The organism is Streptomyces sp. NPDC051214 (genome assembly GCF_040682375.1).
Lineage (GTDB): Bacteria > Actinomycetota > Actinomycetes > Streptomycetales > Streptomycetaceae > Streptomyces.
This window is the reverse complement of record NZ_JBFBAT010000011.1, coordinates 227,306-284,247: the sequence shown is the minus strand read 5'-3', so window position 1 is coordinate 284,247 and position 56,942 is coordinate 227,306. Positions and strand designations below refer to the sequence as shown.

The 56,942-nt window shown below is 71.1% G+C and carries 50 protein-coding genes (2 of these 50 running past the window's edge); 17 read left to right on the top strand and 33 right to left on the bottom strand.

Features of this window, described 5'->3' with window-relative positions; all coding sequences use genetic code 11:
• On the top strand, positions 1 to 556 hold the 3' portion of the coding sequence (locus AB0M70_RS28870; RefSeq protein ID WP_365824225.1) for an ABC transporter ATP-binding protein. Its footprint begins 461 nt before the window's first position; the window shows 556 of its 1,017 coding nt (coding positions 462-1,017); its start codon lies off the left edge, out of view; its stop codon occupies positions 554 to 556.
• A gap of 165 nt (positions 557 to 721) precedes the next feature.
• Entirely contained in the window at positions 722 to 919 is a 198-nt protein-coding gene (locus AB0M70_RS28865; RefSeq protein WP_365824223.1) for a hypothetical protein, read from the top strand.
• A gap of 78 nt (positions 920 to 997) precedes the next feature.
• Here AB0M70_RS28865 and AB0M70_RS28860 read toward each other — a convergent pair whose 3' ends face one another.
• Positions 998 to 1,183, bottom strand: a complete 186-nt coding sequence (locus AB0M70_RS28860) for a hypothetical protein (protein WP_365824291.1) — start codon at positions 1,181 to 1,183, stop codon at positions 998 to 1,000.
• A 265-nt stretch (positions 1,184 to 1,448) separates the two neighbouring features.
• Between AB0M70_RS28860 and AB0M70_RS28855 the strand changes: the two genes are divergently transcribed.
• A complete protein-coding gene (locus tag AB0M70_RS28855; protein ID WP_365824221.1) occupies positions 1,449 to 1,649 on the top strand; it encodes a hypothetical protein in 201 nt (66 codons plus the stop codon).
• A 17-nt stretch (positions 1,650 to 1,666) separates the two neighbouring features.
• Here the strand turns inward: AB0M70_RS28855 and AB0M70_RS28850 are convergent, their stop codons facing one another.
• The 9 genes from AB0M70_RS28850 to rimP form a co-directional block, all read right to left on the bottom strand.
• Positions 1,667 to 2,614 (bottom strand): bifunctional riboflavin kinase/FAD synthetase, encoded by a 948-nt coding sequence (locus AB0M70_RS28850; protein WP_365824219.1) that lies wholly within the window; start codon positions 2,612 to 2,614, stop codon positions 1,667 to 1,669.
• Between the two features lie 115 nt (positions 2,615 to 2,729).
• Positions 2,730 to 6,248, bottom strand: a complete 3,519-nt coding sequence (locus AB0M70_RS28845) for a trypsin-like peptidase domain-containing protein (protein ID WP_365824217.1) — start codon at positions 6,246 to 6,248, stop codon at positions 2,730 to 2,732.
• Between the two features lie 250 nt (positions 6,249 to 6,498).
• Complete coding sequence (gene truB, locus AB0M70_RS28840) at positions 6,499 to 7,407, bottom strand: tRNA pseudouridine(55) synthase TruB (protein ID WP_365824215.1); 909 nt, start codon at positions 7,405 to 7,407, stop codon at positions 6,499 to 6,501.
• On the bottom strand, positions 7,404 to 7,874 hold the full coding sequence (rbfA, locus tag AB0M70_RS28835; RefSeq protein WP_363212631.1) for a 30S ribosome-binding factor RbfA: 471 nt from the start codon (positions 7,872 to 7,874) through the stop codon (positions 7,404 to 7,406). Before rbfA ends, truB begins: the two co-directional genes overlap by 4 nt.
• Positions 7,875 to 7,906: 32 nt before the next feature.
• Positions 7,907 to 8,200 carry a DUF503 domain-containing protein gene (locus tag AB0M70_RS28830; protein WP_365824213.1) on the bottom strand — a complete coding sequence of 98 codons (294 nt, stop codon included), beginning with the start codon at positions 8,198 to 8,200 and terminating at the stop codon, positions 7,907 to 7,909.
• Positions 8,201 to 8,339: 139 nt separating this feature from the next.
• Entirely contained in the window at positions 8,340 to 11,510 is a 3,171-nt protein-coding gene (gene infB / locus AB0M70_RS28825; protein WP_365824211.1) for a translation initiation factor IF-2, read from the bottom strand.
• Positions 11,511 to 11,655: 145 nt separating this feature from the next.
• Entirely contained in the window at positions 11,656 to 11,946 is a 291-nt protein-coding gene (locus tag AB0M70_RS28820) for a YlxR family protein (protein WP_160507520.1), read from the bottom strand.
• A gap of 67 nt (positions 11,947 to 12,013) precedes the next feature.
• Positions 12,014 to 13,012, bottom strand: coding sequence for a transcription termination factor NusA (nusA, locus tag AB0M70_RS28815; RefSeq protein ID WP_365824209.1), 999 nt, complete (start codon positions 13,010 to 13,012; stop codon positions 12,014 to 12,016).
• 2 nt (positions 13,013 to 13,014) lie between these two features.
• The gene (gene rimP / locus AB0M70_RS28810; RefSeq protein WP_365824207.1) at positions 13,015 to 13,515 is read right to left on the bottom strand and encodes a ribosome maturation factor RimP; all 501 of its coding nucleotides are present in this window, start codon (positions 13,513 to 13,515) and stop codon (positions 13,015 to 13,017) included.
• 251 nt (positions 13,516 to 13,766) lie between these two features.
• Here rimP and AB0M70_RS28805 point away from each other — a divergent pair, with 251 nt between their 5' ends.
• From AB0M70_RS28805 to AB0M70_RS28795, 3 genes are read left to right on the top strand one after another with little or no spacing between them, the layout of a single operon-like run.
• Positions 13,767 to 14,309 carry a hypothetical protein gene (locus tag AB0M70_RS28805; RefSeq protein WP_365824205.1) on the top strand — a complete coding sequence of 181 codons (543 nt, stop codon included), beginning with the start codon at positions 13,767 to 13,769 and terminating at the stop codon, positions 14,307 to 14,309.
• Complete coding sequence (locus tag AB0M70_RS28800) at positions 14,306 to 14,764, top strand: ferritin-like domain-containing protein (protein ID WP_365824203.1); 459 nt, start codon at positions 14,306 to 14,308, stop codon at positions 14,762 to 14,764. The genes AB0M70_RS28805 and AB0M70_RS28800 overlap by 4 nt, the downstream gene beginning before the upstream one ends.
• 48 nt (positions 14,765 to 14,812) lie before the next feature.
• The gene (locus tag AB0M70_RS28795) at positions 14,813 to 15,706 is read left to right on the top strand and encodes an aminoglycoside phosphotransferase family protein (protein WP_365824201.1); all 894 of its coding nucleotides are present in this window, start codon (positions 14,813 to 14,815) and stop codon (positions 15,704 to 15,706) included.
• A gap of 150 nt (positions 15,707 to 15,856) precedes the next feature.
• On the opposite strand, the gene AB0M70_RS28790 is transcribed toward AB0M70_RS28795, so the two are convergent.
• The 10 genes from AB0M70_RS28790 to AB0M70_RS28745 all read right to left on the bottom strand — a co-directional run bounded on the left by AB0M70_RS28790 (position 15,857) and on the right by AB0M70_RS28745 (position 31,373).
• Entirely contained in the window at positions 15,857 to 17,554 is a 1,698-nt protein-coding gene (locus AB0M70_RS28790; protein WP_365824199.1) for a proline--tRNA ligase, read from the bottom strand.
• Positions 17,555 to 17,662: 108 nt separating this feature from the next.
• The gene (locus AB0M70_RS28785) at positions 17,663 to 18,208 is read right to left on the bottom strand and encodes a GNAT family N-acetyltransferase (protein WP_365824197.1); all 546 of its coding nucleotides are present in this window, start codon (positions 18,206 to 18,208) and stop codon (positions 17,663 to 17,665) included.
• A gap of 60 nt (positions 18,209 to 18,268) precedes the next feature.
• Complete coding sequence (locus AB0M70_RS28780; protein ID WP_365824195.1) at positions 18,269 to 19,117, bottom strand: GNAT family N-acetyltransferase; 849 nt, start codon at positions 19,115 to 19,117, stop codon at positions 18,269 to 18,271.
• A gap of 255 nt (positions 19,118 to 19,372) precedes the next feature.
• Positions 19,373 to 20,530 (bottom strand): flavodoxin-dependent (E)-4-hydroxy-3-methylbut-2-enyl-diphosphate synthase, encoded by a 1,158-nt coding sequence (gene ispG / locus AB0M70_RS28775; protein WP_190084813.1) that lies wholly within the window; start codon positions 20,528 to 20,530, stop codon positions 19,373 to 19,375.
• 196 nt (positions 20,531 to 20,726) lie between these two features.
• Complete coding sequence (locus AB0M70_RS28770) at positions 20,727 to 22,028, bottom strand: site-2 protease family protein (protein ID WP_365824192.1); 1,302 nt, start codon at positions 22,026 to 22,028, stop codon at positions 20,727 to 20,729.
• Positions 22,025 to 23,281, bottom strand: a complete 1,257-nt coding sequence (gene dxr, locus AB0M70_RS28765) for a 1-deoxy-D-xylulose-5-phosphate reductoisomerase (protein WP_365824190.1) — start codon at positions 23,279 to 23,281, stop codon at positions 22,025 to 22,027. Before dxr ends, AB0M70_RS28770 begins: the two co-directional genes overlap by 4 nt.
• Positions 23,282 to 23,391: 110 nt before the next feature.
• Positions 23,392 to 25,338, bottom strand: coding sequence for an acyl-CoA dehydrogenase family protein (locus AB0M70_RS28760; RefSeq protein WP_365824188.1), 1,947 nt, complete (start codon positions 25,336 to 25,338; stop codon positions 23,392 to 23,394).
• 237 nt (positions 25,339 to 25,575) lie between these two features.
• Positions 25,576 to 27,021, bottom strand: a complete 1,446-nt coding sequence (locus tag AB0M70_RS28755) for an aldehyde dehydrogenase family protein (protein ID WP_365824186.1) — start codon at positions 27,019 to 27,021, stop codon at positions 25,576 to 25,578.
• A 182-nt stretch (positions 27,022 to 27,203) separates the two neighbouring features.
• Positions 27,204 to 28,790: a PucR family transcriptional regulator gene (locus tag AB0M70_RS28750; protein WP_365824184.1), complete on the bottom strand. Its 1,587-nt coding sequence runs from the start codon at positions 28,788 to 28,790 to the stop codon at positions 27,204 to 27,206.
• A gap of 204 nt (positions 28,791 to 28,994) precedes the next feature.
• Complete coding sequence (locus tag AB0M70_RS28745; RefSeq protein ID WP_365824182.1) at positions 28,995 to 31,373, bottom strand: ATP/GTP-binding protein; 2,379 nt, start codon at positions 31,371 to 31,373, stop codon at positions 28,995 to 28,997.
• 158 nt (positions 31,374 to 31,531) lie between these two features.
• Between AB0M70_RS28745 and AB0M70_RS28740 the strand changes: the two genes are divergently transcribed.
• From AB0M70_RS28740 to AB0M70_RS28730, 3 genes are all read left to right on the top strand, one after another.
• Complete coding sequence (locus tag AB0M70_RS28740; RefSeq protein WP_365824180.1) at positions 31,532 to 32,749, top strand: hypothetical protein; 1,218 nt, start codon at positions 31,532 to 31,534, stop codon at positions 32,747 to 32,749.
• 202 nt (positions 32,750 to 32,951) lie between these two features.
• Positions 32,952 to 34,286, top strand: coding sequence for a 4-aminobutyrate--2-oxoglutarate transaminase (gene gabT / locus AB0M70_RS28735; protein WP_365824178.1), 1,335 nt, complete (start codon positions 32,952 to 32,954; stop codon positions 34,284 to 34,286).
• Positions 34,287 to 34,666: 380 nt separating this feature from the next.
• Positions 34,667 to 35,371, top strand: a complete 705-nt coding sequence (locus AB0M70_RS28730; RefSeq protein WP_365824176.1) for a phosphatase PAP2 family protein — start codon at positions 34,667 to 34,669, stop codon at positions 35,369 to 35,371.
• Between the two features lie 99 nt (positions 35,372 to 35,470).
• Here AB0M70_RS28730 and AB0M70_RS28725 read toward each other — a convergent pair whose 3' ends face one another.
• The 7 genes from AB0M70_RS28725 to AB0M70_RS28695 form a co-directional block, all read right to left on the bottom strand.
• Positions 35,471 to 35,929, bottom strand: a complete 459-nt coding sequence (locus tag AB0M70_RS28725; RefSeq protein ID WP_365824174.1) for a hypothetical protein — start codon at positions 35,927 to 35,929, stop codon at positions 35,471 to 35,473.
• An 87-nt stretch (positions 35,930 to 36,016) separates the two neighbouring features.
• Entirely contained in the window at positions 36,017 to 37,435 is a 1,419-nt protein-coding gene (locus AB0M70_RS28720; RefSeq protein WP_365824172.1) for an FAD-dependent oxidoreductase, read from the bottom strand.
• A gap of 31 nt (positions 37,436 to 37,466) precedes the next feature.
• Entirely contained in the window at positions 37,467 to 38,270 is an 804-nt protein-coding gene (locus AB0M70_RS28715; RefSeq protein ID WP_363212607.1) for an ABC transporter permease, read from the bottom strand.
• Entirely contained in the window at positions 38,270 to 39,199 is a 930-nt protein-coding gene (locus AB0M70_RS28710) for an ABC transporter permease (protein WP_365824169.1), read from the bottom strand. The genes AB0M70_RS28715 and AB0M70_RS28710 overlap by 1 nt, the downstream gene beginning before the upstream one ends.
• The gene (locus AB0M70_RS28705) at positions 39,196 to 40,356 is read right to left on the bottom strand and encodes an ABC transporter ATP-binding protein (RefSeq protein WP_365824167.1); all 1,161 of its coding nucleotides are present in this window, start codon (positions 40,354 to 40,356) and stop codon (positions 39,196 to 39,198) included. Before AB0M70_RS28705 ends, AB0M70_RS28710 begins: the two co-directional genes overlap by 4 nt.
• A 140-nt stretch (positions 40,357 to 40,496) precedes the next feature.
• Positions 40,497 to 41,741 (bottom strand): extracellular solute-binding protein, encoded by a 1,245-nt coding sequence (locus tag AB0M70_RS28700; protein WP_365824165.1) that lies wholly within the window; start codon positions 41,739 to 41,741, stop codon positions 40,497 to 40,499.
• Between the two features lie 53 nt (positions 41,742 to 41,794).
• Complete coding sequence (locus AB0M70_RS28695) at positions 41,795 to 43,297, bottom strand: gamma-aminobutyraldehyde dehydrogenase (RefSeq protein WP_365824163.1); 1,503 nt, start codon at positions 43,295 to 43,297, stop codon at positions 41,795 to 41,797.
• A 176-nt stretch (positions 43,298 to 43,473) separates the two neighbouring features.
• Here AB0M70_RS28695 and AB0M70_RS28690 point away from each other — a divergent pair, with 176 nt between their 5' ends.
• Positions 43,474 to 44,055, top strand: coding sequence for an NADAR family protein (locus tag AB0M70_RS28690; RefSeq protein ID WP_365824161.1), 582 nt, complete (start codon positions 43,474 to 43,476; stop codon positions 44,053 to 44,055).
• 12 nt (positions 44,056 to 44,067) lie between these two features.
• On the opposite strand, the gene AB0M70_RS28685 is transcribed toward AB0M70_RS28690, so the two are convergent.
• On the bottom strand, positions 44,068 to 44,718 hold the full coding sequence (locus AB0M70_RS28685) for a DUF4190 domain-containing protein (protein WP_365824289.1): 651 nt from the start codon (positions 44,716 to 44,718) through the stop codon (positions 44,068 to 44,070).
• Between the two features lie 96 nt (positions 44,719 to 44,814).
• On the opposite strand from AB0M70_RS28685, the gene AB0M70_RS28680 reads away from it, so the two are divergent.
• From AB0M70_RS28680 to AB0M70_RS28665, 4 genes are all read left to right on the top strand, one after another.
• Positions 44,815 to 45,903, top strand: coding sequence for an adenosine deaminase (locus tag AB0M70_RS28680; protein WP_365824287.1), 1,089 nt, complete (start codon positions 44,815 to 44,817; stop codon positions 45,901 to 45,903).
• Between the two features lie 20 nt (positions 45,904 to 45,923).
• Positions 45,924 to 46,676 carry a glycerophosphodiester phosphodiesterase gene (locus AB0M70_RS28675; protein ID WP_365824159.1) on the top strand — a complete coding sequence of 251 codons (753 nt, stop codon included), beginning with the start codon at positions 45,924 to 45,926 and terminating at the stop codon, positions 46,674 to 46,676.
• A 10-nt stretch (positions 46,677 to 46,686) separates the two neighbouring features.
• On the top strand, positions 46,687 to 46,854 hold the full coding sequence (locus AB0M70_RS28670) for a hypothetical protein (protein WP_363212599.1): 168 nt from the start codon (positions 46,687 to 46,689) through the stop codon (positions 46,852 to 46,854).
• A gap of 266 nt (positions 46,855 to 47,120) precedes the next feature.
• Positions 47,121 to 48,344, top strand: a complete 1,224-nt coding sequence (locus AB0M70_RS28665; RefSeq protein ID WP_365824156.1) for a serine hydrolase domain-containing protein — start codon at positions 47,121 to 47,123, stop codon at positions 48,342 to 48,344.
• A 32-nt stretch (positions 48,345 to 48,376) separates the two neighbouring features.
• Here the strand turns inward: AB0M70_RS28665 and AB0M70_RS28660 are convergent, their stop codons facing one another.
• Entirely contained in the window at positions 48,377 to 49,045 is a 669-nt protein-coding gene (locus AB0M70_RS28660) for a class F sortase (RefSeq protein ID WP_365824154.1), read from the bottom strand.
• Complete coding sequence (locus AB0M70_RS28655; protein WP_365824152.1) at positions 49,042 to 49,860, bottom strand: hypothetical protein; 819 nt, start codon at positions 49,858 to 49,860, stop codon at positions 49,042 to 49,044. Before AB0M70_RS28655 ends, AB0M70_RS28660 begins: the two co-directional genes overlap by 4 nt.
• 131 nt (positions 49,861 to 49,991) lie before the next feature.
• Here AB0M70_RS28655 and AB0M70_RS28650 point away from each other — a divergent pair, with 131 nt between their 5' ends.
• A complete protein-coding gene (locus AB0M70_RS28650; RefSeq protein ID WP_365824150.1) occupies positions 49,992 to 50,459 on the top strand; it encodes a hypothetical protein in 468 nt (155 codons plus the stop codon).
• Between the two features lie 42 nt (positions 50,460 to 50,501).
• Here the strand turns inward: AB0M70_RS28650 and AB0M70_RS28645 are convergent, their stop codons facing one another.
• The 3 genes from AB0M70_RS28645 to AB0M70_RS28635 all read right to left on the bottom strand — a co-directional run bounded on the left by AB0M70_RS28645 (position 50,502) and on the right by AB0M70_RS28635 (position 56,053).
• Positions 50,502 to 51,692 carry an extracellular solute-binding protein gene (locus tag AB0M70_RS28645; RefSeq protein WP_365824148.1) on the bottom strand — a complete coding sequence of 397 codons (1,191 nt, stop codon included), beginning with the start codon at positions 51,690 to 51,692 and terminating at the stop codon, positions 50,502 to 50,504.
• Between the two features lie 129 nt (positions 51,693 to 51,821).
• Positions 51,822 to 54,428, bottom strand: a complete 2,607-nt coding sequence (locus tag AB0M70_RS28640) for an MXAN_6230/SCO0854 family RING domain-containing protein (protein WP_365824146.1) — start codon at positions 54,426 to 54,428, stop codon at positions 51,822 to 51,824.
• A gap of 185 nt (positions 54,429 to 54,613) precedes the next feature.
• The gene (locus tag AB0M70_RS28635; RefSeq protein ID WP_365824144.1) at positions 54,614 to 56,053 is read right to left on the bottom strand and encodes a gamma-aminobutyraldehyde dehydrogenase; all 1,440 of its coding nucleotides are present in this window, start codon (positions 56,051 to 56,053) and stop codon (positions 54,614 to 54,616) included.
• Between the two features lie 161 nt (positions 56,054 to 56,214).
• Between AB0M70_RS28635 and AB0M70_RS28630 the strand changes: the two genes are divergently transcribed.
• Positions 56,215 to 56,727, top strand: coding sequence for an Lrp/AsnC family transcriptional regulator (locus AB0M70_RS28630; protein ID WP_363212587.1), 513 nt, complete (start codon positions 56,215 to 56,217; stop codon positions 56,725 to 56,727).
• Positions 56,712 to 56,942, top strand: the beginning of a protein-coding gene (locus AB0M70_RS28625; RefSeq protein ID WP_363212586.1) for an aspartate aminotransferase family protein. The gene runs 1,149 nt beyond the window's last position; only the first 231 of its 1,380 coding nucleotides appear in the window; its start codon is at positions 56,712 to 56,714; its stop codon lies off the right edge, out of view. Before AB0M70_RS28630 ends, AB0M70_RS28625 begins: the two co-directional genes overlap by 16 nt.

Here is a 56,942-nt window from a genome sequence, read left to right as displayed (position 1 = left end):
TCCGCACGAGCTGTCGGGCGGCCAGCGTCAGCGTGTCGTCATCGCGGGCGCGCTGGTCCTCGAACCCGAGCTGATCGTCGCGGACGAGCCGGTCGCCTCGCTCGACGCGTCCGTACGGGGCGAGATCCTCGCCCTGCTGCTGCGTCTGCGCGAGGAACTGGGGCTCTCCGCCCTGGTGGTGACGCACGACCTGGGTCTTGCGTGGAACATCGCCGACCGGGTCGCGGTGATGTACCTGGGGCGGATCGTCGAGACGGGGACGGTGGAAGAGGTCCTGACCTCACCTCAGCACCCGTACACGCAGGCGCTGTTGTCGGTCCTTCCGGAGGCCCCGGGCGCCCCGGTGGTCCTCACCGGCGAGCCGCCGGACCCCTCGCGCATCCCGGGCGGCTGCCGCTTCCACGCGCGCTGCCAGGTGCTCGCCTCGGGTGAGGCGGAGAGGGCGGGCGTGGCGGACCGCTGCCGTACGGAGGATCTGCCGGTGCTCGCGGGCGGCGGCGAGACACAGGTGGCGTGTCACTGGGCGGCGGTCAACGTCGGCGCGTCCGGCGTCTGAGGGAGACAGCGCGGCGGGCGGCGCGTCGGGGTGACGGATCGTTACCTCTTCCCCGTACGGGTGACGCGGCGCCTATCGGGTGTGGGGCTGGGGAGTTACAGAGAGTTCCGGATCAGACACGGACCGTAGTCAACCGCCAACTCCACAGCAATCAAGGAGCTCTTCATGCGCCGTTCCGCCGCCGTCATCCTCGGGGCCGTCGCTCTGCTGGGGGCCGTCGCCATGCCCGCCAGCGCCATCCCGGACCCCGTGGGGACCGTCGACTGCGTCGCGCAGGCGGCCGGTGACGTCACCTCGCTCGTCGATCCGGCCAGCCCCGGCCTCCCCTCCGAGGTGCCGGGCGCGGCGTGCCTCGCCCCGTGACCTGAACACACTGACGTCGTCCCGTACTTGTGCGGCCGCCCATGGCCGCGCAAGTGCGTGACGAGCGAACTCGGTGTGTCAGCCCCACCTGTACCCGTCGCCGAAGTTGAGGGTGTGCTCCAGCACGTCCTCCATCGGGTCGTCGACCTGGCCGGTGCTGATCAGCGAGACGGTGTGCCCGTTGTGGGAGCCGTGGTTCGTCTCGTCGGCGTACGCCGCGCCGGAGCTCAGGACGGGCGGCACTGCCGCCACCGCCGCGATCAGCGCCCAGCGGGAAGTGGTCTTGACCCAACTGCCGTTCACTGCAGCCTCCTTGGACCATGCGAGTGCGGGCCGCCGATCGCGCCCCGCTCGCCGTGCGTAACCGCGGCGCGGCCGAGAAGTCACCGACGATCATACGAAAGGGTCGTCGGACGCCCGGGTGCATGCGTCGCCCGTGTGGGCTAACCCGGCCTCGGCGACCGCTCCCCGGCCGACCCCCGACCGCTCCCTGACCGCCGCAGGAAACCTGAGAGAAAGCAGAGATCACATGCGTCGTCGCCGCGTCTGGACCGTCACCCTGCTCGCCGCCCTCGCCGTGTCCGTCACCGTGATCGCCACCCCGGTGTCGGCGGCGGAGCACGCGTCGGCCAACCCACCGCCGCTGCCGCACATCGAGTCGCTGGTCAACGAAGGGGTCACCGTGGAAGGGCCGCTGGTCAACGGCGTGACCCTCCCCCACCTTCTGTAGCCAGGAGGAGCAGGGGACTACTCGGCGGCCTCGATCAGCTCGCGCGACTTCTTCACGTCATCCGCGATGGCGACGAGCAAGGAGTCGATCGAGTCGAACTTCGCCTGCCCGCGCACGAAGGCGAGGAAGTCCACGGCGACGTGCAGGCCGTACAGATCGAGGCCGACGCGGTCGATCGCGTACGCCTCGACGGTCCGCTCCGTGCCGTCGAACTGCGGGTTCGTCCCGACGGAGATCGCCGCGGGCATCACCTCGCCCTGGGCGTGCAGCCACCCGGCGTAGACGCCGTCGGCGGGGATGGCGGTGTGCGGCAGGGTCTCCACGTTGGCGGTGGGGAAGCCCAGTTCCCGCCCGCGCTGCGCGCCCCGGACGACGACGCCCTCGACGCGGTGCGGGCGGCCGAGGATCTCCGCGGCGCCGCGCACGTCGCCCTCGGCGACCAGGCGCCGGGTGAGCGTGGAGGAGAAGGGCTCGCCGCCGCCGGCCTCACCGCTCACGAACAGGTCGATGACATCGACCTCGTAGTCGTACGTGGCGCCGAGCTCGGTCAGGAAGGCGACATTGCCCGCGGCCTTGTGGCCGAAGCGGAAGTTGGGGCCCTCGACGACCAGGCGCGCGTGCAACTTGTCGACCAGGACCTTCACGACGAAGTCGGCGGGCGACAGCTTCGAGAACTCCGAGGTGAACGGCAGGATCAGGAGCGCGTCCACGCCGAGCTCCGCCATGAGTTCGGCGCGCCGGTGGTGCGGGGCGAGCAGCGGCGGGTGGCTGCCGGGGCGCACGACCTCGGAGGGGTGCGGGTCGAAGGTGACGACCACGGCGGGCACGCCGAGATCACGGGCGCGCTCCACCGCGCGGCCGATGATCAGCTGGTGCCCGCGGTGTACGCCGTCGTAGGAACCGATGGTGACGACGCTGCGCCCCCAGTCCTGGGGGATGTCCTCCAAGCCACGCCAGCGCTGCACTGTCTTTGCTCCTCGCCGAACCTGTGTATGTGTGTCTACGTCCTATTGCCGATTGCGCAGGTCTAAGACTGCCATGCCCGCGCGATCGGGATCGCATCGGAGGGGGTGGCGGGGGTCACGCCGGGACACGCACTCCGGCGAGGTTCTCGATCATGCGGCGGGAGCTGGGACCGACGAGGGCGGACCAGTCCTGCGGGGCCTCGCAGATCCACCGGGCGACCTCGGTGGAGAACCCCGGCACGGAACGGGCCAGCTCGACCAGGCGCCGGTCGAAGGTGGTCGCGCCTTCCGGCGTACGGACCAGTAGTCCACCGGTGCGGTGCACCAGCTCGCGGACCCTTTCCTTGTCGTCGCCGACCGCCACCGCGCAGAGCACCGCGTCCAGGACCTCGGGCTCGCGCTCCTGGACGAGCAGCACTTCGAGGAGTTCGGAGCGCAGGGCGTACGAGGCGTCGGTTCCGGGGGCGGCGACGGCTGTGGCGAGCGCGGCGCGGACCGCCGACGGACGGTTGCGCAGGAGCTCCGTCACCAGCGGGAGCAGGACGGCACGGACGCTGGTCCCCTGCTCGAACCGCAGGTCGAGGTAGGCGGCCACGTGGCCGGCGAGGTCGGGGCGCAGCTCCAGGACGTCGCGTACGAGATCGGCGACGCGCTGGGCGAGGTCGGGCGCCGTCACGTCGGCCAGGGCGCGCAGTACGTCGCCCGGGGTGGGCCCGGGGCCGTACAGCCGGGTGCGGAAAGCGGCGAGGATCTGCTCCGGGTGGGTGTCGAGGGCGGCGACGAGCGCGCTCGCGGGCAGCTGCGGGTCACCGGCGGTGAAGCACTTCAGGGCGGGCCGCAGGTGGCGGGCGCGGGTCTGCGGGTCGCGTACGAGGAGGGCGAGGGCGGCGCCGTGCGGGGAGTCGTCGGCGCTGCGGGCGAGCAGGGCGAAGGCCGTGTACCGCAGGAGCCTGCGGTCGGCGTCCGTGCGCGCGTGCGGGGCGGCGCGCAGGGCGTAGGCGACGGCGGCGACCTGGCGGGCGGGGCGCGTGTCGTGGACCCAGCGGTCGACGGCCCGGCAGATGGCCGAAGGCTCCTCCTCCGCGAGTGCGGCGAGCAGTTCGTCGGCGCGGGGGTGGGCGCAGTCGACCAGGATTTCGGTGAGGTCGTCGATGGCGCGGTGGCGGTGGGTGTGCAGCAGGGCCTGGGCGGCGGATGCGACGGTGGCGTCCGGGGTGGCTTCGAGGGGGCGCTCGTCGGCGAACCAGCGGGTCAGCTGCGACTGCACTTCTGCGGGCGCGGTGGCCAGGAGCTCGGCCACCGCGTCGAGGCTGCGGGCCTGCGGGGTGCCGGGCGGGGGGTCGTGGATCACCGCGTCCCGCAGCAGGTCGAAGCGGTCGTCCTCGGTGAGGGGGAGGCCGAGCCAGAACTCCGCGGGGTACGTGCCTTGGCGGGCGAGGTTCTTGAGGAGCGTGAGGTAGGGCTTCGCGTCGGCCACGCGGGAGAGGGTCTGCTCCAGTAGGCGCCTCGCCCACCAGCGGGGTTCCTGGCCCCTGGCCTCGGCCCCGTCGTCACCCGCACCCGGCGGTCGGCCCTTCGCCTCGGGCGTGGCTGCGCTCGCACCCGGCGGTCGGCCCTTCGCCGCTTCGCGGCATGCTTCCCGCCCACCCACCCGATTGCCCCGCGTCTCATCCGCCGACGCCCGAACGCTCGCCGCTTCGCGGCATGGTTCCCGCCCACCCACCCGACTACCCCCCAACTCCCCCAACCGCGCCCCCAGCTCCCCCGCCCCCCTCTGCCGTCCCAGCAGCAGCAACGCCTGGACCACCGGGCCGATCCTGTGGCGTGGTACCGGCAAGGACGGGGGTGTCGGGTCGTGGCGGAAGACCAAGGACCACAGGGCTCCGTCCACGTCCAGGTGCATTCCCTGGATCCAGTCCGCGAGCTCCTCGTGGGCGAAGCGGTAGCCGTCGCCGGCCGGGACGAGCAGGCCCTCCGTGAGGACCGCGGAGGCCCAGCCCGTGCCCCACGGGAACACCTCCTCGAACGACGCCCGGTCCAGCTCCCCCTGCCCCGGCCCCAGGCACCGCCGCGCGGCCTCATGCACCTGTCCGGACACCTTCGCCGCGAGGCGCCGTACAGCCGCGCCCCGCAGTCCGTTCGCCGCCGCGAGCCGCACCGCCACGCGCAGGCACAGCACGTCCAGATAGGCCTCGAAGATCGCGTCCCGGTCGGGGCGGCCCGGCGGCGGCTCCTCCGGCAGGGCCGCCCGCACCTCGGCGAGCAGCCGCAGGGCGAGGGGGTGGCGCTCGTCGGCGGGGGCGAGCGCGCCGTCCGGGATGCCGTACCGCGCACGGGCGATGCGCGCCTGCCGCTCCGGCAGGTCCCCCAGGTGCACGCGCCCCGGCTGGAGCTCCTCGGGGAAGTAATCCTCTGCCTGTTCCCAGTACTCCGCCCGGCAGCCCACCACGAGCCGCGCGCCCGTCTCCCGCAGCCATTCGCCCGTCCCCCTGCTCCACTGTGCGAGGCGGTGCGCGAGGGCCGGCGGCATCTCCTCGGGGCCGTCGAGCAACAGCAGCAGCGCCCGGCCCTCGTCCCGGACGAGCCGCGCGACCCGCCCCGCGGAGATGTCCCCGAGCCCGTCGTCCGCGGCGGCGGGCGTGTCCTCCGCCGCGTTCGAGGCCTCCAGGATGCGGCCCGCCCGTTCGAGCGCCCGCTCCACCGCGTCGCCCACACCGGTGTCCGTGCCCTGCAGATCGGCGCCGCGCAGCCACAGCGTGGGGGCCGGTTCGGCGCCGCGCGCGCGGCTCGCGGCGAGGGCGGCGAGTTCCGTGGTCCGGCCCGTGCCGGGGTCGCCCACCAGACCGAGCACCTGCGCGGGCCCCGCGGCGAAACGGGTCAACTCCTCGGTCGTGTCCGGGCGTTCCACCGGTTCGAGGAGGGCGGGGCGCGGGCCGTCGGAGCCGACCGACGTCGCCGCCAGGTGCAGCGCGCCCGCCAGGTTCAGGTCGCGGCCGTACGCGGAGACGGTCGCCGCGTTGCGTGCGAGGAGTTCGGCGAGGGGGCCGCCCGGGTCGGCGGCGGCCGCCTCCCGCAGCGGCACGGCGAACCCGGCCGCGCGGTGCTCGCCGTGCAGCGCGGTGCCGAGGACGGCGAGCACAGCGCCGGACGAGGCGTCGACGACCGGGCCACCGGCCGCCCCGCCACCGAGCCGCAGCGCGTCCGCGCCGTCCGTGCCGATCGCCAGCTCCATCGCGGCGTCGAGGAGGTGGAAGCGGTCCGTCGCCGTGTAGGTGACGGAAGCCGGGCCCAGGACCCGCGCCTCGCGCGGGCCGCGCGCGTCGATCCGTACATAGGTGCCGACGGGAACGGTCTCGCGGACCGTGACGGGCAGCGGCCGCAGACCGAGCCCCTCGGTGCGGACGAGGGCCAGATCGGCCTCGGGAAGGGCCACCACGGCATCGGCGGCCACCACGCAGACGCGCTCCCCCGCCGCGTGCAGCACGAGCCGTGCGAGGCCGTCGACGGCCTCATGGCTGGTGATCACCGTGCCGTGGTCGTCGGCGGCGAAGCCCATCCCCCGCGGGCGCCCGGCCAGATCGCAGATCCGCACGAGGGCACCATCGAGCACCGTCGGGTCGCCCTGTCCCGCCATGCCCGAACCTCCCGCGACGCCCCGTCCCTCTCGACGGTAGGTCGGCGGTGATCAGCGGGACAGAACGCGTCGCGAACGCGCCCCCTTCCGCTCCCTCGGTTCACTCCGAGCGCCTGCCCAAAGGGGTGAATCGGCGGGGCGCGGTGGATACATCTTGGGTGGGGGGATTCGTCGTGGAGCGGCAGGCAGCCACGCGCACAGCCGCCGCCGCTCCACGACGGAGAGGGATCGTACGGAGAGAAGATCCGGCTCAGGCGAAGACGGCCAGGCTCTTGGCCTTGCCCTTCAGCTCCTCGGCCAGGACCAGGAACCGGCCCTCCGGATCGAAGACCGCGACGGCGCCGGCCCCAGCGTACTCCCCCGGCATCTCGATCCGTACGCCGTTGAGCAGCAGCTTCGCCCGCCGCTCGTCCACGTCCCAGCGCGGGAACGCGGCCGCGGCGGCGTCGGCCACCGGCATCACCGTCAGCTCCTCCTGGAGCTGGTCGATGGTCTTGGCCGCGTCCAGCTTGTACGGCCCGACGCGGGTGCGCCGCAGTGCCGTCAGATGGCCGCCGACCCCGAGGTCCGCGCCCAGGTCACGGGCCAGAGCCCGGATGTACGTCCCCGACGAGCAGACGACGGAGACGACCAGGTCGAGTACGGGGGTGCCGTCATCGGCGACGGCGTCCCTGACGTCGTAGACGGTGAACGCGGAGATCTTCACCGGCCTGGCCGGGATCTCGAAGTCCTCGCCCTCGCGTGCCCGCGCGTACGACCGCTTGCCGTCGATCTTGATGGCGCTGACCTTCGACGGCACCTGCATGATGTCGCCGGAGAGCTTGGCGATGCCCGCGTCGATGGCGTCCCGCTTGATGCCCGAGGCGTCCGCGGACGAGGTGAACTCACCCTCGGCGTCGTCCGTGACCGTGTTCTGGCCGAGCCGGATCGTGCCGAGGTACTCCTTCTCCGTCAGCGCGAGATGGCCGAGGAGCTTGGTCGCCCGCTCGACCCCGAGGACGAGAACGCCCGTCGCCATGGGGTCGAGGGTGCCCGCGTGGCCGACGCGGCGGGTCTTGGCGATCCCGCGCATCTTGGCGACCACGTCATGCGAAGTGAAGCCGGACGGCTTGTCGACGATGACAAGTCCGTCCGGCGTCTTGTTGCCGGTGCTGCTCATGCGCGGGCGTCGCCGTCCGTTTCTTCTGCGTCGTCGGCGGACTCGTCCTCCGGCTTGCGGTACGGGTCGGCCCCGCCGGCGAACTCGGCGCCCGCGGACACCTCGCGCACCTTCTCGTCCGACATCCGGGCCCTGTCGAGGAGGTCCTCGATGGCCCTTGCGTTGTCCGGCAGCGCGTCCGCCACGAAGGCGAGGCTGGGGGTGAACTTCACGCCCGCCGCCTGGCCGACCGCGGAACGGAGGACGCCCTTGGCGCTCTCCAGACCGGCGGCGGCCGCCGCGCGGTCCTCGTCGTCCCCGTAGACCGTGTAGAAGACGGTCGCCTCCCGCAGGTCACCCGTGACCCGGGTGTCCGTGATGGTCACATGCGTACCGAGCCGCGGGTCCTTGATCCCGCGCTGCAGCTTCTGGGCAACCACCTCTCGGATGAGGTCTGCCAGCCTTTTCGCCCGCGCGTTGTCGGCCACTGCTCCGTCTCCTTCTTCGCCTTGCTGTGCAATCAGTCTTCGTCGCCGTGGAGCCTGCGTCGAACGGAGAGCAGCTCCACCTCCGGACGGGCGGCGACCAGGCGCTCGCACCGGTCCAGTACGTCGGTGAGGTGCCCCGTCTCCCCGGAGACCAGCGCCAGGCCGATCTCGGCCCTGCGATGGAGGTCCTGGTTCCCCGTCTCCGCCGCGCTCACCGCGTATTTCCGGATGAGTTCGGCGACGATCGGGCGGACGACGGAGCGTTTCTCCTTCAGCGAGTGAACGTCGCCGAGGAGCAGATCGAAGGACAGTGTCCCCACATACATGTGTGTCCGGATGTCCCGCCGGTTCGGGGTCGTGCCCCGCCAACCACTTGGCAGGGACACAAGAACCGTACACGGAACGGCCGGGGCCGATCGACGGGATTTACCTCCCCTCGACCGGCCCCGGTTCGAGCTGTCGTGATCAGCCTCGCGGCTTCTCGCGCATCTCGTACGTCGCGATGACGTCGTCGATCTTGATGTCGTTGAAGTTGCCGAGGTTGATACCGCCCTCGAACCCTTCGCGGATCTCGGTGACGTCGTCCTTGAAGCGGCGCAGACCGGAGATGTTGAGGCTCTCCGCGATGACCTTGCCGTCGCGGATGAGGCGCGCCTTGGTGTTGCGCTTGACCTCGCCCGACCGGACAAGAACACCGGCGATGTTGCCCAGCTTGGACGAGCGGAAGATCTCGCGGATCTCCGCCGTGCCGAGCTCGACCTCTTCGTACTCCGGCTTGAGCATGCCCTTGAGGGCCGCTTCGATCTCTTCGATCGCCTGGTAGATGACCGAGTAGTACCGGACGTCCACGCCTTCGCGATCGGCCATCTGGGCGGCACGACCGGCCGCACGGACGTTGAAGCCGATCACGATCGCGTCGGAGCCGGTCGCCAGGTCGATGTCCGACTCGGTGACCGCACCCACGCCGCGGTGCAGGACGCGGATGTCGACCTCTTCGCCGACGTCGAGCTGGAGCAGCGAGGACTCGAGAGCCTCCACCGAACCGGACGCGTCGCCCTTGATGATGAGGTTGAGTTCCTGCACCAGCCCGGCCTTGAGGGCCTCGTCCAGGTTCTCCAGGGAGAACCGCACACCCTTGCGGGCGAAGCGGACGTTGCGCTCACGGGCGGCACGCTTCTCGGCGATCTGACGGGCCGTACGGTCCTCGTCGACCACCAGGAAGTTGTCGCCGGCACCCGGCACGTTGGTGAGACCGAGGACGAGGACCGGAGTCGAGGGACCCGCCTCCGTCACGTTCTCGCCCTTGTCGTCGAGCATCGCGCGGACTCGGCCGTACGCGTCGCCGACCACCATCGTGTCACCGACGCGGAGGGTACCGCGCTGGACCAGGACGGTCGCGACGGCGCCGCGGCCCTTGTCCAGGTGGGACTCGATCGCAATACCCTGCGCGTCCTGCTCCGGGTTGGCCCGCAGGTCGAGCGAGGCGTCCGCGGTCAGGACCACGGCCTCCAGGAGGGACTCGATGTTCAGTCCCTGCTTGGCGGAGATGTCGACGAACATCGTGTCGCCGCCGTACTCCTCGGCGACCAGACCGAACTCGGTGAGCTGACCGCGCACCTTGGTCGGGTCGGCACCCTCGACGTCGATCTTGTTGACCGCGACCACGATCGGCACGTCGGCCGCCTTGGCGTGGTTCAGCGCCTCGATCGTCTGCGGCATCACACCGTCGTTCGCCGCGACCACGAGGATCGCGATGTCGGTGGACTTCGCACCACGGGCACGCATGGCGGTGAACGCCTCGTGACCGGGGGTGTCGATGAAGGTGATGCGACGGTCTTCGCCGTTGACCTCGGCGCCGACCTGGTAGGCACCGATGTGCTGCGTGATGCCGCCGGCCTCGCCCGCGATGACGTTCGTCTTGCGGATCGCGTCCAGAAGACGGGTCTTACCGTGGTCGACGTGACCCATGACGGTGACGACGGGCGGACGCGCCATGAGCGCTTCCTCGCCACCCTCGTCCTCGCCGAACTCGATGTCGAAGGACTCGAGCAGCTCGCGGTCCTCCTCCTCGGGGCTGACGATCTCGAGGACGAAGTTCATCTCGTCCGCGAGCAGCTTCAGCGTCTCGTCCGGCACGGACTGCGTGGCCGTGACCATCTCGCCGAGGTTCATCATCACGCCGACGAGCGACGCCGGGTTGGCGTTGATCTTCTCGGCGAAGTCGGTCAGCGAGGCACCACGGGACAGGCGGACCGCCTGGCCGTTGCCCCTCGGCAGCATGACGCCGCCGACCGACGGAGCCTGCATCGACTCGTACTCCTGGCGCCTCTGGCGCTTCGACTTGCGACCACGACGGGCGGGCCCGCCGGGACGGCCGAAGGCACCCTGCGTGCCACCACGGGCACCGGGACCGCCGGGACGGCCACCGAAGCCGGGACGACCGCCGCCGCCACCGGGACGACCGGCGAAGCCGCCGCCACCGCCACCGGGACCGCCGGGACGACCGGCGAAGCCGCCGCCGCCACCACCGCCGGGACGACCCGCGAAGCCGCCGCCACCGGGACGACCGCCGCCACCGGCACCGCCGGGACGACCGCCACCACCGGGACCACGGCCACCGCCGGGGCCACCACCGGGACGCGGGCCCGCGGCAGGACGCTGCGGCATCATGCCCGGGTTCGGACGGTTACCGCCGCCACCGGGGGCGCCGCCGGGACGCGGGGCACCGCCCTGCGGGCGAGGCATGCCGCCGGGGCTGGGGCGAGCGCCGCCCTGACCCTGCGGACGAGGAACACCCTGGCCGCCCTGGCCCTGCGGGCGCGGGGCGCCGCCGGGACCGCCGGGGCCACCCTGGCCGCCGGGACGCGGGGCACCGCCCGGACGGGGCGCCTGCGGGCGCGCCATGCCGGTGGAGCCACCAGAGGTGAAGGGGTTGTTGCCCGGACGCGGTCCGGCCGGACGGCCACCGGGACGCGGAGCGCCACCCTGGCCGCCGGGACGCGGAGCGCCACCCTGACGGTCGTTGCGGTCGCCACGACCGCCCTGACCCTGGCCCTGACCACCCTGGCCGGGGGCCGGACGGCCCGCGGGCTTCGGGGCACCCGGGCGAGCGCCCGGACGGGGACCTGCCGGCGCCGAGGACGCGGCCGGGGCGGCCGGCGGAGCGGTGAACTCCGGGGCGGCCGGGGCCGGCGATGCCGGAGCCGGGGTGACCGGCGCGGCGGGGGCGGCCGGAGCTGCCGGCGCCGGCTTGGGCGTCGGCGGCTTCGGACCCGGGCGCGGGCCGGGAGCGGCCGGGGAGACCGCGGGTTTGTCGGCCGCGGCGGCGGGCTTGGCCGCCGGCGGCTTGGGTGCGGCCGGACCCGGACGGGCGGCCTGCGCGGGAGAGGGGGACGCCGAACCCGAGGGGGCCGGCGGCTTGGGGGCGGCCTGCTTGCGCGGCGCCCCGGGCTTGGCGGCGGACTTGCCGTTGCCGCCACCCGTGTTCAATGCGTCAGTCAGTTTACGTACTACGGGCGCCTCGATCGTCGAGGACGCCGAACGTACGAATTCACCGAGTTCTTGGAGCTTGGCCATGACGACCTTGCTCTCTACGCCGAACTCCTTGGCGAGCTCGTATACCCGGACCTTAGCCACTTCGCTCCTTTTAGGTCCGGGTTACGCCGGACCGTCGCTACTTCATGGGCGTACTCATCGCGTGCTCATCGAGTGCTCATCGCAATCTCGACCTACTTCCAACTCGCGGAATACCAGGGCCGCGCGGGGTTCCGCGCGACCTTCCTTACGGTGTTGCCTGCTGGGCAACTGTCTCGACGGCTCGGCGCAAGTCCGCCGTGTCGAGCGGGCCCGGGGCCCGGAAGGCCCTCGGGAACGCCCTGCGTCGGACCGCCAGGTCGAGACAGACCGGGACGGGGTGGATATACGCACCCCGGCCGGGCAGCGTACCGCTTGGATCGGGGGCGCAAGCGCCCTCTTTCGCCACGATGCGCAGCAGATCGCTCTTGGCCGCTCGCTCCCGGCACCCCACACAGGTGCGTTCAGGGCATGCGCGGGCTTGCGTCCGGCCAGACACGATTAAGTCTACCTCCCCGTACCGACCTCACCCCTTTGGGGCAAAAATCGAACGGTTGTTGTCTTGATCAAGACTCCTGCGAGTCCTGCGGCTGCTCGGTGTCCGGGCGGATGTCGATGCGCCAGCCCGTGAGCCGCGCGGCGAGGCGGGCGTTCTGGCCCTCCTTGCCGATGGCGAGGGACAGCTGGTAGTCGGGCACCGTGACCCGCGCGGAACGGGCCGCCATGTCGACGATCTCCACCTTGCTGACCCGCGCCGGGGAGAGCGCGTGGGCGACCATCTCGCCGGGGTCGTCCGACCAGTCGACGATGTCGATCTTCTCGCCGTTGAGCTCGGCCATGACGTTGCGCACACGCTGGCCCATGGGACCGATGCAGGCGCCCTTGGCGTTGAGGCCCTGCCGGGTCGAGCGCACCGCGATCTTGGTCCGGTGGCCGGCCTCGCGGGCGATGGCCGAGATCTCGACCGACCCGTCGGCGATCTCCGGGACCTCGAGCGCGAAGAGCTTCTTGACGAGGTTCGGGTGCGTACGGGACAGCGTGACCGAGGGGCCGCGGACGCCCTTCGCCACCCGGACGACGTACGAACGAAGGCGCAGGCCGTGGGAGTACTCCTCGCCCGGCACCTGCTCCTGCACGGGCAGGATGGCCTCGAGCTTGCCGATGTCGACGAGCACGTTCTTCGGGTCGCGGCCCTGCTGGACGACGCCCGTGACGATGTCGCCCTCACGGCCCGCGTACTCGCCGAGGGTCGCGTCGTCCTGGGCGTCGCGCAGGCGCTGCAGGATGACCTGCTTGGCGGTCGTCGCGGCGATGCGGCCGAAGTCGGACGGGGTGTCGTCGAACTCCTTGGCCTCCTGACCCTCTTCGAGGTCGGCCGGGTCCTCCGTCGCCCACACCGTCACATGGCCGCTCTCGCGGTCCAGCTTCACGCGTGCGCGACGGAAACTGCCGTCGGTGCGGTGGTATGCGATGAGGAGGGCCGACTCGATCGCCTCGACCAGCAGGTCGAAGGAGATCTCCTTCTCCCGGACCAGACCCCGCAGGGCACTCATGTCGATGTCCACGGCTACGCCTCCTCTTCCTTCTTGTCCTTGCGGTTGAACTCGACCTCGACGCGCGCCTTGGCGATCGCGTCGAAGGTGAGCCTGCGGGCGGTGGGCTTGCGCCCCTTCACGCCCGGTACTTCAAGATTCATGCCCTCGTCGTCCACGTCGAGGATGCGGGCGATCAGCTCGTCGCCGCCCTCCGTGAGCTGGAACTTCACCAGGCGGCCGACGGCGCGCAGATAGTGGCGGTGCTCCGTCAGCGGGCGCTCGGCGCCCGGGGAGCCGACTTCGAGGGTGTACTCCCCGTCGCCCATCGCGTCGCTCTCGTCGAGCTTCTCGGAGAGTTCGCGGCTGATCTCGGCGATCTGGTCCAGATCCACGCCGTCGTCGGAATCGATCACGACTCGCAGCACCCGCTTGCGTCCGACCGAGGCCACTTCGATCTCTTCGAGATCCAGGTCCTTCGAGCTGACGAGCGGTTCCAGCAGTTCTCGCAGCCTCTCGCTCTGGGTGGTGCTCATCCGGGTGACTCCTCGGCCGCGTGTGCTGTTGTGGATTCGTCGTGTGTCAGGTCAAAGGGTATCCGGTCCCGAGGGGTGTTGCCGCCCGCCGGCGGGCCCCTGTCGGGCCGCGACCCGCCGCTTCGGGCCCGGCATCGAGCCGCTCACGCGTACGAGGGCAGGCCGCAGGTACGGTGATCACCGGGCTCACGCCCGGCTCGCCCACCTTCTGACTGCCTGCCTTTCTGGCCTTCCTGCCGAGGACGTCTGCTGTGCCGTCGTATCCCACCCCCTCGCACGCCCGCTCGGGGCCGCGCCGCAGGAGCCTGCTGACCGGGGCCGCAGGAGCGGCCGGGGCCGTGCTCCTGTCGGGCTGCTCGGACTCCGCGTCCACGGACGAGCGCCCGTCCGCCGCCGCGCGACTGCGCGCGCGCAGCGCCCAGGACAGCGGTGAGCTGCTGGGACGGTACGACGCCGTCCTTGCCGCGCATCCCTCGCTGGCCGCTCGCCTCGATCCGCTGCGGGCGGAGGTGGAGCGGCACGAGAAGGTGTTCGCCGAGGGGTCCGCGGCGCCGAGTCCCGCCGCCGCGTCGGGCTCCCCCTCCCCCTCCCCCTCCGCGACGCCCTCCCGCAAGCCCTCCGTCCCCAAGGACGAGAAGGACGCCGTGCGGGAGCTTGCCAAGGCCGAGCGGGAGCTGGCGAAGCGGCGCGGGAACGACCTGCTCGACGCGCCGCCGGAGCTGGCCAGGCTGCTCGCCTCGGTGGCGGCGTCGGGCGCCGCGCACGCGTATCTGCTGACGGAGGGCGACAAGTGAGCGATTCCAAGGACGAGTTGCAGGCGGTGCAGGCCGCGCTCGGCGCCGAGCACGCCGCCGTGTACGGCTTCGGGGTCGTCGGCGGCCGGATCGGCGAGGACCGCAGGGACGAGGCGCGCACGGCGTACGACGCGCATCGCGCCCGGCGCGACGAGTTGCAGCGCGCCGTGCGCGACCTGGGCGGCGAGCCCGAGCCCTCGGCGGCCGCCTACGCGCTGCCGTTCGCGGTGCCGGACTCCGCGGCCGCCGTACGGCTCGCGACGGAGCTGGAGGAGCGGGTCGCGGGCGTCTACTCGGATCTCGTACGGGCCACCACCGGCGCCCGGCGCGGGCACGCGGCCGAAGCGCTGCGGGAGGCGGCGGTCCGTGCGGCGCGGTGGCGCGGCGGGAGCGTAACCTTCCCTGGTCTCGCCGAGCGGGCCGCCACTTCCGGCTCCTCGGCGCCCAAGGCCTAGGGTCGCTCAGCAGGACCCTGACCCGCTCAGGAAGGGAACACCTCGCGTATGGCTCTCGAACCGCCCCGGCGTCTGGTCACCGCACTCGGTGAGACGGCGCAGGACGGCGACGACTGGCTGGAGAAGCTGCCCGGGGCAGCCGAACAGGCCGTCGCTCTACGCGAGTTGACCGTCGAGCGGGTCCATGTGCCCGGTGGGCGCAGCAGTCTCGTCGTCATGGTGCGCCGGGCCGACGAGACGCCGGCGGTGCTGAAGCTGGTGCCGCCGAGGTCGCGCCCCGAGAGCGAGCGGGCCGCGCTCGCGCACTGGAACGGGCTCGGGGCCGTGCGGCTGCTCGATCCCGCGGCCGCGGACGGCGCCCTCCTGCTCGAACGGCTGCACCGCGATGTGTCGGTCCGCTCGCTGCCCGAGGCCAAGGCTCTCCTCGAGGCGGCGGGCACGCTGCGCCGGCTGTGGGTCCAGCCGCCCACGGATCACCGTTTCGAGACGGTCGCCGAGCGGACGGGGCGGCAGGCGGACGCGATGCGGGCGTCGGCCGACGGGGAGGTCGCGCCCCTGGTGGAGGCCGCTCTCGCCGCTCGGGACGAGCTGCTCGCCGGGGACGCGGAGGTGCGGTTGCTGCACGGCACGTTCCGGCAGAGCAAGGTGCTTCAGGGGGATCGTGTGCCGTGGCTGGCTGTGGGCCCCGACCCGGTGGTCGGGGAGCCCGCGTTCGACCTGGCCCGCCTGGTGCGCGACCGCGTCGAGGACCTGATCGCCTCGCCCTCGGGGTCCTCGATCACCCGCCGCCGGGTGAAGAAGCTGGCCGAGTCGCTGGATGTCGATCAGGAGCGGCTGCGGGGGTGGACCTTGTTCCGCGCCGTGGAGTCGGGGGTACGGGCCCGCCGTGTGGGGCGGGAACAGGATGCGGAGCTGTTGTTGGAGTTCGCCGGGTGGTTGTAGGGGCGTTTTCTTTCCCCAACCCCGCCCCTTCCCGAAAACCCGCTCGGCGCGGGGGCCTTGTCCTCAAACGCCGGACGGGCTGGATTTCCAGCCCGTCCGGCGTTTGAGGACATCTTGTACGGGGTCTGGGGCGGAGCCCCAGCGTCCGACTCAGGCCGTCAGTCGCGCCACAGCCTCCGCCACCGTCAGCTCCTCGCGCTCCCCGGTCCTGCGGTCCTTCAGTTCCACGACGCCCTCGGCGGAGCGGCGGCCCGCGACCAGGATGGTCGGGACACCGATCAGCTCCGCGTCGGTGAACTTCACGCCCGGCGAGACGCCCGCACGGTCGTCGACAAGGACCCGCACGCCCGCCGCGTTCAGCTGCTCGGAGACGTCGAGGGCGAGCTCCGTCTGGAGCGCCTTGCCCGCGGCCACCACGTGCACGTCGGCGGGGGCGATCTCCTTGGGCCAGCACAGACCCTTGTCGTCCGCCGTCTGCTCGGCGAGCGCCGCCACCGCGCGCGAGACGCCGATGCCGTACGAGCCCATGGTCACGCGGACCGGCTTGCCCTGCTGGCCGAGCACGTCCAGCTGGAAGGCGTCGGCGAACTTGCGGCCCAGCTGGAAGATGTGGCCGATCTCGATGGCGCGGTCCAGCTTCAGGCCGGTGCCGCACCGGGGGCAGGGGTCGCCCTCCTCGACGACCACGACGTCGAGGTACTCGTCGACCTCGAAGTCACGGCCCGCGACGACGTTCTTCGCGTGCGTGTTGATCTTGTTGGCGCCGGTGATCCAGGCCGTGCCGGCCGCCACCCGCGGGTCGGCGATGTAGCGGACCTTCTCCAGGCCCTGCGGGCCGACGTAACCACGTACGAGATCGTCGCGGCCCTCGAAGTCCTCCGCCGTCACCAGTTCCACGACGGCGGGCGACAGGTGCTCGCCGAGCTTGCCGAGGTCGACCTCACGGTCGCCGGGGACGCCCACGGCGACGATCTCGCCGTCGACCTTGACCAGGAGGTTCTTCAGGGTCGCGGAGGCGGGCACACCGAGGTGGGCGGCGAGCGTCTCGATGGTCGGGGTGTCGGGGGTGTCCAGGTCCTCGACGGGACCGTGCGCGGAGGCGTCGGCGGTCTCCCTGACCACGAACGACACGGCCTCGGTGTTGGCCGCGTAGTCGCACGCGGGGCAGTCCACGAAGGTGTCCTCACCGGCCGGCGCGGGTGCGAGGAACTCCTCGGAGGCCGAGCCGCCCATCGCGCCGGAGACGGCGGAGACGATGCGGTGGTCGAGGCCGAGACGCTCGAAGATCTTGATGTACGCGGCGCGGTGCAGGGCGTACGACTCGGCGAGGCCCTCGTCCGTCGTGTCGAAGGAGTACGAGTCCTTCATCTGGAACTCGCGGCCGCGGAGCACGCCGGCGCGGGGGCGGGCCTCGTCGCGGTACTTCGTCTGGATCTGGTAGAGCACCACCGGCAGGTCCTTGTAGGACGAGCACTGGTCCTTGACGATCTGGGTGAAGATCTCCTCGTGCGTGGGACCGAGGAGGTAGTCCGCGCCCTTGCGGTCCTTGAGGCGGAAGAGCAGGTCGCCGTACTCGTCGTAACGGCCCGTCGCGTCGTACGACTCCTTGGGCAGGAGCGCGGGCAGGAGGACTTCCTGGGCGCCGATGGCGTCCATCTCCTCGCGCACGACGTTGGTGATGTTGTCCAGGACCTTCTTGCCGAGCGGCAGCCAGGACCAGATGCCGGCGGCGGTACGGCGGACGTATCCGGCCCGGACGAGCAGCTTGTGGTTGAGCGTCTCTGCGTCCGCCGGGTCGTCGCGCAGTGTCTTGATCATCAAGCGGGACATGCGCTGGACCTGGGCCATGGTGAACTCCTGCGGGATGGGGGTCCCCCCTGCTCGAGCGGAGCCGAGAGCTTGGGGGAGGGTGATGTGCAGGAGATTACGCGGGGGCCCGGCGCGGGCGGAAATCGGTTAGGCGCCGGGCCGCCTCAGCGGCAGGGGCGCGCCCATCACCGCGTACGGCTTCTGGGCGCTGGGGAACTGGACGTTGCGGGCCAGGTCGGTGTACCCGAGGGAGCGGTAGAGGCCCCGCGCCGGGCTCTCGACGTCGATCGCGGAGAGGATCGAACGGGGCTGGTCGACGGCGTCCGTGATGGTGGTGATGAGCGTGCGGCCGATCCCGCGGTTCTGGTGGCCGGGCTGCACATGGAGCTCGGTGATCACGAAGGAGTCGTCGAGCCAGTCCTCCATGCCGCGCACGCGCAGATACGGCTCGACGACCGTGGACCACCAGTGGCCGCGATCGTTGGGCATGCCGTAGACGAAGGCCACGAGCCGCCCCTCGGGGGTGGTGGCGCCGAGCGCGCGGGCGCCGGGGTAGGTGATGTGCCGCAGCACGATCTGCCGCCGTACGGTCACCTCGTCGTCGCTGAGCCCGAAGGCGTGGGCCTGCACCCGCAGCGCTTCGTCCACGTGCGTGGCGAGGTCCAGTGGCCCGATCACGACGTCGTCAGTCATGCGCCGAACTTTAACTCGCGGACGGGGGTACGTGAGGAGTGCGGTGTGAGACGCGGGGGGCTAGAACAGGACGCTCATGAACGCCCCGACCTCCCGGAAACCCACCCGCCGGTACGCCGCCCTGGCCGCGGTGTTGAAGTCGTTGACGTAGAGGCTGACCACGGGGGCGACGTCCGCGAGGGCGTAGCGCAGGACGGCCGCCATGCCCGGTGCCGCGTAGCCCTGGCCCCGGTACTCGGGGGCCACCCAGACGCCCTGCACCTGGCAGGCCAGTGCCGTGGCCGCGCCGATCTCGGCCTTGAAGACGACCTTGCCGTCGCGGTCCAGACGAGCGAAGGAACGCCCACTGCCGACGAGTTCGGCGACCCGCGCCTGGTAGAGCAGTCCGCCGTCGCCGGCGAGCGGCGAGATGCCGACCTCCTCGGTGAACATCGCCACGCACGCGGGCATGATCGTCTCCATCTCGTCCTTGCGGACGCGACGGACGTAGGGGTCGGGCGTGATGTCCTGCGGCAGCCGGTCGGTGACCATCAGGGGCTGCTGGGAGCGGACCTCGCGGGCGGGGCCCCAGGAGGGTTCGAGCAGCCGCCACAGCTGGGCGGTGGGTTCGGCCGGGCCGACGATGGAGGAGCAGCGGCGGCCTGCCCTGCGGGCGCGGTCCGCGAAGGCGCGGACCGCTCGCGGGGTCGCGCAGATGGGGACGAGGTTGGCGCCCGCGTAGCACAGGGACTCCAGCATTCCGTCCTGGTACCAGCCCCACATCTCGCCGCCGAGCCGCCACGGGTCGAGGCCCGCGACGCGGACCCGCGAGGTCACGAAGGCGTTGGCCACCGGCTCGCGGTCGAGCACGGCGAGCGCGGCGTCCAGGTCACTCGGTTCGAGGACCCTGGTGGTGGTCTGAGTCAACACGTGCGGGGGCCTCACCATACGGTCTGCTGATCTCCGCACTGTACCTGGCGGGGGCGCCTTGTGCGGGGGGTGCCTTTTGTCCCGTGGGGTTCCTCGCCGTGGGCGGGTGCTGCCCGGTGGGGGCGGGCCCCTTTCGCCGCTTCGCGGCGGTGTTTCCCGCCCACCCACCCGGCACCCGGCAGCAAGCACCTGGCGGCAAGCACGTGGGCCCCGCCACCGACCCGGTGGCGGGGCCCACGTGGCGTCGGGCATGGATCAGCCCGCGACGGCGACCGTCGGCTCGCCGGACGGGATTCCGTCCTTCTCCATCTGTTCGGCGATCTTCATGGCCTCTTCGATGAGGGTCTCCACGATCTTCGACTCGGGGACGGTCTTGATGACCTCGCCCTTGACGAAGATCTGGCCCTTGCCGTTGCCGGAGGCGACGCCGAGGTCGGCCTCGCGGGCCTCGCCGGGGCCGTTCACGACGCAGCCCATGACGGCGACGCGGAGGGGGACCTCCATGCCGTCCAGGCCCGCGGTGACCTCTTCGGCCAGCTTGTAGACGTCGACCTGGGCGCGGCCGCAGGACGGGCAGGAGACGATCTCCAGGCGGCGCGGCTTGAGGTTGAGGGACTCCAGGATCTGGATGCCGACCTTGATCTCCTCCACCGGCGGGGCCGAGAGGGAGACGCGGATGGTGTCGCCGATGCCCTCGGAGAGCAGCGCGCCGAAGGCGACCGCCGACTTGATCGTGCCCTGGAAAGCCGGTCCGGCCTCCGTCACGCCGAGGTGCAGGGGGTAGTCGCAGGCCGCGGCCAGCTGGCGGTAGGCGTTGACCATGACCACCGGGTCATTGTGCTTGACCGAGATCTTGATGTCCCGGAAGCCGTGCTCCTCGAAGAGCGACGCCTCCCAGAGCGCGGACTCGACCAGCGCCTCCGGGGTGGCCTTGCCGTACTTCTTGAGAAGGCGCGCGTCCAGGGAGCCCGCGTTCACGCCGATGCGGATCGGGGTGCCCGCGTCGTTGGCGGCCCGCGCGATCTCCTTGACCTTGTCGTCGAACTGCTTGATGTTGCCCGGGTTCACGCGGACAGCGGCGCAGCCGGCGTCGATCGCCGCGAAGACGTACTTCGGCTGGAAGTGGATGTCCGCGATCACCGGGATCTGCGACTTCCGCGCGATCGTCGCAAGGGCGTCCGCGTCGTCCTGCGTGGGACAGGCGACCCGCACGATCTGGCAGCCGGACGCGGTCAGTTCGGCGATCTGCTGCAGCGTCGCGCCGATGTCGGACGTACGCGTCGTCGTCATCGACTGCACCGACACAGGCGCGTCCCCGCCGACGGCGACCGTACCGACCTGGATCTTGCGGCTGACCCGGCGGTCGGCGAGCTTGGTCGGTACGGACGGGATTCCGAGAGAAACGGCAGTCATCTGGCGTGCATCCCCAAGGTGTGGATCAAGGTCCCGAGTTCGGCGGGCTCCAGACTTCGAGATTACGGCACCCCACAGGGCCCGAGCACATCCCGCCCCCAAGTCCACCCAATGGGGGGCGACCGGACACATAGAGTGTCCGGTCGCCACGAACTTCACCGGGGGCCCGGGGGGTCACCCCCGGAAACATGCAGCATCAGGAGATTCTCACGGGGTTAACCACGTCCGCGATGAGGACCAGGATCGTGAAGCAGATGAAGATCCCGGCCACCACGTAGGCGACGGGCATCAGCTTCGCGACGTCGAAGGGCCCCGGGTCGGGCCGCTTCAGGAGCCTGGCCGCCTTGCGGCGGACCGACTCCCACAGCGCCCCGGCGATGTGACCGCCGTCCAGGGGCAGCAGCGGCAGCATGTTGAACAGGAACAGCGAGAGGTTGAAGCCCGCCACCAGGAACAGCATCATCGCGATCTGGTTCTCCGGCGGGATGTCGAGCGTGAAGACCTCGCCGCCCACGCGGGCCGCGCCGACCACGCCCATCGGGGAGTCCTGCTTGCGGTCGCCGTCGCCGAAGGCCGCGTCCCACAGGTCGGGGATCTTGGACGGCAGGGCGATGAGCGACTCGACGCCGTTCTCCATCATGTCGCCCATGCGGTTCACGGAGTCGCCGAAGCCCTGCTGGACGATGCCGGTGGCGGGGGTGAAGCCGAGGAAGCCCGCGGTGACGTACTTGCCCTCCACATAGCCGCCCTCACCGTCGGTCTTGCTGACCTGGTTCTTGATGAGGTTGGCCTGCAGCTCCACCCGCTTGCCGTCGCGCTCGACCGTGATGGTGGCCGGGCCGATCGTCTCGCGGATCTTCCCCTGGAGCGCGGACCAGTCGTCGACGGGCTGTCCCTGGAAGGCCACGATCTTGTCGCCGAGCTTCAGTCCGGCCGCCTTGGCGGGGGCGACGGTGTCGCCCTTCTCGCACTTGGTGCGGTTCTCGCTCTGCTGGATGACGCAGTCGGACACCTTGCCGACGGACGTCGTCTGGGTGCTGATGCCGAACGTCATCATCACGCCGAGGAAGATCGCCACGGCGAGGATCAGGTTCATGAACGGGCCCGCGAACATCACGATCACGCGCTTCCACGGCTTGCGCGTGTAGAAGAGCCGCGTCTCGTCGCCGGGCTTGAGCTCCTCGAAGGCGGCGGAGCGCGCGTCCTCGATCATGCCGCGCCAGGGTGAGGTGGACCGCGCCTCGAGGCGGCCGTCGGGGCCCGGCGGGAACATGCCGATCATGCGGATGTATCCGCCGAGGGGGATGGCCTTGATGCCGTACTCGGTGTCGCCCTTCTTGCGCGAGAAGATCGTCGGGCCGAAACCGACCATGTACTGCGGCACGCGGATGCCGAACAGCTTGGCGGTCGAGAGGTGGCCCAACTCGTGCCAGGCGATCGAGAACAGCAACCCGACCGCGAAGACGACTATGCCGAGGATCATCATCAAGGTCGTCATGCGCGAGCCTCCGCGGTCGCTTTCGCCGTCAGTTCACGGGCCCGGGCGCGCGCCCAGGTCTCCGCTTCGAGGACGTCCGCGACGGTCAGGGAAGTTCCCGCGGACGGTGTGCCGTGTTCGGCGACGACCTTCGTGACGGTCTCCATGATCCCGTTGAACGGCAGGGCGCCGTTCAAGAACGCGTCCACGCACTCCTCGTTGGCGGCATTGAACACTGCCGGGGCCGTGCCCGCGAGCTTCCCCACGTGCCGGGCGAGCCCGACCGACGGAAACGCGTCGTTGTCGAGGGGGAAGAACTCCCAGCTGGATGCCTTGGTCCAGTCGAAGGCGGGCGCGGCGTCGGGCACGCGCTCGGGCCAGCCGATGCCGATGGCGATCGGGCCGCGCATGTCGGGCGGGGTGGCCTGGGCCAGCGTCGATCCGTCGGTGAACTCGACCATGGAGTGCACGTAGGACTGCGGGTGGACGACGACCTCGATGCGCTCGAAGGGGATGTCGTAGAGGAGGTGCGCCTCGATGACTTCCAGGCCCTTGTTGACGAGCGTCGCGGAGTTGACGGTGATGACCGGACCCATGGCCCAGGTGGGGTGCGCGAGCGCGTCCTCCGGCCGCACGTCCGCCAGATCGGCCTTCGTGCGTCCCCGGAACGGGCCCCCGGAGGCCGTCACGACCAGCTTGCGCACGTCGGCGCGGGTGCCCGCGGCGAGCGACTGGAAGAGGGCCGCGTGCTCGGAGTCGACGGGGATGATCTGCCCCGGCTTGGCGAGGGCCTTCACCAGGGGACCGCCGACAATCAGCGACTCCTTGTTGGCGAGCGCGAGGGTGCGGCCCGCTTCGAGCGCGGCGAGCGTGGGCGCGAGCCCGATGGATCCGGTGATGCCGTTCAGGACGGTGTGGCACGGCGACGCGGCGACCTGGGTGGCCGCGTCGGGCCCGGCGAGGATCTCGGGCAGCGGCTCGCTGCCGTACTGCCCCTTGAGCGCCTCGCGCAGTGCCGGTACGACGTCCTCGCGGGCCACGGCCACGGTCCGCACCCGCAGCTGCCTGGCCTGCTCGGCGAGCAGTCCGACGCGGCCGCCGGCGGCGGAGAGCGCGGTGACGCGGAAGCGGCCGGGGTTGCGCAGGACGAGATCGATGGCCTGGGTGCCGATCGACCCGGTCGAGCCGAGGATGACGATGTCCCGGGGACCGTCCGTCACGACGGGGTCGAAGACGAGATGCGGATCGGCGAGGGGGGCTGGACTGTCGCTCATCCCCCCATTCTTGCCTGGGTGGCGGCGTGAGGAGACACTGCGCCCCGATCCGGCGGGCCGCAATCGTGTTCCGGGGCGTTCCCGCAAGGGGGAACGCCCCGGAAAGCGGGTCAGCGGATCGGCCGGTGGACGTTCTCCCGCTGGGTCGGACCCGGTGTCGCGTCCGCGATCCAGGGGCCTTCGCCGCTGGGGTCGACGACGCCTGCTTCCAGCCAGGTGTACATGCCGTTCAGGACGCCCTTGACGACCTTGCGGTCGACGCCGTCCGTGTTGGTCCACAGGCGGTCGAACAGCTCGTCGACGCGGATGCGGGACTGGCGGCAGAACGTGTCGGCCAGTTGATAGGCCTCGCGGCCGTGGTCCTCCGTCGTGCGCAGGAGCTCGGCGCGTACGCATGCCGCGCTCATCGCGAAGAGTTCGGCGCCGATGTCGACCACGCGGCCGAGGAAGCCCTGCTTGGTCTCCATCTTTCCCTGCCAGCGCGACATCGCGTAGAAGGTCGAGCGGGCCAGCTTGCGGGCGCCCCGTTCCACGTAGCGCAGGTGCGGGGAGAGGTCCGCGTGGCCGCTGGGGTGGAACTCGGCGTACGAGCGCGGGAGTTGGCCCGGCCCTGCGACCAGTTTCGGCAGCCAGCGGGCATAGAAGCCGCCTGCCTTCGCGCCGGCCCTCGCCTTGTCGGTCAGGGACTTGTCCGGGTCGATCAGGTCACCGGCCACCTTCAGGTGCGCGTCCACCGCCTCGCGGGCGATGAGCAGGTGCATGATCTCCGTCGAGCCCTCGAAGATGCGGTTGATGCGCAGGTCGCGCAGGACCTGTTCGGCCGGGACCGCGCGTTCGCCGCGGGCGGCGAGGGACTCGGCGGTCTCGAAGCCGCGGCCGCCGCGGATCTGCACCAGCTCGTCCGCCATCAGACAGCCCATCTCGGAGCCGTACAGCTTGGCGAGCGCCGCCTCGATGCGGATGTCGTTGCGGTCCTCGTCGGCCATCTGGGAGGAGAGGTCGAGTACGGCCTCCAGGGCGAAGGTCGTCGCCGCGATGAAGGAGATCTTCGCGCCGACCGCCTCGTGCAGCGCGACGGGCTTGCCCCACTGCTCGCGCGCCCCCGACCACTCACGGGCGATCTTCAGGCACCACTTGCCCGCGCCGACGCACATCGCGGGCAGCGAGAGGCGGCCGGTGTTGAGGGTCGTCAGGGCGATCTTCAGGCCCGCGCCCTCCGGGCCGATGCGGTGCGCTGCCGGGACGCGGACCTGGTGGAAGCGGGTGACGCCGTTCTCCAGGCCGCGCAGGCCCATGAAGGCGTTGCGGTTCTCGACGGTGATGCCCTCGGCGGCGGCCTCCACCACGAAGGCCGTGATGCCGCCCTTGTGGCCCTCGGACTTCGGGACGCGCGCCATGACGACCAGGAGGTCGGCGACGACGCCGTTCGTGGTCCACAGCTTCACGCCGTCAAGGACGTACGAGTCGCCGTCCGGCACCGCCATGGTGGCCAGGCGTGCGGGGTCGGAGCCGACGTCCGGCTCGGTCAGGAGGAACGCGCTGATGTCCGTGCGAGCGCAGCGCGGCAGGAACTCGTCCTTCTGTTCCTGGGTGCCGAACTGCTTGAGCGGCTGGGGTACGCCGATCGACTGGTGGGCGGAGAGCAGCGCGCCGATGGACGGGTTCGCGGAGCCGACGAGGGCCAGGGCCTTGTTGTAGTAGACCTGCGTGAGGCCGAGCCCGCCGTACTTGGTGTCGATCTTCATGCCGAGCGCGCCGAGCTCCTTGAGCCCGTTGATCACCTCGTCGGGGATCTTCGCCTCGCGCTCGATGCGGGCCGAGTCGATCTTCGTCTCGCAGAAGTCGCGGAGCTTGGCGAGGAACTCCTCGCCGCGCCGGGCATCCTCGTCGGCGGGCATCGGATGCGGGTGGATCAGGTCGAGCCGGAAGCGGCCGAGGAAGAGTTCCTTGGCGAAACTGGGCTTGCGCCAGTCCTGTTCGCGGGCGGCCTCGGCGACCTGCCGGGCCTCGCGTTCGCTGACGGAGGCCCCGGGAAGGGGTGTGGGTTGTGCGGGCATTGAGGAGCTCACCTCGCCGCGGAGTGGGGCCGATCGGCTCCGATTGACCCGATCTTGACCCGGTCGGTTACTGACTGGTGCTACTCGATCGTATGGATCGTATGTACCCGATTCGTCCCGAGCCCACCAGTCCTCGCGCAGCGTTCGGCCGCACCGGACCGGGCCGCGTCCCGAGCACGAGAACGGCCGGAGCCCCCGCACAGTGGGCTCCGGCCGTCCGGTTCGAGGCTGACGTGCTTACAGGGCGAGGCCCGTCATCACCATGACCCGCTCGTAGGTGTAGTCGTCCATCGCGAAGCGGACGCCCTCGCGGCCCACGCCGGACTGCTTGACGCCGCCGTACGGCATCTGGTCGGCGCGGTAGGAGGGGGCGTCGCCGATGACCACGCCGCCGACCTCCAAGTCGCGGTGGGCGCGGAAGGCGGTCTGCAGGTCGTGCGTGAAGACGCCCGCCTGGAGGCCGTACTTGGAGTCGTTGACGGCGGCGAACGCCTCCGCCTCGCCGTCCACCTTCTTGATCGTGAGGACCGGTCCGAAGACCTCCTCGACGGCGATGGTGGCGTCGGCCGGTACGTCGGCGAGCACGGTCGGCGCGTACGAGGCGCCGTCACGCTTGCCGCCGGCGAGGAGCTGCGCGCCCGCCTGGACGGCCTCGTCGACCCAGGACTCGACGCGCTTGGCGGCGTCCTCGTTGACGAGCGGGCCGACGTCGGTCTTCGGGTCGGACGGGTCGCCGGTGACCTGGGCCTCGATGGCCTTCAGGACGCGCGGCACGAGCCGGTCGTACACGGAGGCGTCGGCGATGACGCGCTGCACCGAGATGCAGGACTGGCCGCCCTGGTAGTTGGAGAACGTCGCGATGCGCGAGGCCGCCCAGTCCAGGTCCTCGTCGGAAGAGAAGTCGGCGAGGACGACGGCGGCGCCGTTTCCGCCGAGCTCCAGGGTGCAGTGCTTGCGCGGCACCGAGTCCAGGATCGCGTAGCCGACCTTCTCGGAGCCGGTGAAGGAGATGACGGGGAGGCGCTCGTCCTGGACGAGGGCGGGCATCTTCTCGTTCGCGACCGGCAGGACCGACCAGGACCCGGCGGGCAGGTCGGTCTCGGCGAGCAGCTCGCCGATGAGGAGACCGGAGAGCGGGGTCGCGGGCGCCGGCTTGAGGATGATCGGCGTGCCGGACGCGATGGCCGGGGCGATCTTGTGGGCGCAGAGGTTCAGCGGGAAGTTGAACGGCGCGATGCCCAGGACGACACCCTTGGGGAAGCGGCGCGTGAAGGCGAGGCGCCCCTGGCCACCGGCGTCGGTGTCGAGGCGCTGGGCCTCGCCGCCGTTGAACCTGCGGGCTTCCTCGGAGGCGAACCGGAAGACGGAGACGGCGCGGCCGACCTCGCCGCGGGCCCACTTGATCGGCTTGCCGTTCTCGGCGGAGATGAGCTGGGCGATCTCTTCCGTCCGCTCGACGAGCCTGCGGCTCACGTGGTCGAGGGCGGCGGCCCGCACGTGCGCCGGGGTCGCGGCGAACTCGTCGCGCACGGCGTACGCGGCGGCTACGGCCTCCTCGACCTGGGCGTCGGTCGGGACGGCCGCCTTGCCGACGATCCGCCCGTCCCAGGGCGAGGTGACGTCGAGAGTGGTCTCACCGGTGGTCTGGCGACCGGCGAGCCAGAAGGCGTGGATGGAAGTCATGTCGATTCCCGGCCCTTCCGCGAAGGTGTGTCTTGGGGGGTACGTTCCCCACCGTAGGGGCGGCGGGGGTGACGGTCGTTTGTCCGACGCGGAGTACTGCCTGCTGGGGGCGCGCCGCTTTGGCAGGGGAGCAATTCCCCCCACGGCCCCTGCGTATCGCCCGATTACTCCGTCCCGCTCGGCTACTCCGTCCCGCTCGACGTCGCCTTCAGCGACAGCCACAGCTCCATCCGGACGTCCGGGTCGTCCAGGGAGCGGCCCAGGATCTCCTCGACCCTGCGCATGCGGTAGCGCAGGGTGTGGCGGTGGACGCCCAGATCGGCCGCCGCCGCGTCCCACTGGCCGTGGCGCGAGAGCCAGGCACGCAGGGAGGCGATCAGGTCGCCGCGGCCGGTGGCGTCGTGTTCGTACAGGGCGCGCAGCAGGCCGTCGGCGAAGGCCCGCACCGCGTCGTCGGCGAGCAGCGGTAGGACCGAGCCCGCGGCGAGGTCCTCGTGTTCGACCATCGCGCGGCCCCGGCGCCGGGCGATGGACAGCGCCTGGTCGGCCTGCTTGTACGCGGTGGCCGCCGCGATCGGGCCCGCGGGCGCGGAGAGGCCGAGGAGGAGAGCCGCCCCGTCGCCCGCACCGCCCTCCGGCGCATCGGAGCGTCCCGCCTCCAGCGTCCGCGCGTACGCCACGCAGGCCGCCGCGCCCGCGCCGCCGTCCACGACGAGCAGCACGAGCCGCTCGCCGTAGGGCACGACCAGGAGCGCCTCGCCCGCGCGGGCCGCCGCCGACTCGACGGCGTCGGTGAGCTGGGCGAAGGGGTCGCCGTCCGCCGGGGCCGACGCGGGCACCTCCGCGACCACCAGGCGGAACGGCGCGTCGAGCAGGCTGCCGTACAACTCCCCCGCCACCGTGCGGGCGTGGTCCGGCTCCCCGGCGAGCAGCATCCTCAGGACGGCGGAGCCGACGCGGGCCTCGGCGGCCTGCAGCGAGCGGTTGCGTTCCGTGGTGAGGGTGAGCAGCGCTATGGCGGAGTGCAGTGCGTAGCGCTCGGCGGTGCCGAGGGTGGACGCCGTGCCGACGGCGAGCGCGGCGCGGGGCCGGCGCCCCGTGCCGATCGAGTGCAGTTCCACCCGGTCCTCGGCGCCCGCGACGACCGCGCTCGCGGGGGCCGCCCGGTCGCGAAGGCGCTCCACGTCGGTGGTGAGTCTGGCGGCCCGGCGGGAGGCCCACTCGGGGGCCGTGGCGACGACGGCGCCGGACGCGTCGTACAGCGCGGCCCAGCCGTCCACCTGTGCGGCGAGCGCGCCGAGCAGCCCTTCGGGGCCGTCGCTCAGCGCCTGCTTGGTCAGTTCGCGCTGGGCGGCGAAGCCTGCCGTCACCGCGCGGTACTGGTCGGCGGCGATGGCCGCGGAGACGGCCTTGCTGATGGCGAGGAAGGGGGTGCGCCGGGGCACCTCCAGGAGCGGAAGCCCTTCGTCCGCGGCTGCCGCGACCAAGGCCTCCGGGATGTCCTTGTAATGCACGCCGACCGCGAACCCGAGCCCGACGACGCCTGCCGCCGCGAGCCGTTTCACGTAGCGGCTCATGGCCTCCGGGTCCTCCGCGTCCAGCTTGAGCGCGGTGATCAGGAGGAGCTCGCCGCCCTCCATGTAGGGCACGGGGTCGGTGAGCTCACTGGCGTGGGCCCAGCGCACGGGCGCGTCCAGATGTTCCTCACCGGCGCGCACGGTGAGCTTGAGCGCGGAGTGGTGGACGAGGGAGGCGAGCGTGGGCGGCATGGGACCTTCAGGTCTGGTCAGCAGGTCAGGGCGGCAGGTTTGGCGGCGGCGGTGAGGCACACGTTCCGGCCGGCCATCGGATCCCGGACGAGATGTGGATCTTTTGGCCGGTACGTATGAACAGCCTGTGCCGATTCTGCCTCACCGTACGGTACGTACGGGACCGAATACCCCGTACGTGCACCTCTACCTGCTCCCCGGCGATTAACCCCTGAGGTCGACCAGCAACGGCGGCGCGTGCTCGCCCCGTACGTCGGTCAGGGAGAGCACGGCGTGGCCCGGGGGCAGGGAGTGGGCCAGTTCGGAGGCGGACCAGCGTTCGCGCTCGACCTTGCGCACGGTGACGGCGTCGGTCGTGACCGCCTTGCCGGTGACGAGCTTGCGCAGCGAGTGCAGGGCGCGCGTCATCGGCTGATCGGCGAAGACGGTGTGCTGGGCCACTTCCTTGGTCTCGATCCACTCGGTGCCCCAGGCTTCGGTGAACCGGCGTCCGTCCCAGGTCGTCACGCCGGAGAAGGCCATCCGGCAGCCGACCGCGGCGTAGAGCGGCCCCTGCAGCGGCTCCGGCACCTCGCCGATCGTGCGCAGGCCGAGCACGACGCCCGCGTTCAGCGACCGCAGGCGCTGGATGGCGCGCACGCTCTCGGGGGTGAGGGTGCGCGCGGCGTCGTCGAGGATCAGGCAGACGAAGTGCGGCCGCCGGGCACGGCCGCGCGCGACGTACGAGAACTGGGCGAGCAGCAGCCTGGCCAGGAGCCTCGACGCCTCCTCGTGCCCGTGCTCCGGGAGGTCCACCCTGACCCGGAGCGGGTGGTGCGCGACGGCGCGCATCGAGAAGGGGTGGCCCTCGCCGCCGGGGTCGAAGAAGTCGGCGAAGGCGGGGCGGTCGAGCAGGGCGAGGCGGTCGGCCAGGGCGGGGCCCGGGTCGTTGGGTGAGCCGGACTGGCGGATTCGGGCGTCCAGTTCGCGGCGCATCGCGGTGTGCTCGTCCGCGGCGAGGCCGGTCTGCAGGGCGGCGAGCGCGGCGGGGTCGCCTTCGAGCAGTTCGCGCAGTGCGGGGACGGAGGGGAAGCGGCCGTGGAGGAGGCGGTAGGGGCCGAGGAGTTGGGCGAGGCTGGTGGCGGCGCGCCGGGTGTCCACGGCGTCGAGGTCACCGACCAGGCCTTCGGCGAGGAAGGCGGCGGCCTCGTCCGGGTCGGCGCAGTCCGCGTACAGGTCGAGGTCGTGCACGGACGCGGGGTCGCCCGGCCTGATCACGACGTCGTACGCGTCGTCGGGACCGAGCGCCGTGCCCGCGGCGCACACGGCGACGACCGCGCACTGCCCGGTCAGGGCGCCGAGGGAGAGCGATTCGGCCACCGGGCGCATGAGTCGTCCGGTCTTGCCGGCGCCGGAGGGGCCCACCGCGAGCAGTGAGGTGCCGAGCACGGCGGGGTCGAGCGCGGCCCCGGCGTCGCGCACGGCGTAGGGGTTGCGCTCGTCCTTCGCGAAGCGGCCGATCCGGACCTGGCCCACGAGCAGGTCGTGGACGGCGCTGCGGGCGGGCAGGTCGCGCTGGCCGGAGGGGTGGGTCCAGGAGGCGGAGCCCTGCCGGGCGACCGTGTCCACGAAGGTGGCGAGCGCGCCCGGGTCGGCGGCGGCGGTGCGCCAGGCGTGGGTCACGCGGGCGCAGTCGACGTCGTTCATGCGTCCGCTGAGCAGCTCGGCGGAGAGCAGGTCGGCGGCCTTGTCGTGTCCTGCCGCGCGCAGCTCGGGCCAGTGGCCGCGTGCGGGGGCCTCGGCGGGGGGCGGCGGGGAGGCGGGCCGGCGCGTCGCCGTGGCTCGGCCGGCGCGGATCGTCTCCCACCATCCGCCGATGCGGGCGAAGGGCCACAGCACCGCGAGGGTGATCAGGACGTACAGGACGTCGGTGAGGACCTGCGACTCGAAGATCTCGTAACCACCCGCGAGGAGCGCGACCAGGGAGAAGACGGGATCGACCACGGGCAGCGGCCGCCAGTCGAGCCCGAGGGCGCTCGGCCAGACGAAGAGCAGGACGCCGACCGCCGCGACGGAGGCGAGCACGGCACGGGAGGGTTGCGGGCGCCGCACCATGAAGTGCCGGATGGCGTCGGGCCAGGCGCCGAGCCGCCCCACCGAGTACAGCACCACGCCGAAGACGATCCCGTCGTAGACGATCCGGGCGTCCCCGGCCTGCCACTGCTTGGGCTGGACGCTGCCCGCCCACCACCAGCCGCTCGGCGTGAACAGCTTCAGCAGGGCCCACTGGTAGGGGATGTTGCCCTGCCGCCACAGCGACCAGAACAGCAGACCGAGCACGGCGGAGATCGTCATGCCGACGATCAGCCGCCGGCTGACGCCCTCGGTCTCGGCCTCGGGCGCGGGAGCCCGATAGGCGTAGCGCCAGACGCCGGGGATCGCCCGGGGACGCGGCGCGGCGAGCCAGTCGGCGACCGACGGGGCGCTGCCGGGGCCGGGCGCCCGCCGGGGCATCGGCGGCGCTGCGGGCACGGAAGGCCCTGCCGGCCGCGGCACCGGTGTGGCGTGCGTACCGCGAGCGTCGTGCGTGCCTTCGGGTTCCATGGCCCTTGCCCCCTGACCTGCCGGTCTGTCGGTTCAGCCGTCAATCTAGTGCCCCTACAGGGGCAGTTCACCGGATACGCGCCCGGGGCCTCGGGGAATGGGGCTTCCGGGACCTGCGCGAACTGGGCGGAAGGCATCAATCCGGCTACCGTCGTCCGATGCCCGATCACAAGGACGCCGACCAGGTCTTGAGCGAGAGGGAACGCGGCCTCCACGCCGAACCCCTCGCCGAACCCCACGACGCACCGCCGCCGTTGCCGCTCCCGTCGCCCGGAGATCGCACCGCCTGGGACTCTCCCGCGACCCGCTGGGCCTGGCGGTGGCACACGGTCAGGACCGGTCTTGCCCTCGTCGCCTGGGTCGCGGTCTGGTTCGCGCTGTACGCCCTCACCCAGACCGTCTTCCCCCTGGCATCCGTGGTGTTCGTCCCGTACACCTTCTACGCCGCGTACCGCCTGCTGATGCTCCTGGCCGGGGCGCTCCCCGACGTGTTCCGGATGCGTCGTACCCTTCGCGGCCACCCCTGGCAGCTGATCGAGAACGCCGAGCACGGGCTTTCCGCTCATCCGGCGGCGGCGAGCGACAAGCCGTGGATCGCGGTCCCGGATCCCACCGCCCCGGGCGACCCGGACGCGCGGCTCCCCCTCCTCCTCTTCGCCCATCCCCGTACCCGCTGGTGGACCCGCCGCATGCGGTCCGGCGCCGGCGCGCAACAGCGGGCGGAGATCGGCGTGCTGTGGCTCTGCGGCGATCCGCGCGCCGACGTCGTCATCGCGGCGCCCCCGTCCGCGGCCGCACGACCGGGCGCGCGCACGGCGCCGCGTCGACTGCTCCATCTCCGGCAGCGCAACGCCCTGATCGCCGACCGACAGCACGGCACCCCCGCGGCCCCGCTCACCGCGGATCCCGTCGTCAGCGACCCCTCGCGTCCGGCACTCTCGCACCCGTCCACGTCCCGCACGATGCGCGGCCGGATGCACCGCCGGGTCCTTCTGTTCGCCGTCGTGTGGCCCGCGCTGCTCGTCACGCAGGTCGCGCTCGTCGTCCGCGATGACCGCGACCTGGTCGGCCTGTTCGTGATCATCGTGCTCCTTCAGCTGACGCTGCTGCCGCTGCACGTCGTCGTACTCGTCAGCACCCGCCGCATGACCGCTCTTCTGGCCACCCACCCGTGGCGCCCCGTCGACTGTGTGATCCGCAGCCGCGGCAGGGCCCAACTGGTGACCGTCGGGGACCAGGTCCTCACCCCGAGCCCTTGGCGCGTGTACCTCGACCAGCACGCCACGCACCTGTGGATCGCCGGCGACCCGCGCGCCCGCTGCATGGCATCAGCCCCCGGCGGCGCCCGCCCCGTGAGCCTCGGGCCCGGCGACTGACCCCACCACTCCCCGCAAGGGACGAAAGCCGCACCGCGCCCCCTCCCCCGCTATGTCCACCACGGACAACCGCCACGCCGAACAACTCCCCCGTGGAGCATGCCCGGCCCCGGGCTTCGCCCCTAACCTGCGAAAGAAAGCAGCACTGAAGCAAGCAGACAAGCACCGAGCGTCCGCCTCGCCCCACCCCCAGGAGCACCCCATGACCGCACTTCCGCAGGAGCGCCGCGTCGTCACCGCCATTCCCGGGCCGAAGTCCCAGGAGCTGCAGGCCCGCCGTACCGCCACGGTCGCCGGTGGCGTGGGTTCCGTGCTGCCTGTCTTCGCTGCGCGCGCGGGTGGCGGCATCATCGAGGACGTCGACGGCAACCGCTTCATCGACTTCGGCTCCGGCATCGCCGTCACGTCCGTCGGCGCCAGCGCCGAGGCCGTCGTACGCCGGGCGACCGCGCAGCTCGCCGACTTCACGCACACCTGTTTCATGGTCACGCCGTACGAGGGCTACGTCGCCGTCGCCGAGCAGCTCGCGGAGCTGACGCCGGGTGACCACGCGAAGAAGTCCGCGCTCTTCAACTCCGGCGCCGAGGCCGTAGAGAACGCCGTCAAGATCGCCCGTGCGCACACCAAGCGCCAGGCCGTCGTCGTCTTCGACCACGGCTACCACGGCCGTACGAACCTCACGATGGCTCTGACCAGCAAGAACATGCCGTACAAAAACGGCTTCGGGCCGTTCGCGCCCGAGGTCTACCGCGTCCCGGTCGCGTACGGCTACCGCTGGCCGACGGGCGAGGAGAACGCCGGTCCCGAGGCCGCCAAGCAGGCCATCGACCAGATCAGCAAGCAGGTCGGCGCGGAGAACGTCGCCGCGATCATCATCGAGCCGGTCCTCGGCGAGGGCGGCTTCATCGAGCCCGCGAAGGGCTTCCTGCCCGCCATCGTGAAGTTCGCCAACGACAACGGCATCGTCTTCGTCGCGGACGAGATCCAGTCCGGCTTCTGCCGCACCGGCCAGTGGTTCGCCTGCGAGGACGAGGGCATCGTCCCGGACCTGATCACGACCGCCAAGGGCATCGCGGGCGGCCTGCCGCTCGCCGCCGTCACGGGCCGCGCCGAGATCATGGACGCCGCACACTCCGGCGGCCTCGGCGGCACCTACGGCGGCAACCCGGTGGCCTGCGCCGGTGCGCTCGGCGCCATCGAGACGATGAAGGAGCTCGACCTCAACGGCAAGGCGAAGGCCATCGAGGCGACGATGAAGGCCCGCCTGAACGCCATCGCGGAGAAGTACGACATCGTCGGCGACGTCCGCGGCCGTGGCGCGATGATCGCCATCGAGCTGGTCAAGGACCGGGCCACCAAGGAGCCGAACCCCGAGGCGACGGCCGCGCTCGCCAAGGCCTGCCACGCGGAGGGCCTGCTCGTCCTCACCTGCGGCACGTACGGCAACGTCCTGCGCTTCCTGCCGCCGCTGGTCATCGGCGACGACCTCCTGAACGAGGGCCTGGACATCATCGAGGCCGCCTTCTCGGGCGTCTGAGGCCTGTAGGGCGCATGACGTCCGACGGAGCCGGGATCACCCCAAAGGGGGAAGATCCCGGCTCCGTATGTATCCGCACATGCCCTGACGTGTGTGTACGGCGCCCGGTGCGGGACTCGTGACCTGGGGTGACCGTCGGGGCATGTGAAGAACGTGTGCGGGACCCATGCCGGGTTGCCGTTCCGCCTGTCGGGCCGCCACCGGCTGACGTACGGTTTCTGCAGATGAGAGAAACACCCCGCCCGCAGGCGACTGTGGGCGACACCGGGACGGAGCCTCCCCAGCCCCGTCTTGGTCGTGCCCTCGCGCACACACCCGGAGTCACTGGCTCCGGAACTCCTCACCGATCGGACGGCCGCCCGCCCCAAACCCCCCGGGGCGTGCGGCACACCGGTCAGGACGGCCGCCTCGGAACTACCCCCCCTGTTCCGGGGCGGCCGTCCACTCTCCTCTTCTGCCTCTGCGCGCTCTTCTTCGCGCTCATCACCTGGCAAGTGATCGCCGACGGCCCCCTCCGCGACGCGGACGAGCGGCTCGGCCCCTGGATCACCGGAAGCCGCCTCCCTGACGGCGCCGCCGAATTCCTCGCCGATCTGGGCGGGGTCGCCGTCGCCGTGCCCTTCCTCGCCGCCGCCATCGCCTACACGGCCTGGCGCGGCCACCGGGCCGGTACGTTCCGCTGGTGGCTCGCCCCGGCCGCCGCCGCCGTGGCCATGGCCGTGCTCCCGGCGCTCGTGATCCCGCTCAAGGAACTCATCGGCCGCACCGGCCCACCCGGCATGGACGGCACCGGCTACTACCCCTCGGGCCACACCGCCACCGCCATGGTCGCCTACGGCGGGGCGGCACTGCTCCTGCTCCCGTACCTACGCGGCACGTACGCACGCCGCGAACTGGTGATCGCCTGCGCCCTGTTGAACTTCGGGGTAGGGCTGGGGCTCGTGCGGCGCGGGTATCACTGGCCGCTGGACGTGGTGGCCAGTTGGTGTCTGTTCGGGATGGTGCTGCTGGGTGTGGCGCTACTCGTGGGGCGGTACGGCCGCCACCCCGACGCCGGTGAGGCGGACCCGGATCAGCCGAAGTAGCCGTGCTCAATCGTCAGCGTGAAGCCGATGATGTCCCCGCTGTCGGGGACGTCCGCGAGCCGCGTGTAGCCGGAGCCGGAGCCGTTGGCGAAGCTACCCTCACTCCTCGGCCCGAGGCGGCAACTGCGCCGCCGCCTCGTGCATCGCGAGTTCCAGCAGCGCCGGGTCCGTCAGCGTGCCCGCTCCATCGGGCGGAATCAGCCAGCGGACACCGCCCGTGGAACGCCCCGGATAGGGGACGACGATCCAGGTCCCGAGGCCCGCGCCGCGCACGCCCGTACCGACCCAGCGGGCGACGGTGCCCGCCGGGACGAAGAAGCCCATGCGGGAGTCGCCGAAGTCCGCGAGCACCGGGCCCGGACGGTCGATGCAGCGGGTCAGTACGTCGAGCGTCGCATAGCCGAGATCGCCGGGCAGGATCAGTACGTCCCAGAGCCTGCCGGCGGGAAGGAGCGCCACCCCGAGGGGATTTCGCTCCCACTCCCAGCGGCAGGCGTCCGGATCCGGCGCCACCGACACGAGCCACTCGACCGCCGGCTTCGCCCCAGGTTCAGTCATGGGGGGACCTCCCTTTCCTGTGCAACAGCTGTGCCTGTCACAGGAGAGAGGGGGTTCGGGCGCGAGCGTTACGCGGCTTCGGAGAACTTAGCTGTCGAAGCCGAGGCCCAGCTTGTCCATCGTCTTCAGCCACAGGTTGCGCCTGCCGCCGTTCTCGTCGGCGCGGGCCAGCGACCACTTGGTCAGGGCCACGCCCGTCCACGCGAACGGCTCGGGCGGGAACGGCAGCGGCTTCGTGCGCACCATCTCCAGGGACGTGCGCTCCGTGCGCTCGCCGGAGAGCAGGTCGAGCATGACGTCGGCGCCGAAGCGGGTGGCCCCGACCCCGAGTCCCGTATAGCCCGCCGCGTACGCGACGCGCCCCGCGTGAGCCGTCCCGAAGAACGCCGAGAAGCGCGAACAGGTGTCGATCGCCCCGCCCCACGCGTGCGTGAACCGGACCCCCTCCAACTGCGGGAAGCAGGTGAAGAAGTGGCCCGCCAGCTTCGCGTACGTCTCCGGGCGGTGGTCGTGCTCGGCGCGCAGCTTGCCGCCGAACGGATAGATCGCGTCGTAACCGCCCCACAGGATGCGGTTGTCGGCGGAGAGCCGGAAGTAGTGGAACTGGTTGGCGCTGTCACCCAGGCCCTGGCGGTTCTGCCAGCCGATGGCCGCCAGCTGGTCCTCGGTCAGCGGCTCCGTCATCAGCGCGTAGTCGTAGACCGGGACCGTGTAGGAGCGGATGCGCTTGACCAGCGACGGGAAGATGTTTGTGGCGAGCGCGACCTGCCGGGCGCGGATGCGGCCGTACGGGGTGCGTACGCGCATCCCGGCGCCGGACGAGGCGAGTTGGAGCGCGGGCGTGTGCTCGTAGACGCGTACGCCCTTCTCCATGCAGGCGCGCTTGAGTCCCCAGGCGAGCTTCGCCGGGTGGAGCAGGGCGACGCCCTCGCGGTCCCAGAGGCCGCCGAGGAAGGTCGGCGAGTCGACGTGGGCGCGCAGGGCGTCCGCGTCGAGCAGCTCGGAGCCGCCCGCGAGGCCGTGCTCCGCCATCTCCTCGTACACCTCGCGCAGTTCGGTGAGCTGGTGCGGCTGCGTGGCCACGTCGATCTCGCCGGTGCGCTCGAAGTCGCAGTCGATGGAGTAGCGCTTGACGGCCGCCTCGATCTCGTCGAGGTTGCGGGCGCCGAGTTCCTCCAGCTTCGCCATCTCGCCGGGCCAGCGGGACAGGCCGTTGGCGATGCCGTGCGTGAGGGACGCGGCGCAGAAGCCGCCGTTGCGGCCGGAGGCGGCCCAGCCCGCCTCCCGGCCCTCGACCAGGACGACGTCGCGGTCCGGGTCGCGTTCCTTGGCGATCAGCGCGGTCCACAGGCCGCTGTAGCCGCCGCCGACGACGAGCAGGTCGCACTGCTCGTCACCGGTGAGGGCGGGCTCGGCGCGCGGCTTGCCGGGATCGTCCAGCCAGTACGAGACCGGCTGGGCGTCCGAGAGTGACGTGGTCCAACGGGTCATGGCGCTTGGGGCCATGATTTCCAACTCCTTCAGAACGCGTGCGGCTTTATGCCGACTGCTTGTTGCGGCGCTTTGAGACGATCATTCCGCCGAGCACCAGGAGAACGGCGACCAGGAACATCGCCGTGCCGATGACATTGATCTGTACGGGCGTACCGCGCTGTGCCGATCCCCAGACGAACATCGGGAACGTCACCGTCGAGCCCGCGTTGAAATTCGTGATGATGAAGTCGTCGAAGGAGAGCGCGAAGGCGAGCAGCGCGCCGGCCGCGATGCCCGGTGCGGCGATCGGCAGCGTGACGCGGACGAAGGTCTGCACGGGGCCAGCGTAGAGGTCCTGTGCGGCCTGCTCGAGGCGCGGGTCCATGGACATCACGCGCGCCTTGACGGCGGTCACCACGAAGCTGAGGCAGAACATGATGTGGGCGATGAGAATCGTCCAGAAACCCAGCTGGGCCCCCATGTTGAGGAAGAGCGTGAGCAGCGACGCGGCCATCACGACCTCGGGCATCGCCATCGGCAGGAAGATCAGCGAGCTGACCGCGCCGCGCGCCCGGAAGCGGTAGCGGACGAGCGCGAACGCGATCATCGTGCCGAGCAGGGTCGCGCCGATCGTCGCCCAGAACGCGATCTGCAGGCTCAGCGAGAGCGAGCCGCACATGTCGGCGACACCGCAGGGGTCCTTCCACGCGTCGAGCGAGAATTCCTGCCAGGCGTAATTGAAGCGCCCCTTCGGCTTGTTGAAGGAGAACACCGTCACGACGACGTTCGGGAGCAGCAGATACGCGAGTGTCAGCAGACCCGCGATGACGACGAATTTGCCGCGGAGCCAGCGGAAGAAGGCAGCCATCAGACGAGATCCTCCGTCCCGGACTTGCGGATGTAGAAGGTGACCATGACGAGGATCGCGGCCATCAGGATGAAGGAAAGGGCAGCGGCGGTCGGGTAGTCCAGGATGCGCAGGAACTGCGTCTGGATGACGTTGCCGACCATGCGGGTGTCGGTGGAGCCGAGCAGATCCGCGTTGACGTAGTCGCCCGCCGCGGGGATGAACGTGAGCAGCGTGCCGGAGACGACGCCCGGCATGGAGAGCGGGAAGGTCACCTTGCGGAAGGTCGTGGACGGCTTCGCGTAGAGATCACCCGCGGCCTCGTGCAGCCGGCCGTCGATACGCTCCAGGGAGGTGTAGAGCGGCAGGATCATGAACGGCAGGAAGTTGTACGTGAGTCCGCAGATCACCGCGAGCGGTGTGGCCAGGACCCGGTCGCCTTCCGTGACGCCGAGCCAGCTGGTGACGTCCAGGACGTGCAGCGTGTTGAGGGCGCCCACGAGGGGGCCGCCGTCCGCGAGGATCGTCTTCCACGCCAGCGTACGGATGAGGAAGCTGGTGAAGAACGGCGCGATGACCAGGACCAGGATGAGGTTGCGCCAGCGGCCCGCGCGGAACGCGATCAGATACGCGAGCGGGTAGCCGAGCAGCAGGCACAGGATCGTGGCGGAGCCCGCGTACATCACCGAGCGCAGGAACTGCGGCCAGTAGTCGGTCAGCGCGTCCCAGTAGGTGGCGAAGTGCCAGGTGACCTTGAAGCCGTCTTCGAGGGAGCCCGTCTGGACGGATGTCGACGCCTGGTAGACGAGTGGAAGCGCGAAGAAGACGATCAGCCAGAGGATGCCGGGGAGCAGCAGCCAGTAGGGGACGAGGCGGCCCCGCTTGCGGATCTTGCGCGGCGCCGCTTCCGGCTCTTTCGCCGGTGGCGCGTCAGTGAGGGTGGTCGTCATGCGGAGGCGTCCTCCTCGACCTTCTCGACGCCCGCCTCGATGTCCTGGGCGGGGTCCAGGCCGAAGGTGTGCGCGGGGTTCCAGTGCAGGACGACGTCGACGCCGGGGACCAGGCGGGTGTCGCGCTCGATGTTCTGGGCGTAGACCTCGAACTCGTCGCAGATCGGGCTGCGGACGACGTACTGCGTCGAGACGCCGATGAAGCTGCTGTCGGCGATGCGGCCCGTGATGCGGTTGCGGCCCGCCGGGATCTCCCCCGCGTCGTCGGCGTGCGTGAGGGAGATCTTCTCGGGGCGTACGCCGAGGATGACCTTGCCGCCGGTGGCGGTGGGCGCCGTACATCGCGCGGCGGGCAGCGTGAGCTTGCCGTCGCCGGCCTTGAGGGTGAGGTCGTCGCCGCTGCGGCCCGCGATCTCGGCCTCTATGAAGTTGGACGTGCCGAGGAAGTTGGCGACGAAGGTGGTGCGGGGGTTCTCGTAGAGATCCGCGGGGGCACCGAGCTGTTCGACCTGGCCCGCGTTCATCACGGCGACCTGGTCGGCCATCGTCATGGCCTCCTCCTGGTCGTGCGTGACGTGGATGAAGGTGATGCCCACCTCGGTCTGGATGCGCTTGAGTTCGAGCTGCATCTGGCGGCGCAGCTTGAGGTCGAGGGCGCCGAGCGGCTCGTCGAGGAGGAGCACCTTGGGGTGGTTGATCAGGGCGCGGGCCACGGCGACGCGCTGCTGCTGGCCGCCGGAGAGCTGGTGCGGCTTCTTGCGGGCCTGCTCGCCGAGCTGGACGAGGTCGAGCATGTCGCCGACCTTGCCCTTCACGGACTTGATGCCGCGGCGGCGCAGGCCAAAGGCGACGTTCTCGAAGATGTCGAGGTGCGGGAAGAGCGCGTACGACTGGAAGACCGTGTTGACGGGCCGCTTGTACGGCGGCAGCGCCGTGACGTCCTGCTCGCCCAGGTGCACGGTGCCCGTGCTGGGCTCCTCAAGGCCCGCGATCATGCGGAGCGTCGTGGTCTTGCCACAGCCGGACGCGCCGAGCAGCGCGAAGAAGGAGCCCTGCGGCACGGTCAGGTCAAGGGGACGGACGGCCTTGAAGGAGCCGTACGTCTTGCTGATCCCGGTGAGGCGGACGTCGCCGCCGTGTTCTTTAGCAGAGGTCATGGTGGGGTCCAGGGAAGTCGAGGGGAGGGACGGAGGCGCCCCTTCAGGGGCGCGGGGCGGTGACATGTGCGGCTCCGCCGCGTGGGCGCGATCAGCCACGCACGGCCCGCGGGTTCAAACGGCCGCAGTCCAGCGCAGCGCTACGCACCGGTGAGCTTGGCGAACTTCTCCTCGTACGCCGACTCTTCCTTCGGCGTCAGCGAGCGGAACCCGTGCGACTTCGCGGCCATCTCCTTGTCCGGGAGGATCAGCGGGTTGTTCGCGGCGTCCTTGTCGAGCTTCGCGAGCTCGGGGCGCACACCGTCCACGGGGCAGACGTAGTTGATGTACGCGGCGAGACGCGCGGCGGGCTCGGGCTCGTAGTAGTAGTCGATGAGCCGCTCGGCGTTGCTCTTGTGGCGTGCCTTGTTCGGGACGAGCAGGTTGTCCGTCGACGTGATGTAGCCCTGATCGGGGATGTGGAAGTCGATGTCGGGGTTGTCGGCCTTCAGCTGGACGATGTCGCCGGCCCAGGCCAGACACGCGGCGAGGTCGCCCTTGTCGAGGTCCGAGGTGTAGTCGTTGCCCGTGAAGCGGCGGATCTGCTTCTTGTCGACGGCCTTCTGGAGACGGGCGATGGCGGCGTCGAAGTCGTCGTCGGTGAACTTCGCCGGGTCCTTGCCCATGTCGATGAGCGTCATGCCGACGCTGTCGCGCATCTCGGAGAGGAAGCCGACGCGCCCCTTGAGCTTGGGGTTGTCCAGGAGCTGCGACACCGAGGTGATCTCTTCGCCGTCGGTCGCCTTCTTGTTGTACGCGATGACGGTGGAGATGCCGGTCCAGGGATACGAGTAGGACCGCCCCGGGTCCCAGTCCGGGTTGCGGAACTGGGCGGACAGGTTGGTGTACGCGTGCGGCAGGTTGGCGGGGTCCAGTTTCTGGACCCACCCGAAGCGGATGAGCCGGGCGGCGAGCCAGTCGGTGACGCAGATGAGGTCGCGGCCGGTGTCCTGGCCCGCCGCGAGCTGCGGCTTGATCTTCCCGAAGAACTCGACGTTGTCGTTGATGTCCTCGGTGTACTTGACCTTGATCCCGGTGCGCTTGGTGAACGCGTCCAGGGTGGGGCGGCGCTCGTCGTCGTCGACGTCCATGTACTCGGTCCAGTTGGAGAAGGTGACGCGCTTCTCCTTGTCCGAGTGGTCCTCCGACGAGACGTCGCCCTGGCCCTTGCTCGCGGCCGGGATGCCGCAGGCACTGAGTGCCCCCAGGCCGCCGATGGCGAGGGCGCCGCTCGAGGAGGCCCGCAGCAGGGAACGGCGGGTGAGGGAGGCCCTGCCGTTCCTGAGGCTGCGGTGCATGGCGGCCCGTTGGGCCGGGGAGAGGGGGTCGGGCTCGTACTGCTCCATGCGCTTGGTTGCCCTTTCGGGAGGATGGGGCCGCTGGTCGGGCGGCCTATCGGCTATCGGTCCCCGAAAATCGTGCGGTGCCAGTCCTTGCGGACGACCGCGGTGTTGTCGAACATCACGTGCTTGATCTGCGTGTACTCCTCGAAGGAGTACGCGGACATGTCCTTGCCGTAGCCGGATGCCTTGTATCCGCCGTGCGGCATCTCGCTCAGGATCGGGATGTGGTCGTTGACCCACACACAGCCCGCCTTGATCTCGCGGGTCGCGCGGTTGGCGCGGAACACGTCACGGCTCCAGGCGGAGGCGGCGAGTCCGTAGGGGGTGTCGTTGGCGAGCCTGATCCCTTCGTCGTCGGAGTCGAACGGCAGCACCACGAGAACAGGCCCGAAGATCTCGGACTGCACGATCTCGCTGTCCTGGGCGGCGTCGGCGATGAGCGTGGGCCGGTAGAACGCCCCGGGGTGATCGAGCGCCTCGCCGCCGGTGACCACGCGCGCGTAGGAGCGTGCCCGGTCGACGAAGCCGGCGACGCGGTCGCGGTGGACGTGCGAGATGAGCGGCCCGAGGTCGGTGTCGTCGGCGAAGGGGGCACCGAGGCGCACGCTCTCCATGAGCTCGGCGACGCCCTCCACGAAGGCGTCGTACAGCGGACGTTGCACGTACGCGCGCGTGGCGGCCGTGCAGTCCTGCCCGGTGTTGATGAGCGCGCCCGCGACCGCGCCGTGCACGGCGGCGTCGAGGTCGGCGTCGTCGAAGACCACGAAGGGGGCCTTGCCGCCGAGCTCCAGGTGCAGCCGCTTCACGGTGGAGGTGGCGATCTCGGCGACGCGCTTGCCGACGCCGGTGGACCCGGTGAAGGAGGTCATGGCGACGTCGGGATGCCCGACGAGCCGCTCTCCGGCGTCCCGACCGGCCCCGCTGACGATGTTGACGACACCGTCCGGGATGCCTGCCTCGGTGGCGGCCTGCGCGAAGAGGAGCGAGGTGAAGGGGGTGAGCTCGGCGGGCTTGAGGACGATCGTGTTGCCCGCCGCGATGGCCGGAAGGACCTTCCAGGCGGCCATCTGGAGGGGGTAGTTCCAGGGCGCGATGGACCCCACGACGCCGATGGGCTCACGGCGTACGTACGAGGTGTGGTCGCCGGAGTACTCACCGGCCGACTGGCCCTGGAGGTGCCGGGCCGCGCCCGCGAAGAAGGCGGCGTTGTCGACCGTGCCCGGTACGTCGAATTCCCGGCTGAGCTTGATGGGCTTGCCGCACTGGAGCGACTCGGCCTGCGCGAACTCCTCGGCGCGCTCGGCCAGTACGCCCGCGAAGCGGTGCATGGCGTCGGAGCGCTCGCCGGGGGTCGCGCCTGCCCACTCGGGGAAGGCCTGCGCGGCCGCGGCGACGGCGGCGTCGACGTCCTTCTCGCCCGCGAGTTCGTACCGGTGGATCTCGGTTCCGGTGGCCGGGTCGACGACGGCGTGGGAGCGCCCTGAGGTGCCCTTGGTCAGCCGTCCCGCGATGTATTGCGCGCCCTCCGCGAAGTGGTCCTGCGCCTGGAAGTTGTGCATGACGCTCTCCTCCGCCGTCGTCCCCGTCCCAGGGGGTCGGCGTAGCTCCAGATCGATTTGAGTGCCGATCCTGACAGAGCAGTGGTACTCCAACAAGTGATTCCGTTGTTGCCTTTTGGTTACGCGACGGAATCTGTCGACCAGGTGTCGAGTCGTCCTGGAAAACCCAGGACGGAATGTCAGTGGTGCGTGCCAGACTCGCGTGTATGGCGAAGATCGATTCGGTGGACACGCTGGTCGCGGCGGTGCGGGCGGGCGAGAGCGTGAAGTATCTGCACTTCTGGGGCCACCGGCCGCGGCGGGACGGGACGCTCGGTTCGAGCTGCCTGAGCCAGTGGTGGCCGTCGCCGTTCACCGTGGACGGCGTGGAGTACGGGACGGCCGAGCACTGGATGATGGCCGGCAAGGCCCGCCTGTTCTCCGACGCGGACGCCGAGGCGGCGGCCCTTGCCGCGCGTACGCCCGCCGAGGCGAAGAAAGCGGGGCGGCTTGTGCGGGGCTTCGACGAGGCGCTCTGGGAGCGCGAGCGGTTCGGCATCGTGGTCGAGGGCAGCGTGCACAAGTTCGCGTCCACGCCCGCGCTCTCGTCCTACCTGCTGGGCACGGGATCACGGGTCCTTGTGGAGGCGAGCCCGCTGGACCGTATCTGGGGCATAGGTCTGGCGGCCGACGACGAGCGGGCGCAGGACCCGGAGAAGTGGCGCGGCCCGAACCTGCTGGGCTTCGCGCTGATGGAGGCCAGGGAGCGGTTGAGGTAGGGGTGCGGTGGTTCAGGTCCTGACGGGCGCGGACGCCGAGTAGCTGTCGCCCTCCGGACCTGCTCCGTCTTCCTCGAACACGTCGTCCGGCACCACGATCAGCACGACCAGCAGGGCCACGCCCAGCACGATGCCCGCCGCCCCGCAGATGATCCCGGCCAGCGCCTGTCCGGGGTTCGTCGCCTCGCCGCGTCGCGCCCTGCCGCGCCCGATCGCCCCGAAGATGATCGCCAGGATGCCGAGCACGATCGCCAGGGGCCACAGGCAGAAGACGGCCGCCGAGACGATCCCGAGGACCAGCGCGGCCACGCCCATCCCGTTGGAGGGCGCCATCGGCATCGCGGGCCAGCCGTAGCCGGGAGGGCCCTGCCCCTGGTGGCCCGGGTAGCCGGGGTATCCGGGGTAGCCCTGCGGCCCCTGCCCGGGAGCCCCGCCGGGAACCCCGGGGTAGCCGTAGGGCAGCTGCCCCGGACCCTCGGGCCCGATCGGAGGCGGCGGCACCGGCTCACCCTGGCCGGCCGCGGCGGAAGGTGCGGCGGGAGGCGCGGCCGGCGCGGCCCACGGGTCCCGTTTCTCCAGCGGCACCCGCCCCGCGTCATCCTCCGGCGGCGCCCAGGGATCCCGCCCCTCGGACCCACCCGGCCCTGCCGATCCCTCGGACATCCCGCGTCACCTCTTTCGTACGTTCCGTCATGCTACGGCCACCGCCTGGGCCGCGGGCCCGCCCTCTACGATGATCCCCGACCCACCGATCAGCCGATCAATTCCGTTCCTGGGGAGGAAACCGTGACCGATCCGCGCAGCAGCACCCGTAAGCCACGCGACCCGCATGCCTTCATCGCCGGACTGCCCAAGGCAGAACTGCACGTGCACCACGTCGGCTCGGCATCTCCCCGCATCGTCTCGGCCCTCTCCGCCCGGCACCCCGACTCCAAGGTGCCCACGGACGTCGAGGCGCTCGCCGACTTCTTCACGTTCACGGACTTCGCGCACTTCGTCCAGGTGTATCTGTCGGTCGTGGACCTCGTCCGCACCCCGGACGACGTACGCCTGCTCACGTACGAGATCGCCCGCGACATGGCCCGGCAGAACATCCGCTACGCCGAGCTGACCGTCACCCCCTACAGCTCCGTGCGGCGCGGCATCGACGACCGCGCCTTCATGGACGCCATAGAGGACGCCCGCAAGTCGGCCGAGGCGGACCTCGGCGTCGCCCTGCGCTGGTGCTTCGACATCCCCGGCGAGGCAGGTCTGGAATCCGCCGAGGAGACGGTCAGGCTCGCGACCACCGACAAGCTGCGCCCTGAGGGCCTGGTCTCCTTCGGACTCGGCGGCCCCGAGATCGGCGTGCCGCGCCCGCAGTTCAAGCCGTACTTCGACCGTGCCATCGCCGCCGGCCTGCACTCCGTGCCGCACGCGGGCGAGACCACCGGGCCCGGCACCATCTGGGACGCCCTCACCGACCTGCGTGCCGAGCGCATCGGCCACGGCACCAGCGCCGCCCAGGACCCGAAGCTCCTCGCGCACCTGGCCGAGCACCGCATCCCGCTCGAGGTCTGCCCCACGTCGAACATCGCGACGCGCGCCGTCGCCACCCTCGACGAGCACCCGATCAAGCAGTTCGTCGCCGCCGGGGTCCCGGTCACCATCAACTCCGACGACCCGCCGATGTTCAGCACCGACCTCAACAACGAGTACGCGATCGCCGCCCGCCTCCTCGACCTCGACGAGCGGGGCATCGCGGACCTCGCGAAGAACGCCGTCGAGGCGTCGTTCCTCGACCCGGCGGGCAAGGCGAAGCTCGCCGAGGAGATCGACACGTACACGCGGACCTGGCTCGCCCCCTAGCGCGGCAGCACAATGGGCCCATGCGCACCGTGACAGCCGTGGCCCACCGAGGCGATCCCTACCGCGTCCGCGAGAACACCCTCCCGTCCCTGCGCTCCGCGCTCGACCGGGGCGCGGACGCGGTGGAGATCGACGTCCGTCTCAGCCGTGACGGCGTACCCGTCCTGCTGCACGACGCGACCCTCAAACGCCTGTGGGAACTGGACCGGCCCTTGTCCGTGCTCTCCGCGGACGAGGTGCGCGGCCTCACGGAGGACGGCGTACCCACCCTGGAGGACGCCGTGGCGGCGACCGAAGGCCACAGGCTCATGGTGGATCTGCCCGACGCCACACCGGAGTCCGTGCGCGCGGTCGTCGGGGCCGTCGCCGACTGCGGGGCGTCGGAGCGCGTGTACTACTGCGCGGGCGCCCGGACGATGCTGGCGGTGCGCGCGGCGGATCCCGCCGCCGAGATCGCCCTGACCTGGACGAGCCTGGCCCCGCCGCGCCACGCCGTGCTCGAGGCGATCAAGCCGCGCTGGCTCAACTACCGCTTCTCGCTGCTCGACCGCGAGCTGGTCACACAGGTGCAGCGGCAGGGGATGCTCGTCTCGGCCTGGACACCGGACACGCGGCGTTCCATGCGCCGGCTCATCGACATCGGCGTCGACGCGATCACGACCAACCGCGTCGACACGCTGCACGCCCTGCGCGCTCGGGACATGCGGCCCGACGGGCGGCCCGACGGGCGGCCCGACGGCGCGCTCTCGTGGCCGAACGGTTTCCTCAACTAGCTTGTGGTGCATGGGGAACAGCGACGACGACAAGCGGGAAGAGCCGCTCTTCGTGTACGAGCGCGACGAACGGGGCTATCGCGGCCATCGCCTCAATCCACGGCACCCCGTGGGCCGCATGCTGACCATCGCGCTCCTGGTCGGCGTCGTCCTCGTCATTCTGCTCATGGCGAAGTGACGGCGCCAGGTACGGGGAGGGGGACGGGGAGGGGGACGGCCTCGGCCCGCGGGGCGCCCGCGGCGTAAGCGAGCGGTGGCGCGATGGCCTGCGCGTCCGCCCCCTCCCCCACCGCGCAGGAGCGCGCCGACCGCCGTCCCGCCGCCGACGCCCCCTAGGGGAAGCCCCGCCAACTCCCCCGATCTACGCGGGCCTTGACCCCTCGGGATTCCAAGGGGCCTCGCCCCTCCCCAGTGAGGATCCGGCCCGCCCGCAGGCTCACCAGGATGGACGGCACACCTTCCGCACCGCAGCCCTCCTGGAGTCGCACCGTGCAGTTCCGCGCTCGTACCGCTCTCGCCGCCGCCCTGGTCATCGGCCTCACCGGCGCCGCGACCGCCCCCGCCCTGGCGCAGGCGCACACCCCGCCCGCGGCGGTCGCCTCGCAAGGCCCCGAGCCGGACGGCAAGGCCCTGCGTGCCGCGATCAAGGGCCTCCCGAACGCGGACGCGACCGCAGCCCTGGTCCGCGTCGGCGGCACGGACGGGGCCTGGCGGGGAAGTTCCGGCGTACATGACCTGGTCACGGAGAGAAAGGCCGACCCGCACGGACGCTTCCGCGCCGGATCGACGACCAAGATCGTGACGGCCGCCGTGGCGCTGCAGCTGGTCGCCGACGGCGAACTGGACCTCGACAAGCCGGTGCAGCACTACATGCCGGAGCTGTTCCCGAAGCAGCAGGACCCGAAGAAGAGGTTCAAGCCCCTCCCCGTACGCAGCCTCCTCAACTACACCAGCGGCCTGCAGTCGGGCGACGGCTTCGACGACGAGTACGCCCACCGCTTCGACACGCTGGACTACCGGAAGGTCGTCGCGTCGGCCATCTCCAAGGGGCCCCAGCACGACCCCGGCGACGAGCAGCACTACCGCAACATCGGCTACACCGTGCTCGGCATGCTCATCGAGCGGGTCACCGGGGACTCGTACGCCGATCAGGCCGCGCAGCGGATCTTCAGGCCGCTGCACCTGCGCGACACCTACTTCCCCGGGACCGACCTCCGCATCCGCGGTCCGCACAACCGCGGCTACCAGAGCGTGCAGCAGCCGGACGGCACCACGCGGCTCGTCGACATCACCGAGTGGAACCAGTACGACCGCTTCGCGGCGGGCGACATGATCTCCTCCACCGCCGATCTCGAGGTCTTCACACAGGCGCTGTTCGGCGGAAAGGTGCTGCCCGAGCCTCAGTTGAAGGAGATGCTCACTCTGCCGGAGCTGACGCCGGGCGTCCCCAAGGCCATGTTCGGCGCGGGTCTCCAGCGGATGGAACTGGACGACGACACGGTGGTCTGGCTCAAGACCGGTTCCCGCTACGGCTACCAGAACATGATCGCCTCCACCGAGAGCGGCTCACGGACCCTCGTCTATTCGGTGAACGCGACCGACGCCAAGGGGAAGGACATGAACCCGGTCGCCGAGCGGATCGCCCTGACGGCCATGAAGCGGGGCTGAGCTGGGGCCGCGAAACCTCCGCGTCTACGCCGCTACGCGACGCCCGTCATGCTCGCGAACACCGTCACGTTGTTGGGGTAGTAGTTGCGGTCCGCGTCGAACTCTCCGCCGCAGGTGATCAGGCGCAGGCCCGCGTGGTCGATGTTCTTGTAGACCTCCAGGGTGGGGAACTCCTTCTTCGGGTACTCCTCGACACGGTCCACCGCGAAGGTGGCGGTCTTGCCGTCCTCGCGTGTGACCTCGATTTCGTCCCCGGCCTTCATCGACTTCAGCTTCTTGAAGACGGCGTCCGCGCCGTTCCAGGTCACGTGGCCCGCGATCACCGCGGGGCCCTTGGAGCCGGGGGTGGGGCCCGGTTCGTACCAGCCCGCCAGATCGGGGTCCTTCGGCGTCGTCATCGCCCCGCCCCCGCCCTGCCCGAGCGTCTCCAGCGCGCTGGAAACTCCCAGGGAGGGGATGGCGACGCGCTGCGGAACGGACCGGCTCAGGGCCTCAGGGGCACCCTTGTCCTGTCCGGCGGGCGGCGTGGTTCCGTCACCCGCGCCGTCACCCGTCGCGCTCTGGCGGGGAGGGGCGGGCGCGGCGGCGGTGCCGTCGGGGCCCGCGCACGCGGTGAGCACCAGAGCCGCCGCGACGGCGGCGATCGCGGCCGCGGAGGCACGCCGGAGCACGGTCCACGCCCGCCAGGCCGAGCGGCTCACGCGGCGTCCCCGGTCTTCGCGACGGCGGCGGGGGCCGGGCGCCGCCGGGCGAGAACCAGCGTCCCCGCGGCTGCCACCACCGCGGCCCCGGCAGCACCGGTCACGACACCGGTGGACGTACGGTCCTCCACGCCCTCCACGCCCCCTCCGGTCTCGACCCCGCCGATGGGAACGGACCCGACGGCCGCGCCCTTGACCACCCCGCAGTTGGTCGGAGCGGTGGCCTCCTGGGGAAGCTTCGGGTCGAGTTCGCTCTTGCCGGCGCCCTCGAAGTCGTACTTGCCGTTGTCGTTGGGGTCGATGCCGTGCTGCACGATGTGCAGGTCCTTGATGTGCTCGACGACGTCCTGCCCCACGGTGATGGTGCGCTTGTAGGAGACCTTGCCCTGCGCGTCGGCGACCGGCATCCGGTCCACGGCGAGGCCGCTGGCCGCGTCGGTGGCGCCGGACTCGGTCAGCGAGATGTTGATGTCGCCGTAGTGGACGGTGGCCTCGGTGTTGTTGAGGACGCCGTCGCCGTTGGTGTCGTCACCGTCGTCCGGGCACTGGAAGTCGTGCCCGTCGGTGGAACCGTGCAGGTGCTGCGCCGACGGCTGCCCCGGCACCAGGCCCTCGGACTTGATCCACACGGTCAACGCGTTGCCGCGCAGGCTCAGGAGGGCCGTTCCCGTGGAGCCGGAGTCGTTCAGCGGGGCCAGGTCGATCTGATAGGCCGGAGGGTCCGCCGCGAACACCGGGGACGAGACGACCACGGTGAGGAGGGCGGCGGGCAGAGCGGCGAGCCCCACGAGAAGGCCGGTTCGCTTGATCATCAAGTTCGTCCTTTTCCGCGGCACCCGGACGGGAGGGCCGCACGAGCCATGCAGTTACCTATGAAACGGAACGAGACTCGTGGGTGTTCAAATGCAATGTGAGAGTTCAGATCCCATGGGACGGAGTCGTGGCCATGGCGGCCGAGTGGAACTGGGAGAGCGGCGAAGGCCTGCTGGGCCTCGACGACCCCGCCGAGTGGGACGCGGCGTACGCCCGCGGCGAGCGCAGCCTTGGCACGGCAGCCATCGGCCTTGCCTTCAACTGCACGCTGCGGGAGGCGTCCCCGCGCATCGTCAAGGCGATGCGCTTGCCGGACCACGGTCAGCGGGGGTTCGCGTACACCGCGGCGGGCACCGCGGCCCGCCTCAACAACGCACTCACCCCGGAGCTGTACGCCGCCCTGCGGGCGGAGGGTCATCGTGGCTTGGCCGAGAACGCGGTGGACGACACACTGACGTTCGTGCCGTTCCGGGAGCTGCCGCCCTGGTTCAAGTGGCGCAAGGTCGCGTCGAAGGTGCGGGACAAGCTGGGGACCTGGCGGCTGAACGCCACGTACGCGGCGGAGGACATCCGCACGGCAGTGCGCCGACGCCGCTCCTGAGCGAGAGCCCCGCGCATGAGCGCGTGACCCACTACAGCCCCACTACAACCCCGCTATCGCGTTCCACCGCTTCGCGAACTCCGTGCGCTCCTTCGACGTGATGTCCCGCGCGATCTTCAGCCGCCCCCGCATCGCGTCGTCCGGGAAGATCAACGGGTCCTCGGCGAGGGCCGCCAGCTCCTTGTCCTTGGACGAGGCGAGGACGTCACGCGCCGCGGGCACCGGGCAGACGTAGTTGACCCAGGCGGCGAGCTCCGCGGCCACCTCGGGGTCGTAGTAGTAGTCGATGAGCCGTTCCGCGTTCTGCTTGTGGCGGGCCAGGTTCGGGATCATCAGGGATTCCGCCCAGAGTTCCGCGCCCTCCTCGGGGACGACGAACTCGATGTCCGGGTCGTCCGCCTGGAGCTGGATGACGTCGCCGCTGTAGGCCTGGCACGCCAGGACGTCGCCACTCGACAAGTCCTTGATGTAGTCGTTGCCGGTGAAGCGCCGTATGTGCTTCGAGGCCACCAGCTTCTCCACCCGGTCGCACATGCGGTGGAAGTCGTCCGCCCGCCACTTCTCGATGTCGACCCCGTCGCCCTGCATCAGCAGCGCGAACGCCTCGTCGAGACCGGAGAGCAGCGTGACCTTGCCCTTGAGGTCGTCGGCCCAGAGGTCGGACACGTGCTTGATCTCCCGGCCCAGCCTGCGCTTGTTGTACGCGATGCCGGTGATGCCCGACTGCCAGGGCACGGTGTGCTTGCGCCCCGGGTCGAAGTGCGGCGAACGCAGCAGCGGGTCCAGGTACTTGGTGACGTTGGGCTGTCGCGCGCGGTCCATCTCCTGGACCCAGCCGAGCCGTACGAAGCGCGCGCACATCCAGTCGCTGATGACGATGAGGTCGCGGCCGGTCTCCTGGTGGTTCATCAGGGACGGGCTGATCTTGCCGAAGAACTCGTCGTTGTCGTTGATCTCCTCCGTGTAGCGGACGTCGATGCCGGTCCGCTTCTCGAAGGCGTCGAGCGAGGGCCGCTTCGTCGCGTCATCGTCGTCGGTGTCGATGTAGAGCGGCCAGTTGGCGAAGGTCAGCGTCTTGTCCCGCCGCGAGCGGTCCCCCGCTCCACGATCACCGGGAGCGATGTAGGCGGCGGGCACGCCGCAGCCCGCGAGCGTGCTGACGGCCGCCCCGCCGCCGAGAGCACGCAGTAGGGACCGGCGGGAGACTGAGGAGGCACTGGGATTCGCTCGCACCTCGGCAGCATGCTCCTGCGTGTCACGTACAGGCAATGGACGCTGCGTCGAGCCGAGCGGCCCGGAACCGACACCCTGTCGATCGGAGACCGGCCCGCGTCACACCTGCCGATCGGGCGCCGGCCCGCCTCACGCCGGCGCCAGCCACCCCGCCAGACCCCCCGCGGTGATCCGCTCCAGCGGCGCGGCGTCGACCGGCCCCGGGTAGAGGCGGTACGCGGTGCCGGACGCGACCCCCGACGCCCCCTCCAACTCCCCGTACAGGAGCGCCAGAAGGGCACGGCGGTCCGCCAGCTCGGGACCCGCCTCCGCGCGCAGCTCGTCCGGCTCCCAGCCGTCGCGGATGCGCAGCGCGAAGTCGGCGCGCGGCTCGTCGTCTCCGCGGCGGTAGCCCCACAGGACGTGGCCACGGCCGCGCACGTACACCGGCCCTTCGGTGCGGGCCGCCGCCGTCCAGCAGGCGAGGTCCCACAGGGTGGCCCGGCCGCGCGGCTGGAAGGTGTCCAGCAGGTCGTGGCCCATGCGGCCGAGCTGCTTGCGGTAGCGCCACACGTCGTGGTTGCCCTCGCCCGTGGCGAGGGTGACGTCCGCCCACCAGGCGCGGCGCGACCGCAGGTCGACGATCATCGGCACGCGCAGCGCCGCGTCACCCGCGAGGTCGAAGCGCTGCCGGACGGTGCGCGGGTCGTAGACCGCACGCCCCTTGCCCTCCACCGCCATGAACCCCGCGAAGGCGTCCGGGAGTTGGTCGAAGGGCACGTTGTTGTACGAGAGGACGGCGGGCACCACGAACCGCACCCCCGCGTTGGCGAGTCGCGGCAGGTCGAGGTCCAGGTACTCGGTGGCGCCGTGCGGGGCGGGCGCCGACGTCAGGTCGCCGGAGTGCCGGGCGGCGCCACCCGCGTACGTCAGGTGCGTGTAGTCGCACAGGCCTACGAAGCGCCACAGGTCGTCGTAGAGCGCGACGGACAGGTCGAGGTCGACGCGCACGCCCTTGGGCTGCGTCCAGTGCAGGAAGAGCCGCACGGTCTCGCTGTCCGCGGGCATGGGCAGCGAGGAGCCGCGCGGCACCGCGACCAGCGAGGCAGCGGAGGCCCGCTCGGCGAACGGCACCGGCAGATCGTCGAGCGCGGCATCCAGGACGGCGACGTCGTACTGCTCGCCCTCCGCGCCCGCGACGAGCCGCCGCACGGCCTCCGCCGCGATCAGCTCACCGGCGCGCCCCGCCACCAGGGACGGCAGCGGCGGCCGGTCGTCGTCGACCGCGTACGCCTGGGTGACGCGTCCGCGCGGGAAGAAGACGCGACGGTGCCCCGGCTCGGCGCGGACCTTCATGCGGCCGTACGCGCCGAGCAGCGGTCCGGGACCGGAGCGGGGCAGGGCGTCCGCGAGCGCGTCGCCCACGGCCTCCGGCAGGGTCGTCGAACCCGACCGTGCCAGCAACAGGTCCAGTCGGCGTAGGAGTTCACCGGGCCGCTCACGCAGCAGCCCGGCCGCGGTCGCCGTGTCCCAGCGGCCGATGGCCTCCTCGACCCGCCCCTGCCAGGTGGAGATCCGCAGCCGGTCGCCCTCGATGCGGACGTCCTCGTGGCGTGCGGCTTCGGCGAGCAGCACTTCGGAGAGCGCGTTGTCGCCGACGCGGGTCCCGCGCAGGACGGCGAAGGCGAGCGCCACGCGCGCGTGCCGGTGGGCCTGCTCGAAGGGGTGCAGGATCTCGCCGACCCGCTTCCACGCGCGCGGGTTACGGGCCATGTCCTCGGAGAGCCGCCGCAGGCCGAACCCGTCGAGCAGGGCGAGGAGTTCACGGCGTACGGGACGCGGCAGCCCGCGCAGGCGCGGCAGTGCGAGGAGGTCGGGGTCGCCCCCGGACCGTACGACGAGGATCCGCAGCACATCGGTGGCGGTGTCGGCGTGCCGCATGACCAGCGGGCGCGTGTCCGGCACGTCGAGCAGCGGCGCGAGGGCGAGCGCCTTGCTCTCGCGCAGCGGGATCTCGGCCGGGAGCCAGTCGGTGGCGCCGGCGGCATCCGCGTTCCCGAGGAGCAGCGCCAGGTCGTCGTGGTCCTGCGGGTTCAGGGGCGTACGGCGGGCGAGCAGGGCGGCGAGCTCGGCGGCGGCATCACCCGGCGCCGCGAGGCACAGCGCGCGCAGGATCTCGCCGCCGTCACCGCCCCGGCCGGCCCCGGTGTCGAGCCAGGGGTTGGTGGGCCCGTCCGTCTCGTAGCGGTTCTCGCAGATGGGGCAGGCGTACCAGATGCAGCAGTCGTCGCAGCAGCCCGTGTCCAGCTCCTTGCGGTGGCAGTCGTCGCACAGCAGATGCGCGCACGGCTTGAGCGCACGGACGCGCGCCTTGGTGCCCGCGCAATTCATGCAGGGCTGGTGCGGCTGGGCGGCGAGGTGTTCGACGACGAGGGAGGTGTAGCGGTCGTACGCGGGCTGGTACGGGATCTCGTCGGGGAAGCGCCGAAACAGCGGGGCGTGGTGCCGGTCGGAGCCCATCAGCGCGTCCACGTCGGCGAGCAGCTTCATGCCGGTCGCGGCGAGGTCGGTGACGGAGAGCTCGGTCAGCGCGCGGCGCAGCGGCGCGGTCAACAGGTGCCCGCGGTCGGCCAGTTCGGCCTCGAGGACGACCACGGCGGCGGCGGTCTCGGCGGTCCGCCCGGCGCCGGTGGGCACGTACACGCTCTGCCGGCGGCGCAGCAGCAGCCCGGCGAGGTCGTCGGCTGTCGTCATCATCAGGTCCCACCCCCGTACGTACAGAAAGGCGGGGGCGGGGAGTGGGTGCGCTACGGATCTTTTGCAGAGATGAGAAAGAAGGAAGCACACCACGGAGCCGCCCCCGCGTACGCAACGGTACGCGGGGGCGGTTGGGCCGGGCCATTCAATTACTGGAGGCCCGAGCGGCCCGGGGTCGTGCGGGCTCAGCCCTCGATCGACGTCATCACGTGCTTGATGCGCGTGTAGTCGTCGAAGCCGTACGCCGAGAGGTCCTTGCCGTAGCCGGACTTCTTGAAGCCGCCGTGCGGCATCTCCGCGACCAGCGGGATGTGCGTGTTGATCCAGACGCAGCCGAAGTCGAGGACCTTGGACATGCGCATGGCGCGCGCGTGGTTCTGCGTCCAGACCGAGGAGGCCAGGGCGTAGTCCACGCCGTTCGCGTACGAGACGGCCTGCTCCTCGTCCGTGAAGGACTGGACGGTGATGACCGGGCCGAAGACCTCGTTCTGGATGATCTCGTCGTCCTGCTTCAGGCCCGAGACGACGGTCGGGGCGTAGAAGAAGCCCTTCTCGCCGACCCGCTGACCGCCCGCCTCGACCTTGGCGTGCGCCGGAAGGCGGTCGATGAAGCCGGAGACCTGCTTCAGCTGGTTGGCGTTGTTGAGCGGGCCGAAGAGCACGTCCTCGTCGTCCGGCTGGCCGGTCTTCGTGTCGGCCGCTGCCTTGGCGAGCGCGGTCACGAACTCGTCGTGGATGGACTCGTGGACGAGCACGCGCGTGGCGGCCGTACAGTCCTGGCCCGCGTTGAAGAAGCCCGCCACGGAGATGTCCTCGACGGCCTTGGCGAGGTCGGCGTCCTCGAAGACGACGACCGGCGCCTTGCCGCCCAGCTCCAGGTGGACGCGCTTGAGGTCCTTGGAGGCGGACTCGGCGACCTGCATGCCGGCGCGCACGGAGCCGGTGATGGAGGCCATCGCCGGGGTGTGGTGCTCGACCATCGCGCGACCGGTGTCACGGTCGCCGCAGACGACGTTGAAGACGCCCTTGGGGACGATGGAGCCGATGATCTCGGCCATCAGGACGGTCGACGCGGGGGTCGTGTCCGAGGGCTTGAGGACGACGGTGTTGCCCGCGGCGAGCGCCGGGGCGAACTTCCATACGCCCATCATCATCGGGTAGTTCCAGGGCGCGACCTGCGCGCAGACGCCGATCGGCTCGCGGCGGATGATGGAGGTCAGACCCTCCATGTACTCGCCGGCCGCGCGGCCCTCGAGCATCCGGGCCGCGCCCGCGAAGAAGCGGATCTGGTCGACCATGGGCGGGATTTCCTCGGACCGCGTGAGGCCCGTCGGCTTGCCCGTGTTCTCGACCTCGGCCGCGATGAGCTCCTCGGCGCGCTCCTCGAAGGCGTCGGCGATCTTCAGCAGGGCCTTCTGGCGCTCGGCGGGCGTCAGGTCACGCCAGGCGGGGAACGCGGCGGCGGCCGCCTCCATCGCGGCGTCGACGTCGGCCTGCCCCGACAGGGGCGCGGTGGCGTAGGGCTCGCCGTTGGCGGGGTTGACCACCTCGGTGGTCCGGCCGTCGGCGGCGTCCCGGAATTCTCCGTCGATGTAGTTACGCAGACGGCGCAGCTCGGTGGTCACTTCCGGCCCTCCAGTCAGATGTCCAGTGGATGAGACACCCACCCTAGTCGGTACACCGACGCTTTCAACATACCCGGGGTCCCAGAACTGCGAAATCCGTGACGATTGAAGCTTCAGACAACGAATTTCATCGATCTGACCTTGCGGAACTGTCGACTCCTGTGCACCATGGGGTCGTGGCCAGTCGCAGCGCAGATTCCAGTAGTTCCCGACACGGGAACGGCTCTTCTCCCATCGACGCCGTCTCCCTGGCGATCATCGAACAGCTTCAGGAGGACGGACGCCGTCCGTACGCCGCCATCGGCAAGGCCGTGGGCCTGTCCGAAGCGGCCGTGCGGCAACGCGTCCAGAAGCTGCTCGACCAGGGCGTGATGCAGATCGTCGCCGTCACGGACCCGCTCACCGTGGGATTCCGGCGCCAGGCGATGGTCGGCATCAACGTCGAGGGCGACCTGGATCCCGTCGCGGAGGCGCTGACGGCCATGGCCGAGTGTGAGTACGTGGTGATGACCGCGGGCTCCTTCGACCTGATGGTGGAGGTCGTCTGCGAGGACGACGACCACCTTCTCGAAGTGATCAACAAGCGCATCCGCGCCCTCCCCGGCGTGCGCTCCACCGAGAGCTTCGTCTATCTGAAGCTCAAGAAGCAGACCTATATGTGGGGAACCCGATAGCCGTGAGCAAGGACCTCAGCCAAACCGCGTACGACCACTTGTGGATGCACTTCACCCGCATGTCGGACTACGAGAACGCACCCGTGCCCACCATCGTGCGTGGCGAGGGCACCTACATCTACGACGACAAGGGCAAGAAGTACCTGGACGGTCTGTCCGGCCTCTTCGTCGTCAACGCGGGCCACGGCCGCCACGAGCTCGCCGAAACCGCCTAC

Excerpts from the sequence above, each read along its gene's own strand:
- AB0M70_RS28845 (WP_365824217.1), bottom strand. The coding sequence starts at position 6,248 with ATGGCGGGACAGGGCGACCCGACGGTGCTCGATGGTGCCCTCGTGCGG.
- AB0M70_RS28690 (WP_365824161.1), top strand. The coding sequence starts at position 43,474 with ATGTCAGTGGTGCGTGCCAGACTCGCGTGTATGGCGAAGATCGATTCG.
- AB0M70_RS28745 (WP_365824182.1), bottom strand. The coding sequence starts at position 31,373 with ATGGAACCCGAAGGCACGCACGACGCTCGCGGTACGCACGCCACACCG.
- AB0M70_RS28640 (WP_365824146.1), bottom strand. The coding sequence starts at position 54,428 with ATGATGACGACAGCCGACGACCTCGCCGGGCTGCTGCTGCGCCGCCGG.
- AB0M70_RS28725 (WP_365824174.1), bottom strand. The coding sequence starts at position 35,929 with ATGACTGAACCTGGGGCGAAGCCGGCGGTCGAGTGGCTCGTGTCGGTG.
- rimP (WP_365824207.1), bottom strand. The coding sequence starts at position 13,515 with ATGAGCACCACCCAGAGCGAGAGGCTGCGAGAACTGCTGGAACCGCTC.
- AB0M70_RS28785 (WP_365824197.1), bottom strand. The coding sequence starts at position 18,208 with ATGACTGACGACGTCGTGATCGGGCCACTGGACCTCGCCACGCACGTG.
- AB0M70_RS28750 (WP_365824184.1), bottom strand. The coding sequence starts at position 28,790 with ATGCCGCCCACGCTCGCCTCCCTCGTCCACCACTCCGCGCTCAAGCTC.
- AB0M70_RS28675 (WP_365824159.1), top strand. The coding sequence starts at position 45,924 with ATGCGCACCGTGACAGCCGTGGCCCACCGAGGCGATCCCTACCGCGTC.
- AB0M70_RS28670 (WP_363212599.1), top strand. The coding sequence starts at position 46,687 with ATGGGGAACAGCGACGACGACAAGCGGGAAGAGCCGCTCTTCGTGTAC.
- AB0M70_RS28695 (WP_365824163.1), bottom strand. The coding sequence starts at position 43,297 with ATGCACAACTTCCAGGCGCAGGACCACTTCGCGGAGGGCGCGCAATAC.
- AB0M70_RS28795 (WP_365824201.1), top strand. The coding sequence starts at position 14,813 with ATGGCTCTCGAACCGCCCCGGCGTCTGGTCACCGCACTCGGTGAGACG.
- dxr (WP_365824190.1), bottom strand. The coding sequence starts at position 23,281 with ATGAGCGACAGTCCAGCCCCCCTCGCCGATCCGCATCTCGTCTTCGAC.
- ispG (WP_190084813.1), bottom strand. The coding sequence starts at position 20,530 with ATGACTGCCGTTTCTCTCGGAATCCCGTCCGTACCGACCAAGCTCGCC.
- AB0M70_RS28705 (WP_365824167.1), bottom strand. The coding sequence starts at position 40,356 with ATGACCTCTGCTAAAGAACACGGCGGCGACGTCCGCCTCACCGGGATC.
- AB0M70_RS28740 (WP_365824180.1), top strand. The coding sequence starts at position 31,532 with ATGCCCGATCACAAGGACGCCGACCAGGTCTTGAGCGAGAGGGAACGC.
- AB0M70_RS28865 (WP_365824223.1), top strand. The coding sequence starts at position 722 with ATGCGCCGTTCCGCCGCCGTCATCCTCGGGGCCGTCGCTCTGCTGGGG.
- AB0M70_RS28685 (WP_365824289.1), bottom strand. The coding sequence starts at position 44,718 with ATGTCCGAGGGATCGGCAGGGCCGGGTGGGTCCGAGGGGCGGGATCCC.
- AB0M70_RS28755 (WP_365824186.1), bottom strand. The coding sequence starts at position 27,021 with ATGACTTCCATCCACGCCTTCTGGCTCGCCGGTCGCCAGACCACCGGT.
- gabT (WP_365824178.1), top strand. The coding sequence starts at position 32,952 with ATGACCGCACTTCCGCAGGAGCGCCGCGTCGTCACCGCCATTCCCGGG.
- AB0M70_RS28700 (WP_365824165.1), bottom strand. The coding sequence starts at position 41,741 with ATGGAGCAGTACGAGCCCGACCCCCTCTCCCCGGCCCAACGGGCCGCC.
- AB0M70_RS28720 (WP_365824172.1), bottom strand. The coding sequence starts at position 37,435 with ATGGCCCCAAGCGCCATGACCCGTTGGACCACGTCACTCTCGGACGCC.
- AB0M70_RS28855 (WP_365824221.1), top strand. The coding sequence starts at position 1,449 with ATGCGTCGTCGCCGCGTCTGGACCGTCACCCTGCTCGCCGCCCTCGCC.
- AB0M70_RS28665 (WP_365824156.1), top strand. The coding sequence starts at position 47,121 with ATGGACGGCACACCTTCCGCACCGCAGCCCTCCTGGAGTCGCACCGTG.
- truB (WP_365824215.1), bottom strand. The coding sequence starts at position 7,407 with ATGAGCAGCACCGGCAACAAGACGCCGGACGGACTTGTCATCGTCGAC.
- AB0M70_RS28715 (WP_363212607.1), bottom strand. The coding sequence starts at position 38,270 with ATGGCTGCCTTCTTCCGCTGGCTCCGCGGCAAATTCGTCGTCATCGCG.
- AB0M70_RS28760 (WP_365824188.1), bottom strand. The coding sequence starts at position 25,338 with ATGCCCGCACAACCCACACCCCTTCCCGGGGCCTCCGTCAGCGAACGC.
- AB0M70_RS28710 (WP_365824169.1), bottom strand. The coding sequence starts at position 39,199 with ATGACGACCACCCTCACTGACGCGCCACCGGCGAAAGAGCCGGAAGCG.
- AB0M70_RS28790 (WP_365824199.1), bottom strand. The coding sequence starts at position 17,554 with ATGGCCCAGGTCCAGCGCATGTCCCGCTTGATGATCAAGACACTGCGC.
- AB0M70_RS28830 (WP_365824213.1), bottom strand. The coding sequence starts at position 8,200 with ATGTATGTGGGGACACTGTCCTTCGATCTGCTCCTCGGCGACGTTCAC.
- AB0M70_RS28770 (WP_365824192.1), bottom strand. The coding sequence starts at position 22,028 with ATGACGACCTTGATGATGATCCTCGGCATAGTCGTCTTCGCGGTCGGG.
- AB0M70_RS28650 (WP_365824150.1), top strand. The coding sequence starts at position 49,992 with ATGGCGGCCGAGTGGAACTGGGAGAGCGGCGAAGGCCTGCTGGGCCTC.